Source organism: Psychrobacter sp. PP-21 (assembly GCF_033790785.1).
In the GTDB taxonomy this organism is placed as follows: domain Bacteria; phylum Pseudomonadota; class Gammaproteobacteria; order Pseudomonadales; family Moraxellaceae; genus Psychrobacter.
The window spans coordinates 115,343-173,013 of the sequence record NZ_JAMYEB010000004.1 but is presented as its reverse complement, the minus strand read 5'-3'; the positions used below and the strand labels follow the sequence as shown (position 1 = coordinate 173,013).

The following is a 57,671-nucleotide window of genomic DNA, read 5'->3' as shown; positions in this document are numbered from 1 at the left end:
GCAGGGGATGGACTTACTTGCACAGAATTGGCAGCAGTCAGCAGTAGGCGAGCTGGATCTGGTTATGATAGAGGCAGGATGTGCATGGTCGACGCTGGTATTTGTGGAAGTTCGTCAAAGACAGCGCTCGGTTTATGGCGATGCAGCACTCAGTGTGACGCCCAGTAAACAACGCAAAGTAATTAAAACAGCGCAATATTTTTTGCAGCAGCACCCTGAGTATAGCCATTATGATTGCCGATTTGATGTTATTGCTTATAATACGGTAAAAGAAGAGCGTACAAGCAGCCAACCTGAGTGGTTAAAAGGCGCATTTGTGGCTGACGCATGGTAGTTAAGCATAAATATACAAGCGCTGAATATAAGGCTAGATAATCATAAGCCCAGAGTTTACTGAGCTTGGGCCGTATTTTACGAGCAATACTCGTTACTAAAAACCTAACCGCTCATCATTAAAATTAAGTAAAGTAGCTATTTAAGTAGGGTAGCTACTGACAAGATTTAGCACATCACCATTAAATATAAATTTATTGAATTTATACCATCAGGTTCTAAGAGGTAAGTAATGACACGGATGCATTTGCGCACGGCTATTTTTGGTTCCTCACGTCGTATCACGACAGGTATTATGGTGGCTGCCTGTATTGCTAGTACGGGCTGTGCCACAAACTACCTGACCAACAGTACAGAGGGCACCTATGGTGTGCCGATGACTGAGCGCACGATTCCACAGCGGCTACTCGATCGTAGTATCGAACATACCGCCAAGATCAATGTCTATGGTCTAAAAGAAGATTTGCAGCAGACCAGTCGCATGGGTATCGATAGTTTTAATAGTGAAGTGCTCCTCACCGGTGAAGTGCCTACTGAAGCGCTCAAAGTAGAAGTAGAAAAAGTCATCAGCTCTATGCCAGATGTACGCCGTGTCTACAACGAGATGGAAGTAAGTGCGTCAAAGGGCTACAGCTCAACTGTGCATGATGGTTACATCACCTCAAAGCTACTGGCAAAGGTAGCTGCTAGTGATGGCGTGAAAGCATCGCAGATCAAAGCCGTTACCAATAATGGTGTGGTATATATCATGGGGCGGATGACACCCACTCAGCAGAGCCATCTGATCGATATTGCCAACAGCACGGTTGGTGTCACCGAACTGGTATTGCTAACGACGGTAGTCGACAACACAGGTGTAAAAATAAATAATGACGATATCATGTATGAAAACAACCTAGCCAACCCTACTACCACGCCAGTGATTGTAGATACGGCGGTCAGCACAGCAACGCCTATAGTCGTCACAGAAGATGGGAATACTGTTACTCAACCCTCATCGAGTCCTTATATAGAGCTCTACAAGAATCAGTAAAAACGCTAAAGCTACAAAGCTACCGAGCAAAATTTTACCGCATGCTGTTCAGTCATAGCGATGAGTGGCTAAAAACGAACAGATAAAAACAGGTTGTCTGTATCTGTTTTCAATAGCTCTATGTATTGCTGATAACTTCGTATTGCTAATAGATTTTTTAATTTAATCACAATAAGCCTAAATAGAGATAACAGTAAGAGCACGAGAAATATTGGGTCAGTAGGTACTATATTCATAGCAAAAAGTAGCACAGGCAGCATATTGGTTGCTGATATATTTGAGTTGCAACCCATTCTTAGACAATGGATAAAACAATAGCTGCGATGACGTTACGCATTATTAATATATATAATAGGATACTGGCAATGAAGGATTCAAAAAACCACACACAACAGAGTGATAGCACCAGTAGAGATACGTTCAGTGATACAGATATGTATGGTCATGTCGCTAGCAACAAAGGTCGCACGCTAAAATTTGGCGGGGCGATGATAGTAGCGTTCGGTAGCATTGCGCTAGCCACACAAAATGCACAGGCATTTTCACCGCTGGCTATCGTCAACGGCATTACCTCTAGTGGCGGTGTCAGTGTTAGCAAAGACATCTTATATGGTGATCAGCCATTACAAGACTTGGATATTTACTATCCTAAGCCTCTGGCAAAAGCCATGAAAGAACAAAGCACTATTAGCAATAACTACCCTATGGTGGTGTTTGTGCATGGTGGTTCATGGGAGAGTGGCAACAAAGAGCAATATGCCTTTGTCGGTCAAAGCTTGGCGCAAGCAGGCTATGTCACCGCAGTAATCAATTACCGCAAAGCCCCTGAGCATGTTTATCCTGATTATGTCAAAGATGCAGCCCAAGCAATTGCTTGGAGTGTAAAAAACGCCGAAAGCTTACATGCTGATCCATCACGTGTCGCTGTCATGGGTCACTCTGCTGGCGCGTTCAATGCGGTTGCCGCCATTGCCAATGAAGACTTCTTGGCACCTTACGGTATGAAGCCCACAGACATAGCAGCGGTGGTTGGTATTGCAGGTCCTTATAGCTATGACTTTCGTAAATTCGATAGTGCGACAGCCTTTGCTCCAGATGCCACACCAGATCAAGTGATGCCGGATCGTCAGATTAAAGGTGCTCAGCCGCCATATCTGTTATTGACAGCAGAAAAAGACAAAATAGTCTATGAAAGCAATACGACCAAGATGACAGCAGCACTCAAAGAAGCAGGTGTCACGGTCGAGACTGGTGAAATCGAAGGCGCAAGTCATGCAACCAGTATTGGCGCAATGGCGCCGCCGCTGCGCTGGGTCAATGATGTGCGTGCGCAAGTGTTAGCGTATTTAGACAAAACGCTCAAATAGTCTATATAGACGCAGTCGGTGTCAATAGTTACGTGCAACCTCATCTCTATTGTCTTGCTCGAGCACTGCAATGTACTTGAGCAAGACAGTGCTGTAAGACAGGCAAACTCTTGTTATAATGTCACCACTTTAAATCTACACCCTATTCTAAATTTTAAGGCAGAATATTTATGAGCATGAACGCTGACGATTTGATCGCATTTTTACAGACTCACTTCCCAGACGCTTTTATTCAAGCTGCCAACCAAGGTAATAAGTTTGATGTACGCGTGGTTGATGCCAGCTTTGAAGGCAAACGCGCAGTTCAACGCCAGCAAGCTATCTATGCGCTAGTCAATGATAAGATTGCGAGTGGCGATATTCATGCCCTCAATATCCAAGCGCTAACACCTGCTGAGTGGGACGCTCAGTCAAAAGGCTAATTAAATAGCTGTATACATGACCAAGTATTATAGAATGCATCTTTTTAATAGACGCTTTTCATAAATTTGGTTTTCATAATTTCTTATACTCATTGCTAGGTTGTCACCTTTATGGATCAATTTTTAATCACTGGTAGTAGTCGTATCGCAGGGGAAGTCACTATCTCAGGCGCTAAAAATGCCGCTTTGCCGTTACTTGCAGCTATGATACTGGCTGAGACGCCAACGACATTGCATAATGTACCGTCACTAAAAGACGTGCGAACATTGATTGAATTGATCGGTGGTATGGGTATCGATATCCAAAAGCAAGATGATACCGTCACTTGCGATACAAAAAGCATTGATAACTTTTATGCGCCGTATGACTTAGTAAAAACCATGCGTGCTTCGATATTGGTGTTAGGTCCATTGCTGGCACGTTTTGGTGAAGCCGAAGTATCATTGCCAGGTGGCTGCGCGATTGGCTCACGTCCTGTTGATCAGCATCTAAAAGCATTTGAAGCGATGGGTGCAGTCATTAGCGTAGAAAATGGTTATGTAAAGGCACAAGCACCTAAAGGCGGTAAGCTTTTGGGCTGTAACTTCTCATTTGACATGGTTACCGTTGGCGGTACCGAAAACGTGATTATGGCAGCGGCACTGGCCAACGGCACAACAGTGCTAGGCAACTGTGCATTAGAGCCAGAAGTGGTTGATTTGGCCAATATGCTGGTCGCTATGGGTGCTAAGATTAGCGGTATCGGTACCTCAACCATGACCATCGAAGGCGTTGAGCGCTTGCACGGTTGTGAGTATTCAGTCGTACCTGATCGCATTGAGACCGGCTCATACCTTGCTGGTGCGTTAATGACGCGTGGTGATGTATTGACCAAAAATACTACAGCGTCGTTATTACATCCTGTACTTGAGAAGTTTGAAGCGATGGGCGCAGTGATTACGACAGGTGATGACTGGATTCGCGCGCAGATGAAAGGCCGTCCAAAGCCGGTCGATATTCGCACTCAGCCACATCCAGGTTTTCCAACAGATATGCAAGCCCAGTTGATGGCGATTTGCTGTCTGGCTGATGGTACCAGTACTATTATCGAAAACATCTTTGAAAACCGCTACATGCATGTACCTGAGCTTAACCGCTTAGGTGCATCTATCCAAGTTGATGGCCATACTGCAGTGATCAGAGGCGTCGAGAACTTCACTGCGGCGCCTGTTATGGCAACAGATTTACGTGCTTCTATTTCACTTGTGATGGCGGCTGCAACTGCAGAAGGCGAGAGCTTAATCGACCGTATTTATCATATTGATCGCGGTTATGAGCATGTTGAAGAAAAGCTGCGTAGCCTGGGTGTCAATATTCAGCGTGTGAATACCAACGATTAGTATCACTAGATTGATGCTAACTTTTGGGCACATTACGCTATAAATCAAAACCTCCTTACCTTCTTACTACTTTTAATTGGGGGGGGAGGTATCAACCGTACATGGACATGATGTCATTATGACTGAGACAAGCAAACCTTTACCAGCCAGTGGTTTATTAAACGAAGTAAACGATGAGTTTTCAGGTCTAACCTTAGCGTTGTCAAAAGGCCGTATTCTAGAAGAAACCATGCCACTGTTACGTGCAGCTGGCGTTGACTTACTAGAAGACCCTGAAGCCTCTCGCAAACTTATTTTTCCGACATCAAACCCAAATGTGCGTGTATTAATCTTGCGTGCCAGTGACGTGCCGACCTATGTCGAGCACGGGGCAGCTGATTTTGGTGTGGCGGGTAAAGACGTGTTGCTTGAGCATGGTGCCAATCATGTTTATGAGCTACTTGATCTAAAAATTGCTCAGTGCAAGCTGATGACTGCTGGTGTGAAAGATGCGCCACTACCCAATCGTCGCCTACGCATCGCGACCAAATATGTGAATGTGGCACGCGCTTATTTTGCAAGCCAAGGTCAGCAAGTCGATGTCATAAAGCTGTATGGCTCGATGGAGCTTGCACCGTTGGTGGGTCTGGGTGATTTGATTGTTGATGTGGTAGATACTGGTAATACGCTACGTGCGAATGGGCTCGAAGCCCGCGATCATATCTGTGATGTCTCATCACGTCTTATCGTTAATCAGGTCAGCTACAAGCGCAAATTTGCCCTGCTAGAACCAATTTTAGATAGCTTTAAAGACAGTATTGCCAATGCCTAATAGACCGGTGTTGATCATTGGTAATATAAAGCACGGTTATACGAATTTTTAAACCAGTTTGGCGCTCTATGATAGATATAGCGTGCTAAACTGGTTTTGTTGTCTTGGCTTGCCAAAAAATAAAATATAAGTAAACTCTACATTAGAAGACAGCGAATAAGCCATAATTTTATAAAAATTAAACATACATTAGTTATGTTTACCTCATTTATTTTTAGCAGTATTTTATGCTCAGATATAGGATTAGGTCATGCGCCAGTTAAGTACCCAAGATGCCGATTTTGATAGTCAGTTGACACAATTGCTTGCTTTTGAAACGGTTAACGACTCTGAATTATTACATACCGTTGATGACATCATCGCACAAGTACGTGCTGATGGCGATAACGTCGTATTGGCGCTAACCCAGAAATTTGATCAGCACCCAGCAACAGCGATGCACGAGCTAGAGCTTTCTAAAGAATCACTTGCTGATGCATTTGCCACTCTCGATGATAAAGTAAAGGCAGCACTGACTACAGCTGCGACTCGAGTGCAGACATTCCATGAGCGCCAAGTACAAGAAACGTGGCAGTATGAGGATGAGCTGGGTAACCGTTTGGGTCAAAAGGTTACGCCACTTGATCGTGTCGGTATTTATGTCCCAGGTGGCTTGGCATCCTATCCTTCGTCGGTATTGATGAATGCTATCCCTGCCAAGGTCGCTGGCGTCAACGAAGTTATCATGGTCGTACCAGCACCCAAGGGCGTGCTTAATCCTCTAGTGTTGGCGGCGGCACATTTGTCACAAGTTGACCGTGTTTTTACTATTGGTGGCGCACAAGCAGTCGCAGCGTTGGCTTATGGTACCCAAACCATTCCAGCCGTGGACAAAATCACAGGACCTGGCAATAAATATGTCGCAGCAGCCAAACGCGCGGTATTTGGTCAGGTGGGTATTGATATGATTGCTGGGCCCTCAGAGGTGCTGGTATACGCAGAGGGTGAAGCACAAGATCGTGCCGATTGGCTTGCGATGGATTTATTGTCACAAGCAGAGCATGATCGCATTGCTCAAGCTATCTTTGTGACGACGAGCGAAAACCAGCTTAAAGAAGTGGCAATGGAGATCGAAAAAGCACTGGCTGAGCTGCCAAAAGCAGATATCGCACGCGATTCGTTACAGAACCGCGGTGCGCTTATTTTAGTAAAAGATCGTAGTGAAGGCATGGCACTGATCAATCGTATTGCTCCTGAGCATTTGGAGCTCTCTGTTGATAACCCTGATGCGCTGCTAGATGATATTCGTCATGCTGGTGCTATCTTTATGGGTCGTCACACGCCTGAGGCTATCGGCGATTATTGTGCAGGTCCTAACCATGTGTTACCGACGTCTGGCACAGCGCGTTTTTCTTCGCCGTTAGGTGTCTATGACTTTCAAAAGAAATCATCTATTATTTATTGTACCCAAGCTGGTAGCAAGCCATTGGCTGAGACGGCTGATATTTTAGCGCAGCGTGAGGACTTAGAAGCCCATGCACGCTCAGCTCGTTATCGTTACCAGTAATATATTTTGAGCGTTTTCTTATTTACTTTTAATATGTATTTAATAGTCTGTCTGACTAATTAGCAGGATAATTTATGAGTGAGTCAAAGATAGATACCAGACTTTGGTCATCTAAAGCACGCAATTTGTCACCTTACGTACCGGGCGAGCAGCCACAGCATGACAATTTGTGCAAACTGAACACCAATGAAAACCCGTTTCCACCGTCGCCAAAGGTAGGGGAGGCAATTGCCAAGGTATTGACGCAGCAAGCAGAAGAGCTGCGCTTGTATCCAGCGCCCGAATCTAATGATTTGCGTGCGGCATTGGCACAGTCATATGAGTTAGATATCAACCAAGTGTTTGTTGGTAATGGTTCAGATGAGGTGTTGGCACTTATATTTGCCAGCTTCTTCCTAAAAGAGCGTCCACTGTTGTCACCTGATATCAGCTATAGCTTTTATCCTGTCTATGCACAGACCTTTGGTGTACATCTTGTTAAGATACCCCTAGAAGAAGATTTCAGTATCGACCCTGATGCGTACCGCCAGCCTTGTAGCGGTATCATCATCGCCAACCCGAATGCACCAACTGGTTTGCTATTATCGCTTGCTGATATTCGTAAGCTTGCCAGCGAACACTCAAATGCCGTCATTGTCATCGATGAGGCTTATATTGATTTTTCTCAGAGAGCGTCAGAGACTCAAGTATCAGCAGTAAGTCTGATCAATGAGTGTGACAATATCATCGTGACACAAACCTTCTCAAAGTCACGCTCATTGGCTGGTTTACGTGTCGGCATGGCTTTTGCCAATGCGTCATTGATCGAAGCATTGACGCGTATGAAGAACAGTTTTAATAGTTATCCGTTAGATAAGCTGGCACAAGCTGGAGCGACGGCGAGTGTGCTAGACGTGGATTACTTCGAACAGACTCGTCAGCAAGTTATCGACCTGCGTACGTCATTGACAGAAGCGCTGATAGCATTGGGCTATGACGTATTGCCGTCACATGCCAACTTTGTCTTTGTCCGCCCAAAAGACGGTGATGCTAGTGGGGTGGCAAGTGCGTTACGTGAGCAAGGCATTATCGTTCGTCATTTTGACAAACCGCGTATCAATGAGTACTTGCGTATTACGGTTGGTACAGCAGAGCAGAACAGCCATTTGATCGAGGCTTTGACAGTGTTGCATGCCGATAACAGCGTTACTAGTGATTAATACAGAGCTTTCAATATTTATATCAACGAGCACAGCGCAATGATGAGACAGATGTACTAAGAAGTAATAGATGTGTTAAGAAATATTGAAAAAGCCTGCTAACGCAACGTGAGCAGGCTTTCTTGGACGATAAAAAAGCGCAGTACAATTATTTATGTTTTGTAGCCAGTACTGCTAGCAGATTACCTACCTTGTCCAAGCACTCTTGGTATTCGGCATCGCAATCTGATGCAACCGTGATGCCGCCACCAGCCCATAGGTTGAGATGTCTTTCGCTGACAGCCTCATCATTCCACGATGCATTGGCCTGTAGCGTACGAATGAGCACATTCCATTGACCACTACCATCAAAATTCATATAACCCATCGTGCCGCAGTAGGCACCGCGCGGTGCGGCCTCTAGTTCCGAGATGATTTCAACAGCGCGCTTTTTGGGTGTACCTGTGATGGAGCCAGCAGGCAAACTACCAAACAATACTGCCAGCGGGTGAGTGTTCACTTTTAGCTCAGCGATGATCGTGCTGACCATATGATGAACATTACTAAAGCTCTCAATCGCGAATAGCTGTGGTACTTTTACACTGCCGATTTTGGCATACTTGCCCAAATCATTACGCAGTAAATCCACGATCATGACGTTTTCGGCACGATCTTTCTCACTATCGATCAGTTGTTGTTTGTGAGCGTCATCTTGGTCTTGATCGAGGCTACGCGGCATGGTGCCCTTAATAGGCTTGGTTAAGATATGATGTTTGCCAGTATCGCTGTCTTTTGTAAAGGTAAAAAATAACTCAGGTGAGCAGCTTAGTAATTCAAATCGGTTATCACCTGTGGCATCGCTGCCACTTTCACTCAAGTGTTTGGCAGTATAGTCATCAACGCTCAGGTAACCTGCAAAAGGAGCTTTTGTATTGCGATCTAGTGCAGGGAGATAATCGATAAGCGCGGCTATTGGTTGGTTGGTGTCATTATTATATGGTAGTTTGCCAGACCACTTTTGCGTCAGATTGATCTGATAACAGTCGCCTTGCTGTAGGTAGTCTTGAGTACGATCAAATGCTTGCTGATAGTCACGCTTGCTCCATTGTGCAGTTAGAACAATAGGCTCTACCTTGGATGCGGTTTCAGATAATGTTTGAGAAAGGTGTTTCTCAACCAACTTGTGATCTAACTCGTTTAGAGAAGATATAAGAGCAGTCAAAAGCTTCTGCTGTGCTTCACTGTCGGTAGTGTCATCCGAGTACTTATTGGTTTGATGACTAGTGAGCGCCCAACCTGTATCAGCTATATGTGTGAGATAAATATCATAATGACCTAATGAGGCACAAGGCTGCTGTGCCAATTCGATACTATCTGTAGGGCTTAATTCATGAGCGGCAATATCGTAACCAATAAAACCTATTAGACCGTGATGATAACCGGGATTTGCATTTTCTAAATTCGCATTTTCTACATTTATGTTTTTTGAATTGTCACTATTGGTATCATAAGTTTTGCTGTAAGTAATCAGCTCATCTTGCCAGTCTAGATAGCTTATATAAGACGCCGTGATAGATTTGCTAGTGTTAGGGCCATCGCCACGCCAGACTTTAACCACTTTGTAGAGATTGCTAGAGCGCTGTTTATCAGTAGGATACACAGACCAGCTGACTTTCGGTAACAGACCAATGACTGGTTGCTTATGGTTATTTAGCCAAACAAGCTGCCAATTTGCTTCATTATCTTGATTGAGCAAATGGTGTTGTAAATGGGTCATCAACTCGGCAGCAGATAAATCACCAAAACGCCAGCTAGAGTTAATAGCTGGCGATGGGGCAGAGTCTATTTGGCTGGTTAGATTTTGATTTGGTACAGGCATCATTTAACCGTCGAATTTTTTTATGATTAGCGTAGCATTAGTACCACCAAAGCCAAAGCTATTACTCATCAAGGTATCAAGGTCAGTTTCACGCATCTGGGTGACAATATCGAAGCCTTCAGCTGCAGGATCTAGGTTATCGACATTGATACTTGGTGCGATAAAGCTCTCTTGTAGCATCAATAAGCAATAAATAAGTTCTTGAGCACCGACAGCACCTAAGCTGTGACCTGTCATGGATTTGGTAGAGCTGATAGCCGGTACTTTACTGACGTCATTATCAAAGACTTTGGCAATTGCTTTTAGTTCTGTGATATCGCCTAGCGGTGTGCTCGTACCGTGGCTGTTGATATAATCAACGCTTTCTAGACCAGCTTCTGCTAGGGCTTGTTGCATACAGCGCACGGCACCTTCACCACTTGGGGCAACCATTTCTGCACCATCAGAACTAGCACCGTAGCCAACGATTTCAGCTAAAATATTGGCACCGCGCGCTTGTGCGTGCTCTAAACTCTCAACTACTACCATTGCACCGCCAGCAGCAATGACAAAACCATCACGATCTTTGTCATAAGCTCTTGAAGCAAGCGTCGGCGTGTCGTTGTATTGCGTACTGACTGCACCCATCGCATCAAACATACAAGATTGCGTCCAATGCTCAGCTTCGCTACCACCAGCCAGTATGACGTCAGCTTTGCCCAATTGAATAAGCTCAGCAGCATGACCGATACAGTGGGTCGAGGTCGCGCAAGCAGAAGAAAGCGAGTAGGAGACCCCTTGGATTTTTAGACCTGTGGCTAAGGCTGCTGATACTGAGCTTCCCATTGTCTTTGGTACAGCCATCGCACCGACACCGCGTAAACCTTTTTCGCGCATAGCATCTACGGCGTTTACGATATTTTCTGTTGATGCGCCACCTGAGCTGGCGACAACACCTACGCGTGGGTTATTGTTGATAGTCTCAAGTGATAACCCTGAATGCTCAATAGCATTCAAGGCACTAACATAAGCATACAAACTGGCATCGCTAAAGAAGCGCTTGAGTTTGCGGTCGATACCACTGGTATCTAAGTCTGATTGATTAATACTACCACTCACGTGTGACTTGAATTCATGCTCGGCATGAGCCTCATTAAATCTAATGCCAGACTGTCCTTCTTTGAGAGCAGTGGTAACGGTGGCTAAATCATGTCCGATACAAGAGACAATCCCTGCTCCAGTGATAACGACGCGGCGCATATGCTATTCCTTATAAGTAACGACTTGCTAGCAGTTGGTTGCAATAATCGTTGCAAATCTATATATGATATTTAACGATGAATTAATGTGAGCATTATAGTAAAAAGTAGTTCATGTAGAAGAGATAACGATAGCACGAATTTAGGTAACTAGACTCTATTAACAGTCTATTAAAGGTAATATAAACTCAGTGTACAATTATGCTCTCGATTACGGCACATGATAACGTATCAAGCGCTGAAAATCTTTGAGCAAATGTAAAAAAACGACTAACCGCCCATTGTCGTTAAGGCTTATTAACAAATGCATGTTCACAGACGGTTTTTGCTAGATAGATCTATTGGCGCTTAACTGAAATTAGCGAGCGTATTATAAATGAATCAAAAGCTATGGCTAAGTGATAAAAAATTCAATTATACTTTTAGATACAAAATTTGTGACCGCGATAACATTGTTCGCACTGACAAAGGTTACAGCGGTTGGCTAGAATGACAGCTTGACTATTATTAAAACAAAACCAATTACCATATTCATCACATTAAGGACATCACGATGGCAAAGCGTAGTACTCTTTCTAAAAGCATCAATACTATTGGCTCTTTTGCTCGGAACAACCTAGAGCGTATGGGCGCTATGATTGACAACGTCAATGCCAAAACAGGCAAGCCGCGTCAATACAAAGCGGTAGATTTAGGGGATGAAGACTATCAACAAGACTTGTTTCGTGAACAGACGCTAAAAGCAACGCAGCAGTTATTAGGACCACGCTTTGCTATGTATGGCAAGTACGCCAAAAAAGTGGTACCAAATAGTTTTTTCCAGTCGACAGTTGATAGTGCATTTGCTCAGGTAGCCAATCTTGCATCAAGCTGGAGCCAGTTAGATCTACCGGATGAGCACCGATTTGCCAATATCGCAACCTTAGATGACGAAGAGCGCTATGCGCTAGCGACAGATATCGCTAACCAAAACCGTGCGCTTGCAGCAATTGGCGGCATAACTGGTCTGGCTGGATTGCCAGGATTGCTTGCTGATACATTATGGTTATTGTTGGTCTCGTTACGTACGGTTTATCAAATCGCATCTGTGTACAATAAGCCATTAACAGGTAAGCAAGGCGTAAAAATGGCCTATGAGCTACTTTCCAGCGCAGACCTGAGCAAAATGCAAGAAAAACAAGCATTACTAGCAGGTATGGGTATTGGTAAAGGTTTACTTGATAATGCTCAAAGCAGTGGATTACATAGTGAGCTCAAAAACTTAGGTCTAAAAAATAAGAATGTGAACTATTATGCCGAGCAAATAGATAGTATTGCCAGTCAAGTAGGCATTGATCTTGACCAGATCGACCTATCATGGGTTCGCCGCTTTATTCCTATCACTGCAGTAGCGGTAGGGGTGCATTACAATAGTCAATTAATCGACGAGGTTATCGGCGTTGCTCAAGCGACTTTTGCACCAGAAGCGAAACTGGCCAATCGCACCATTACTGATGATAGCAGTAGCGAAGCTGAAGTAAAAAAAGCAAACGATAGTGACAACACTGCAGAGCGAAATACGAAGGGTGAAACTGAAACAGATAGTGATAAAGACAATAGTGATGATAAGCTATCGGATAAGCAAACATCTGATAAAAAGACCAAGTAAGTATCAATATCCATGCTGATATTGGTTACATACCCAGTCAGCATGGAATCATCACTATAGTATCCATAACGTATTATCTATAACATATTATCCACAACCAGCAATCTGCTTGCATAAATATCAGTATTCACATGGGTACTTATTTAGATTTCATAAAAAACTTGAAAACTAGAGCAACCATCACAACATATGCGTTATCGAGCAGTTTTTAATATCTTCTGTAGATGCAGCTTGAGACTGACCTATCTGCTTTATTTATTGAGTTATTTTTTAGTTAAAAATTTATAAAACGGCATAGCGTCAGGCTGGATGCATATCTATCAAATGTTGTAAAGTGAAACCATAGATAAGTGGTTGAAATAGCAGCAACAACTCTTTATAATACACTGTCCTAAAAATGGGTGCCCCGAAATCTGCAAATATTGTCAGATAGATGGTGCATTGGCCCATTTTTTTGTTTTATACCAAACGGGAGAAGGATGCCTTATGGCAACAACTAACCAATTGATTCGTAAAGGTCGCAAAACCATCAAGGAAAAGTCAAAAGTTCCTGCGTTGGAAGCGTGCCCACAGCGTCGCGGTGTATGTACTCGTGTATATACTACCACGCCAAAAAAACCTAACTCTGCCATGCGTAAAGTATGTCGTGTACGTTTGACTTCAGGCTATGAAGTATCAAGCTACATCGGCGGCGAAGGTCATAACCTACAAGAGCACAGTGTTGTTCTTATCCGCGGTGGTCGTGTAAAAGATCTACCAGGTGTACGTTATCACACTGTTCGCGGTGCACTAGATTGCGCAGGCGTTAAAGACCGTAAGCAAGGTCGCTCTAAATACGGTGCTAAGAAGCCTAAAGTTTAATAACTAAACGTTATTAAATTAGCTTTTCGCACCACCCAATAACTGTGCATGGGTTTGGTGTCAGTAGTCACATTACTTTTACATAAGTAATGTATGCTCGAAACATACCACCATGCAGTAAGGCTAACTGATAACTCGCTATTTTTTATTAAGAAACATAGTTGATGTTATGAATGTTAGACACTCCTGAAGACAAGGAAATTTATTATGCCAAGACGTCGCGTCGTTGCTGCCCGTGAGATCCTTCCAGATCCTAAGTTCGGTAGCCAAACTGTTGCAAAATTCATCAACCATGTAATGAGTGATGGTAAAAAATCTACTGCTGAGCGTATCGTTTATGGTGCACTTGAGACAGTAAGTGAGAAGCGTAAAGTTGAAGATCCAGTATCTTTCTTCGAAGAAGTGCTTGAAAATGTACGCCCAATGGTAGAAGTAAAAGCTCGCCGCGTCGGCGGTGCAACCTATCAAGTACCAATGGAAGTACGCCCCTCCCGTCGTACTGCCTTGGCTATGCGTTGGTTAGCTGAAGCTGCTGCTAAGCGTTCTGAAAAATCAATGGCTTTGCGTTTAGCTGGCGAATTGAATGACGCCGCTGATGGTAAAGGCGCTGCTATGAAGAAGCGTGACGAAGTTCACCGCATGGCAGATGCTAACAAAGCGTTCTCTCATTACCGTTTCTAAGCTACTTTTTAATAGTAGCTTGAGACTAGTGGCTCAGGTCAACTAGTCCTACATTGTTGTTTATTCTACTGATTGCCGCCATCATTTATGCAGTTGTATAGTAAGTTCATTTATTAACTGAGATGGCGGACATCTATCAAGATGTTTCTTTTGAAAATAAAATTTTTATTAGAGAGCATCCCGAATTTGATGCCACACTATTCTTAGTATTTGCTCTGTTTTTGTCCGCATTAGGCTCAATAATCAGTCAGTAATATTACGAAGCTGAACGCTTTGTCATAGAGTATGAGGTAGAGACACAATACATTATTATATACACGACTTTTCCTAGGAAAACACTATGGCTCGTAAAACTCCCCTAAAACGCTATCGCAATATTGGTATCTCAGCGCATATCGATGCTGGTAAGACAACCACTACTGAGCGTGTTTTATTCTATACCGGTGTTAGCCACAAAATTGGCGAAGTACATGATGGCGCAGCCACCATGGACTGGATGGAGCAAGAACAAGAGCGTGGTATTACTATTACCTCAGCCGCAACAACTTGTTTTTGGTCAGGTATGGCCAAGCAGTTTGACGAACACCGTATTAACATCATCGATACCCCAGGTCACGTTGACTTCACGATCGAAGTTGAACGTTCTATGCGTGTACTTGATGGCGCTTGCATGGTTTACTGTGCAGTAGGCGGCGTTCAGCCACAGTCTGAGACCGTATGGCGTCAGGCAAACAAATATAAGGTACCACGTCTTGCATTTGTAAACAAAATGGATCGTGTTGGTGCTGATTTCTATCGTGTTATCGAACAGATCAAAACTCGTTTGGGTGGTAACCCGGTACCATTGGTTATCCCAATTGGTAAAGAAGATGACTTCGAAGGTGTTGTTGACCTCGTTACTATGAAAGCCATCTATTGGGATGAAGCATCTCAAGGTATGAACTACGAAGAGCGTGATATCCCAACTGAACTACAAGACAAAGCGGACGAGTACCGTGAACATCTTGTAGAAAGCGCTGCTGAAGCCAACGAAGAGTTGATGAACGAATATCTAGAAAACGGTGAATTGAGCGTAGAGCAAATTCATACCGCTATTCGTCAGTTGACTATCGATAACGAAATCATCCCACTTCTTTGTGGTACTGCCTTTAAAAACAAAGGTGTACAGAAGATGTTGGATGCTGTTATTCAGTATCTACCAGCACCAATCGACGTACCTGCTATTAAAGGTATTCTTGATGACAAAGACGAAAGTGAAGGCAGCCGTGAAGCATCAGATGAAGCACCTTTCTCAGCTCTAGCATTCAAAATCATGAATGACAAATTCGTTGGTAACTTAACCTTCGTACGTGTTTATTCTGGTGTGATGAAGCAGGGTAGCAGTGTTTATAACCCAGTTAAAATGAAGCGTGAGCGTGTTGGCCGTATTGTACAGATGATGGCAAACTCTCAAGAAGAGCTTCCAGAAATCCGTACTGGTGATATCGCAGCTCTAGTCGGCATGAAAGATGTGACTACTGGTGATACGCTATGTGATGAGCAAAACGTGATCACACTTGAGCGTATGGAATTCCCAGATCCAGTTATCTCTCTAGCAGTTGAGCCAAAGACCAAAGCTGATCAAGAAAAAATGTCAATCGCGCTTGGCCGTTTGGCAAAAGAAGATCCTTCGTTCCGTGTACACACTGACGAAGAATCTGGCCAGACGATCATCAGTGGTATGGGTGAGCTACATCTAGAGATTCTAGTTGACCGTATGAAGCGTGAGTTCAACGTTGAAGCAAACATCGGTGCGCCGCAGGTTGCTTATCGTGAGACGATTCGTAACACGGTTGAACAAGAAGGTAAATTTGTACGTCAGACTGGTGGTCGTGGTAAGTTCGGTCATGTTTGGCTACGTCTTGAGCCACTTGATCCAGCTGGTGACACTGAATACGAATTCGCTGAAGAAGTTGTTGGTGGTACAGTACCAAAAGAATTCCACGGTGCCGTTGATAAAGGTATCCAAGAGCGCATGAAAAACGGCGTACTTGCTGGTTACCCAGTCGTTGGCGTAAAAGCGACCTTGTATGATGGTTCTTACCATGACGTCGATTCTGATGAATTGTCGTTCAAAATGGCAGGTTCTATGGCCTTCAGAAAAGGTTTCATGGCAGCTGACCCAGCTCTACTTGAGCCAGTAATGAAAGTAGAAGTTGAAACGCCTGAAGATTACATGGGCGACATCATGGGCGATCTTAACCGTCGTCGTGGTTTGGTACAGGGTATGGAAGATCTACCTGGCGGTACTAAACAGATTCGTGCTGAAGTACCATTAGCGGAAATGTTTGGTTATGCCACGCAAATGCGCTCTATGTCACAAGGTCGTGCAACTTACTCTATGGAATTCCAAAAGTACGCTGAAATTCCAAAATCAGTTGCTGCTGAAATCATCTCTAAGTTCAACTCTAAAGATGATGACGAGTAAATAAAGCTTACTAAAGGTGACAATATAGAGTATATCTGTGTATTGTCATTAAAGAATAGACCAATAACTTGTTAAAAGACTTGTTATTGGTCGCAATTTTCTTATAATATCTGCACATTAGTATGTGCACCCTTTTAACAATTATCTTAATGTGGTCAAGAACACCTCAATTATCATATTTATATGAGTTGAGCCTTGAACCCCAAAAAAAGAGGAAATACCCATGGCAAAGGCCAAGTTTGAACGTAACAAGCCACACGTCAACGTCGGAACCATCGGACACGTTGACCATGGTAAAACCACCCTTACCGCTGCAATCGCAACCGTAGCTGCAATCACCTCTGGCGGCGAAGCAAAAGACTACGCGTCTATTGACTCAGCACCAGAAGAAAAAGCACGTGGTATCACCATCAACACCTCACACGTAGAATATGACACAGACAGCCGTCACTATGCTCACGTAGATTGCCCAGGTCACGCCGATTATGTTAAAAACATGATCACAGGTGCCGCTCAGATGGACGGCGCAATCCTAGTTGTATCTGCAACTGACGGCCCTATGCCACAGACTCGTGAGCACATCTTGCTTTCACGTCAGGTTGGCGTACCGTACATCATCGTATTCATGAACAAATGTGACATGGTTGATGACGAAGAACTACTAGAACTAGTAGAAATGGAAGTTCGTGAACTATTGAACGACTATGACTTCCCAGGTGATGACACGCCAATCGTTAAAGGTTCAGCTACTGAAGCCCTAAAAGGCTCAGAAGACAAATACGGCCAACCAGCCGTAGTAGAACTACTCAACGTACTAGACACCTACATCCCAGAGCCAGAGCGTGACATCGACAAAGCATTCCTAATGCCAATCGAAGACGTATTCTCAATCTCAGGTCGTGGTACCGTAGTAACAGGCCGTGTTGAATCTGGTATCGTTAAAGTTGGTGACGAGATCGAAATCGTTGGTATCCGTGACACTCAAAAAACTACCTGTACTGGTGTAGAGATGTTCCGTAAACTGCTTGACGAAGGTCGTGCAGGCGAAAACTGTGGCGTACTACTACGTGGTACTAAGCGTGAAGACGTACAACGTGGCCAAGTACTAGCTAAGCCAGGTTCAATCACGCCTCACACCAAGTTTGACGCTGAAGTATATGTATTGTCAAAAGAAGAGGGTGGTCGTCATACACCATTCCTAAACGGCTATCGTCCACAGTTCTACTTCCGTACTACTGACGTAACTGGCGCAATCCAATTACAAGACGGTACTGAAATGGTAATGCCTGGTGATAACGTTGAGATGGGCGTAGAGCTTATCCACCCAATCGCTATGGACAAAGGTCTTCGCTTCGCTATTCGTGAAGGCGGCCGTACTGTAGGCGCTGGTGTTGTTGCTAACGTATTGAACTAATCATTAAGCCTCAGTAATGAGCTTGTGAGTTAGTCATAAAAGAGCCACCCTATTTAGGGTGGCTCTTTTTGTGGGTTGCGTTGTGTGTGATGTCGTAGTTGAAGGAAGTAATAGCTTAGCTAAGATATGGAACCGTTAGTTTAGCCGATGATACCAGTCACTTATTTACTATACAATGTATTGTAATCTATCTCATAGATTGTTATATTAGCGCTGCACTTAAAACGAGTATCTACTTTTAGCGAAAGTTAAAGCACTGTTAGTACGATAACTCTGTTAGTTAAGTGACAAATCAGGTAAAACTAATAATTTTACCGCTAAAGGCTTGCATTCTATGCTAAATATTGTATAATGCTGTCCTTTACACCCATAGGCGATTGGCTCAATTGGTAGAGCATCGGTCTCCAAAACCGAGGGTTGTAGGTTCGAGTCCTACATCGCCTGCCATCTTCTTATCTCATCTTTGTTGTACCCCACCATCTCCGAAGCGAGTTCTTTATGAGCAATGATCAAGATAACCTCGAGACTAAGTTATCTGATGCCAAGGCGGTTGCTGGTGGAATGCTGTCTAAAGATAAGCACATCTCAGCGAGCGGTACTACTGCTGTTGAAGTGGCTAAGACTGGCTCAATAAAAGATTTGATTTTGTGGCTACTTGCTGCAGCTGTTTTGATCGGTGCGACTCTCGTTAATCAATACTTACCAGGCTATTGGCAACCAGCCAATGATGTTTGGGTCCGTATTGGTATCATTGTTGCACTTATCGTATTTGCATTAGTATGCTTGGCATTAACGCATCAAGGTCGTGCTTTTAAAATATTGTTAAAAGATGCGGCTGTTGAGCTTCGCCGAGTGACATGGCCAGGTAAAGACGAAACCTTTCAATACACATGGCAAGTGATTGTCGTGATCGGGATTGTTGGGTTTTTTATTTGGTTATTAGATAATTTCTTTAATTGGTTCGTTGGTATCTTTATCGGTTAATGGCGCGTATTGGTGACCATTAGCGAGACATTTACTCACATCAACTTATTTATAACGATCAGGAGCGTGATATGCGTTGGTATATTGTCCAAGCGTTTTCAGGATATGAAAAACAAGTACAACGTTCATTAACTGATCGTATTAACCGCAGTGACTTTACTGAGTCATTCGGTGATGTATTGGTTCCTACTGAAGAAGTCGTCGAAATGAAAGACGGCAAAAAACGTAAAAGTGAGCGTAAGTTCTTTCCAGGATATGTATTGATTCAGATGGAAATGAACGATAATACGTGGCACATCGTAAAAGACTGTCCTCGTATTATGGGCTTCATCGGTGGTACGCCTGAGATGCCGGCACCGATTACGCAAGTAGAAGCTGACCGCATTTTGAACCGTTTGAACCAGACTGAAACTGACCCACGTCCTAAGACGCTATTTGAGCCGGGCGAAGAGTTATTGGTTATCGACGGTCCATTCACTGATTTCAAAGGAATGGTTGAAAAGGTCGATTACGAAAAGTCTAAGCTACATCTAACGGTAAACGTATTTAATCGACCTACACAGGTTGAGCTTGAGTTTAGTAAAGTTGAAAAACTAGACTAGTTCAGCAAAAATTTCATCAACCGGGGAGCCTCCCGTCACATCAGATAATGATTTGGCTTGGCGTTATCACCCATTTAGGAGAGTATCATGGCTAAGAAGATTGATGGTTACATCAAACTGCAAGTGCCTGCAGGCAAAGCTAACCCTTCACCACCTATTGGTCCAGCTTTGGGTCAAAAAGGCGTGAACATCATGGCGTTCTGTAAAGAATTTAACGCTGCGACCTCAGGCCAAGAGCCAGGTCTACCGATCCCAACTGAGATCACGGTATACAGCGATAAGTCTTTTACCTTCATCATGAAGTCACCACCTGCTGCATACTTACTACGTAAGGCTGCTGGTATTGCTAAAGGTTCAGGTACACCGAACACAGCTAAAGTTGGTAAAGTTGACCGTGCACAACTAGAAGAAATCGTTAAGACCAAAAATGCAGACTTAACTGCTGCTGATCTTGACGCTGCTGTCCGTACCATCGCTGGTACTGCACGTTCAATGGGTATTACCGTGGAGGGTGTGTAAATGAGCAAGCTAACCAAACGTCAAAAAGAAATTCAAAGCCGTATTGATAACGAAAAGCAATACACGCTTGAAGAAGCGGTTCAAATCTTAAACGATTTGCCAGCTCTAAAATTTAAAGAATCTATTGATATCGCAGTAAACTTGGGCGTTGACCCACGTAAATCTGATCAAGTGGTTCGTGGCGCAACCAATCTACCTGCTGGTACTGGTAAAACCAAACGCGTTGCTGTATTTGCTCAAGGCGCTGCTGCTGAAGCCGCTAAAGAAGCTGGTGCAGACATTGTTGGTTTTGAAGACCTAGCAGAAGAAATCAAAGCAGGCAACATGGACTTTGATGTTGTTATCGCCGCTCCTGATGCAATGCGTGTTGTTGGTCAATTGGGTACAATCCTAGGTCCACGTGGTCTAATGCCTAACCCAAAAGTTGGTACAGTAACGCCAAACGTTGCTGAAGCTGTGACTAACGCAAAAGCGGGTCAAGCGCAGTATCGTGTTGATAAAGCTGGTATCATCCATACCACTATCGGTCAAGTAGGTTTCACTGCTGAGCAAGTTATCCAAAATGCTCAAGCACTAATCTCAGATCTTAAGCGTGCTAAGCCTGCTACGTCTAAAGGTACTTTCATCAAGAAAATCACTTTGTCTAGCACTATGGGTCCAGGTCTAACGATCGATCCAGTACCTTATCGCACTGCAAAATAATTGAAATCTCTATCTCTTAATATTTGCACGTTGAATATTTTGAATGATGAGCACAAAGAATTTTTGAAGAATTAGGTCAGCGTAGCATTTGCTACGCTGTCTAAGACCGTAGGTAGAGAGTGGTTTAACATCATAAATAACGATCTTCGGATAGTTTTTTATGACAATGAGTCACTTTTGTTAATCGACGACAGATGAAAATCTTAGTTGTCCTACGCAGACGGTGGCCCACACAGTTTAAGACACGAGGCAATAGAGCGGTATGATTGTTTATACGATCTCCAAACTATTACTCAACGTCATTCTGATAACGGTGCCGTAATCAGTCGTTACCAGTTGATACTTTTTTTATTAATCGAATCAGTTGGTAATGTGTCGTATCAAGTCAGTCGTAGCTTTTAGTCCAAAGGCAGATAAACTTCGGTTTTTAGCATTTTTACTATTAGTAGATTGATAAGATTAAAGGAGTCAACTTATGGCATTAACGCTAGAACAAAAACAACAAGTTGTGGCTGAAGTGTCTGAAGTTGCTGCTAATGCTTACTCAGCAGTAGCTGCCGAGTATCATGGAATTGGTGTTGCACAGCTTACTAAGCTGCGCGAACAAGCCCGTGATAAAGGCGTTGTTTTGAAAGTGGTAAAAAATACACTAGCAAAACGCGCTTTTGAAGGCACTAAGTTTGAGAGCATGTCAGACCGTATGACTGGTCCACTACTTTTGGCTTTCTCTATGGAAGATTTGGGATCTGCCGCTCGAGTCGTTTTCGACTTTAGCAAAGATAACAAAGCTTTAGAGACCAAATTAGTATCAGTCGGTGGTGAAGTTTATGGTCCAGAAGAGCTAGAGCGCGTATCGAAGCTACCAACTCGCGACGAAGCAATCTCTATCTTGATGGCTACTATGAATGCACCAGTGACCAAGCTTGTCCAGACTATGAACGCTGTTCCTGGCAAGTTCGTTCGCACTGTAGCGGCAATCAAAGACGCAAAAGAAGCTGCTTAATTGCTTGTTTTAACGTAACTTTAACATCGCTAACCTTGATTGCACTTTATTGCCACACCTATTTGAAATGGTGGCAAGCGGTCAAAGCGATATTAGAATCAATTAATTTTTATCAGATAACGGAGAGTTCTCATGGCACTATCTAAAGATGACGTGTTAAATGCAATCGCTGAAATGTCAGTAATGGATATCGTTGAGCTAATCAGCGACATGGAAGAAAAATTCGGCGTAACAGCTGCTGTTGCCGCTGCTGCACCTGCTGCTGCTGGTCCTGCTGCTGCTGCTGAAGAAAAAGACGAGTTTGACGTAGTTCTTGCTAGCTTTGGTGAGAAGAAAGTAGCTGTAATTAAAGCTGTACGTGAAGCGACTGGCCTTGGCTTGAAAGAAGCAAAAGATTTGGTTGAAAGCGCTCCAGCTCCAATCAAAGAAGCTGCATCTAAAGCTGAAGCTGAAGAGTTGAAGAAGAAGCTTGAAGAAGCTGGTGCAACTGTTGAACTAAAATAAGTTTAACACTGTACGAAAAAAAGCTGGTAATGCCTTGCATTGCCAGCTTTTTTTTATTATAATTCGTAGCTTGACCTTTTGTGTCTGCCAACATACGTATGCAACATCACGGTGGATACCCATCAAAAGGACAGACGATATACATGCAAGCACACATACCAGTTTTTGAAATCAGTTAATATGAGCTAAACGTCCGTAGATGTTTGGCATTTTTTTGTGTCTGCATGCTTTCCTATCAACACTATAGTTTATACTGATTCTAAAAGTTATAGTTACCCCGATTCTTAATTCTGAAAAAAGCTGTTGATCTCAAGGTGCCTACTTGGTGTGGCATTATTGTCGGCATTTAGATTCATAGACCGCTTATACGTGTAGGGTCATGGTTTGGTAGTAAGTAGCTTATTTAGAAGTAGTTTAGATGGCAAGTAGTTTATATGCAATCTCAACTGACTCTATTTCTAGCAAAGTATTTGTAAGTTTAGCCTGATAGGCAAGATATTATATGATGTTGAATTTCTTGGTCGCAACAGTCATATAGACTGATTCACCTACCATGAATATAGCAATCAACAATGAGATTAAGTGAAATGTGCTAGGTAAGCACTGATGAGTAAAGTAGTAATTGACAGAAAAGACATGAACTGAACACGAAGACCCGTTTTATATTATCGTTTACGTCGCTAAGTATGCATCTTATTTATGCATGCTAGCCGCGCTTTTAATTTGTTTCCACGTTTACTGTAAGGACTCTCGATGGCATATTCTTATACTGAAAAAAAGCGTATTCGCAAAAGTTTTGCTGAATTGCCCACTGTAATGGACGTTCCCTATTTACTGTCTATTCAAGTAGATTCTTACGAGCAATTTTTGCAAGAGCACAAAAAGCCAAAAGCTCGTGAGAATACTGGTTTGCAAGCTGCGTATTCCTCTATTTTCCCAATTGAGAGTCACTCTGGTAACGCTGAGTTGCAATTTGTTGAGTACTATTTAGGCACGCCTGAATTTGATGAGCGTGAGTGTATCTTACGTGGTTCAACGTTTGCTGCGCCAATGCGTGTCAAAATCCGTTTGATCATCAAAGACAAAGACAGCAAAGACAAAGATAGCAAAGCTGCTATCAAAGATATCCGTGAGCAAAGCGTCTATATGGGCGAGATGCCTTTGATGACTGCGAACGGTACCTTTATTATCAATGGTACTGAGCGTGTTATCGTCTCTCAGCTACATCGTTCACCTGGCGTCTTCTTTGATCATGATAAAGGTAAGTCGCATTCAAGTGGTAAAGTGCTATATAACGCACGTATTATCCCTTACCGTGGTTCATGGTTAGATTTTGAATTTGATGCAAAAGACTTAGTCTTTGCTCGTATTGACCGTCGCCGTAAGCTGCTTGCATCGATCATTCTGCGTGCACTTGGTCTGACCACTTCTGAAATCTTAGATTTGTTCTTTGATAAAGTTGCTGTTTATAAAGCCGAAGAGACGTTCGAGATTGATTTAGTCGCTGATCGCTTGCGTGGTGAGATGGCGCAGTTTGATATCGTATCACCTGAAGGTGACGTTATCGTAGAGCAGGGCAAACGTATCAATGCACGCCGCATCCGTCAGCTTGAAGAAGCAGGTATGACGAAGATTGCTGTGCCTGATGAGTATTTATATGAGCGTATCTTAGCAGAAGATATCGTTGTTAATGACGAAGTCATTGCTAAAGCAAATACGCCAATTGACCATGAGTTATTGGTTAAATTGAACTCATTTGAAGCCAGTGGTGCCATCAAAGAGTTCAGCATTCTATTTACCAACGATATCGATCAAGGTAGTTATATTGCTGATACGCTACGTGCTGATAGCACCTCAAGCCGTGAAGAAGCATTGATCGAAATCTACAAAGTCATGCGTCCAGGTGAGCCACCAACGGTTGAAACTGCCGAAAAGTTATTTGAGAGCATGTTCTTCAACGCAGATCGTTATGACTTATCAAACGTCGGTCGTATGAAATTCAACCGTCGTCTTGGTTTAGAATTCGATAACACTGATGATCCTGATGTACAGCGCGAACGCAGTGTATTGACCAACGATGATATCGTTAATGTTCTAAAAGAGCTTATCGAGATTCGTAATGGTCGCGGCGACGTCGATGATATCGATCATCTTGGTAACCGCCGTATTCGTTCAGTGGGCGAGATGGCAGAAAACCAATTCCGTGTTGGTCTAGTACGTGTTGAGCGTGCGGTCAAAGAGCGTTTAAGCTCAGCGGAATCAGACAACTTGTCACCACAAGATTTGATCAACTCTAAGCCAGTAGCGGCTGCAGTGAAAGAATTCTTTGGTTCAAGCCAGTTGTCACAGTTTATGGATCAGAACAACCCGTTGTCTGAAGTTACTCATAAGCGCCGTGTATCAGCATTAGGACCTGGTGGTCTAACTCGTGAGCGTGCAGGCTTTGAAGTACGTGACGTACATGATACCCATTATGGCCGTGTATGTCCTATTGAGACTCCTGAAGGTCCAAACATTGGTCTGATCAACTCACTAGCGACCTTTGCTAAAACCAACAGCTTTGGTTTCCTAGAGACACCTTATCGCCGTGTGGTTGATGGTAAAGTGACTGACGTTATTGAGTATCTATCAGCTATTGAAGAAGTCGGTACGGTCATTGCACAGGCTGATTCACCAATAACTCCAGAAGGCGCGTTATCTGACGAGATGGTCAGTGTTCGTAGCTATGGTGAGTTTGTTCGTATGCCTCCAGAAAAAGTGACGCATATGGATGTGTCACCAAGTCAGGTAGTATCGGTTGCAGCAGGTCTGATTCCGTTCCTAGAGCATGATGATGCTAACCGTGCCTTGATGGGCTCGAACATGCAGCGTCAGGCCGTTCCTACGCTACGTGCTGATAAGCCGCTAGTGGGTACCGGTATGGAGCGTCATGTTGCTCGTGACTCTGGTGTTTGTGTTATTGCTAAGCGTGGCGGTGTGATTGAAGATGTTGATGCCTCACGTATCGTGGTTCGTGTGAACGAAGACGAGATGACTGCTGGTGAAGCGGGTATCGATATCTATAACTTGATTAAATACACGCGCTCTAACCAGAACACCTGTATCAACCAACGTATTATCGTTAACCAAGGTGATGAGATTGCTTTGGGTGATATCTTGGCTGATGGCCCTTCAACGGATCTTGGTGAGCTAGCACTTGGTCAGAACATTCGCATCGCATTTATGCCGTGGAACGGTTATAACTTCGAAGATTCAATCTTGCTATCTGAAAAAGTCGTGAAAGAAGATCGCTTCACTACTATTCATATCCAAGAATTGACTTGTGTGGCTCGTGATACCAAGCTAGGTACAGAAGAGATCACTGCTGATATTCCAAACGTTGGTGAAGCAGCCTTATCAAGCCTTGACGAAGCAGGTATCGTTTATATCGGTGCTGAAGTTGACGCTGGTGATATTTTAGTTGGTAAAGTGACGCCAAAAGGTGAAACACAACTAACGCCAGAAGAGAAACTACTACGGGCTATCTTTGGCGAAAAAGCGGCTGACGTGAAAGACACGTCGCTACGCGTACCAACTTCAAGCAAAGGTACGGTTATTGATGTACAGGTCTTCACCCGTGATGGCGTTGAAAAAGACGCACGCGCAAGAGCGATTGAAAAATCGCAGCTTGATAGCTATCGCAAAGATTTGAAAGAAGAGCTACGTATCTTTGAAGAAGCAGCTCGTGGTCGTATTGGTAATCTATTAGATGGCCAAAAAGTCAGTGGCGGTGCTGGTCTAAAAGCGGGTACGGTAATGGCTTTGGCTGACATGAAAGACATGAGCCTTGAGACATTGCTTGATATCCAACCAGTAGAAGAAGAAATCTCTGAGCGTTTGACCCAGATTTCTGATTACTTGGTTGATAAGCAAAAAGATATCGATGTGAAATTTGCTGAGAAAAAACGCAAATTGACTGCTGGTGATGACCTGCAACATGGCGTACAAAAAATCGTTAAAGTATATCTAGCGGTTAAGCGTCGTATTCAGCCTGGTGATAAGATGGCTGGTCGTCATGGTAACAAAGGTGTTGTCTCGCGCATCATGCCAGTTGAAGACATGCCTTATGATGAAAATGGTAATACCGTTGACATCGTATTGAACCCGCTTGGTGTACCATCTCGTATGAACATCGGTCAGGTTCTAGAGACGCATTTGGGTATGGCAGCGAAAGGGTTGGGCGAGAAGATTGACGGTATGCTCAAATCTCAAGCAGCAATCAAAGAGCTACGCGACTTCTTGGACAAAATTTATAACCAAGTTGGCGGTGAGCAAGTTGATCTTGATAGCTTGAATGATGACGACATCATGGCGCTAGCAGCTAACTTACGTGGCGGTGTTCCAATGGGTACAGCGGTATTTGATGGCGCAAGAGAAAGCCAAGTCAAAGATCTGCTTGAGCTTGCTGGTATGGATCGCGATGGTCAGCAGACACTGTATGATGGTCGTACTGGTCAGAAGTTTGACCGTAAAGTAACCGTTGGTTACATGTACATGCTCAAATTGAACCATTTGGTTGATGACAAAATGCATGCGCGTTCAACAGGTTCTTACTCTCTAGTGACGCAGCAGCCACTCGGCGGTAAAGCTCAGTTTGGTGGTCAGCGCTTCGGTGAGATGGAAGTATGGGCACTAGAAGCTTATGGCGCGACGTACACGTTGCAAGAGATGTTAACTGTGAAGTCGGATGATGTTGAAGGCCGTACGCGTATGTACAAAAACATCGTTGATGGTGAGCAGTATATGGATCCAGGCATGCCTGAGTCGTTTAACGTACTGACCAAAGAAATCAAATCACTGGGTATCAATATTGAGTTAAAACAAAGCAACTAACCCATTGTTTAACTTAGTTGTCCACTAAAGGCAGTCTGCTTTGTTGCTGCTGCTTTTAGTGATTTGTCTCAACCCTATTCATTGCCTTCATTCATCTTATCCGCGTCTATAGTACGCTGTCAGATGATTATAAAGATAACGGAGAAGCAACTTGAAAGATTTACTCGATATCATGCAAAGCCCTACCGGCAACGGTAACCAAGAGTTTGATAGCATTCAAATTACTTTAGCCTCACCTGACGTCATCAAGTCATGGTCGCACGGCGAAGTAAAAAAGCCTGAAACCATTAACTATCGTACGTTCAAGCCTGAGCGTGATGGTCTTTTTTGTGCCAAAATCTTTGGCCCAGTAAAAGATTTCGAATGTTTATGTGGTAAATATAAGCGCCGTAAGTTCCAAGGCGTTATCTGCGAAAAATGTGGTGTCGAAGTTACCACTGCTAAAGTTCGTCGTGATCGCATGGGTCATATCGACCTAGCCAGTCCTGTGGCGCATATCTGGTTCCTGAAATCATTACCAAGCCGCATCGGTCTATTGCTAGACATGACGCTACGTGATATCGAGCGTGTTCTATATTTTGAAAGCTACATCGTAACTGAGCCTGGTCTAACTAGCTTAGAAAAGTACCAGTTGCTTGATGATGAAGATTATTACAAAGCGCTTGAAGAGTTTGGTGATGAATTTACCGCCAAGATGGGTGCTGAAGCCGTTCAAGACCTACTAAAAGACATCGATATCGATCTTGAAATTGATGAGCTACGTGAAGCGATTCCACAAACTGGTTCTGAGACTAAGCTTAAGAAGATGTCTAAGCGTCTCAAATTATTAGAAGCATTCCGTGATTCTAATAATAAGCCTGAGTGGATGGTAATGAATATCTTGCCAGTACTACCACCAGATTTGCGTCCTCTAGTACCGCTAGAAGGTGGCCGCTTTGCGACATCAGATCTAAACGATCTGTATCGCCGCGTGATCAACCGTAATAACCGTCTTAAGCGTCTACTTGAGCTAAGCGCACCTGATATCATCGTACGTAACGAAAAGCGTATGTTGCAAGAGTCAGTAGATGCGTTGCTTGATAACGGTCGTCGCGGTCGTGCCATCACTGGTAGTAACAAGCGTCCATTGAAATCTTTGGCAGATATGATCAAAGGTAAGCAAGGTCGTTTCCGTCAGAACTTACTTGGTAAGCGTGTCGATTACTCTGGTCGTTCGGTTATCGTTGTAGGTCCAACACTACGTCTACATCAGTGTGGTCTACCTAAGAAAATGGCTCTAGAATTATTTAAGCCATTTACTTATAACAAGCTATTGTCTCATGGTCTAGCAACTACGATTAAAGCTGCCAAAAAGATGGTAGAGCGTGAAGAGCCACAAGTGTGGGATATGCTGGCCATGGTTATCCGTGAGCATCCAGTACTTCTTAACCGTGCGCCAACACTTCACCGTTTGGGCTTGCAAGCATTTGAGCCAGTATTGATCGAAGGTAAAGCAATCCAGCTGCATCCGCTTGTTTGTACTGCATTCAACGCCGATTTCGATGGTGACCAAATGGCCGTTCACGTGCCATTGACGCTAGAAGCACAGTTAGAATCACGTGCCTTGATGATGTCTACCAACAACATCTTGTCACCTGCGAATGGTGATCCGATCATCGTACCATCTCAGGATGTTGTACTGGGTCTATATTACATCAGTCGTTCGTCTATCAATGCCAAAGGCGAGAGCATGATTTTTGCTACCGTTAATGAAGCATTGCGTGCAATTGGTTCAAACGATCTACATGTAAACGCTAAGATCAAAGTGCGTGTTACTGAGACGCAAATTGACGAAGACGGTAACGAGACCAAAGAAATCAGTATCAAAGATACGGTTGCTGGTCGTCTACTTATCTGGAACATCATGCCTAAAGGTATGACGTTTGATGAGTGTAACCAAGAGATGACGAAGAAAAACATCTCTCGTTTGATTAACTCTTGCTACCGTAAAGTTGGCGTCAAAGAAAGTGTTATGTTTGCTGACCAATTGATGTATCTTGGTTTTGCTCAAGCAACGCTATCTGGTGTGTCTATCGGTATCGATGACATGGTCATTCCACCACTGAAAAAGAATATTATCGAAGTGGCAGAAGGCGAAGTACGCGAAATCGAAGATCAGTTCGAGCAAGGTTTCGTAACTGCTGGTGAGCGCTATAACAAAGTCGTTGATATTTGGTCACGTACTAATGACAAAGTCGCTAAGGCGATGATGGACAACTTGGCAACAGATAAAGTTATTAATGCACAGGGTGAAGAAGACGAGCAAAAATCATTTAACTCTATCTTCATCATGTCGGATTCTGGTGCTCGTGGTAGTGCGGCACAGATTCGTCAGTTGGCAGGTATGCGTGGTCTGATGGCGAAACCGGATGGCTCAATTATTGAGACGCCGATTAAAGCTAACTTCCGTGAAGGTTTGACCGTACTACAGTACTTCATCTCAACTCACGGTGCACGTAAAGGTCTAGCGGATACCGCACTGAAAACAGCTAACTCGGGTTACCTAACTCGTCGTCTGGTTGATGTGGCGCAAGATTTGGTTATCACTAGCGATGATTGTGGTACCGAAGAAGGCCTACTCATGAAACCACATATCCAAGGTGGTGAAATCATTGAGAAGCTAGGTGAGCTAGTACTGGGTCGTGTTACTGCACGCGATGTTGCGTACAATGATGATGCTGATAAGATCTTGATTCCAGCGGGTACATTGATTGATGAGTACTGGGTTAACGTTCTAGATAACAACGCAATCGATGATATCTGGGTGCGCTCAGTTATTACTTGTAATATCGAACATGGCGTGTGTTCACAGTGTTATGGTCGTGACCTTGCACGTGGTCATAAAGTGAACATTGGCGAGTCAGTTGGTGTTATGGCTGCTCAGTCTATCGGTGAGCCGGGTACTCAGTTAACCATGCGTACGTTCCACGTGGGCGGGGCCGCGAGCTCAGCTTCTGTAGACAACAGCATCTCTGTACGTAATGCTGGTCAAGCGCACTTTGAGAACATGAAAACAGTACAGCATACCGATGGTCACTTAGTCATCGTATCGCGTTCAGCTGAAATCGCATTGACCGATGAGCTTGGCCGTGAGCGTGAGCGCTATAAAGTACCATATGGTTCAAGCGTCCTTGTGAAAGACGAAGAGCAGGTTGAAGGCGGTCAAACTATCGCTAAATGGGATCCGCATACGCATCCAATTATCACAGAATTTGCTGGTACAGCACGCTTCAGTGACATCACTGATGGTATGACTGCAACAGTAAAAGTTGATGATGCGACTGGTATGAGCTCGTTTGAGATTCTAGCGACTCGTGACCGTTCAAGCTCAGCAAAAGACTTACGTCCTGCGATTATCTTGAACACTGATGAAGGCAAAGAAGTGGTTTACTTCTTACCAGCTGAAACGATCATCCGCGTGAGCGATGGTGAGAAAGTAGCAGCCGGTTCGATTCTAGGCCGTGTACCACAAGCGTCTTCTGGTACAAAAGATATTACTGGTGGTCTACCACGTGTTGCTGACTTGTTCGAAGCACGTCGTCCAAAAGATCATGCCATCATGGCAGAAATGACTGGTGTGGTAAGCTTCGGTAAAGAGACCAAGGGTAAAAACCGCTTCATTATTACTAATGAAGATGGTGAAGTACATGAAGAGCTAATCCCGAAATGGCGTCAAATCAACGTCTTTGAAAACGAGACGGTAGCACGTGGTGAAGTGATCGCTGATGGTCCACAGAACCCACATGATATCTTACGTCTGAAAGGACAAACTGCGCTTGCTGATTATATTGTCAATGAAGTACAGGACGTTTATCGCTTGCAGGGTGTAAAAATCAACGACAAGCACATCGAAGTTATCATTCGTCAGATGCTGCGTAAAGTTGAGATTACTGACGGCGGCGACTCAAGTCACTTCAAAGGTGATCAGGTCGAATATGCAGATATTAAAGCATTGAATGCTAAGCTAGAAGCGGAAGATAAATTCCCAGTACAGTTTGAGCGTCAATTGTTAGGTATCACCAAAGCCAGCCTTGCAACTGAAAGCTTTATCTCAGCGGCGTCTTTCCAGGAAACAACCCGTGTACTAACTGCTGCTGCTGTGACTGGTAAAGTCGATGAGCTACGTGGTCTGAAAGAAAACGTGGTTGTTGGTCGCTTGATTCCTGCTGGTACTGGTCTTGCTTATCATAAAGCACGTAAAGAAACAGCAGATCAGAAGCTACAAGATAAAGATCTGAATGCTGCGTTTGATATGACTGCAAGCACTGATAGCAAAGACTTCGCTAGCTTTGATGAAGCATTTGCTCAAGAGTTAAATCAAGACAACTAATCGTATTAAGTATCTTGATTCATTCTTAATTTGATAAAAAGCCAGCCTAAGTTGCTGGCTTTTTTGTGCGTGTAAAAAACTGAGAAAGGCATGGTGCTATCATCTAAAAAAATAGTACACTGGGAAATAGGCTCTAATTCACTATTTATAAAAGGACAATTAGCAAATGGCAGGTAAAACACGCGTCGCTAAATACCAAGCAGATCGAACCAATCAAAAGCTATATTTTTGTCGTTTATCTTGCCAAGCAGCAGGCGGCTCCAATGACAAGCAGTTATACCAGGCACATTGTGAAACCGCTATTTTCCATTTGCATGGCGCACTATTAGCATTTATTCAAGAACTGGGTCATTTCTATAGTTTAAACATGACGGCACCAACGTTGCTCGATATTGAGCAAGCACTGAGCGAGCGTACGCAAGTATCTCCTGAGATTCAGCGCTTACAGCAATTGCAGCAGCAAGGTTTTGTGGCAAATATAGAGCGTGCTTATCAACGCTGTCTCTATGCGGTACCACCAGATACTGTTGTAGACAATACACCAAACGACAACTCAGTATCACCAGATCTTATTGTTAATGTTGTTACTCTATCGAATCAGTGGCTACCTGATGAGGCCACGATACGCGAATGGCGTCAACAGCTTTTAGAGTTGATTGAGCAGTTGCGTGCAGGGATGGTTGAGTTCTAATAAAATTGCTTGGAAGTATAAATGAGATAATAACTAATAGCATAAAAAAAGACCTGTTCAGTGATTACTGGACAGGTCTTTTTGCTCTAAATACGTGCTATAAATTTATAGAAACTACTCTGGCATTGGTGGCATACGCTGAACGGGTGTTGCTGACAAAGCATTCTGTGATGATCCGTCAGTACTCCGACTGTTGCCCGATGCCTGTGTCTGTGAAATGCTTGAGTTTTCGATAGGTTCAGGGGCAGTTGGTTTGCGCTGCTGGGTTTGAGTTTTAACCGGTTTTGCAGGTTGATTGGTATCGGATAACTCATCATCGTCAGCAGCATTAGAGACAATGCCATCATCAGTCATTTCTATAATTTGCTGTTGTTGCTTTTTAGATTTTGAGCGATTATTAATAGATACCCACTGATTTGGTGTGTCTTCGAGCTGTGCTTTCATGAAGTCTATCCAAACGGGCAGGGCGGCCACGCCACCGTACTCACGGCGACCCATAGATGTCGGTTGATCAAAGCCCATCCATACTACTGTTGCATTGGTAGGATGAAACCCTGCAAACCAGGCGTCTTTAGCTTCATTGGTGGTACCAGTTTTGCCGCCAATATCATCACGTCCCAAAGCTTTTGCTCGTACTGCAGTACCGCGCTGCACGACATCACGTAGGATATCTGCCATCTCAAATGCGACTCTAGGTTTTAGTATTCGCGGTGCTTGTTTGGCCATGATGTACTGTACAGCAGGCGCTTTTAAGCGATCTGACTGTGGACCTGCGTTGTAGATCTCATTATCGGCAACAGTAGTAGCTTCTTCTTCAGTCTCTCCATCACTCTCTAACTCTTCAGTAGTCGACTCATCGGTGGTGCTAGTCTCATCTTCGAGTGATTGATTGTATTCCTCTAATAGTGTTTTATTGACCTCTTCGAGTTGCTCGTTGAAACACAATGCACAGGCTTGGAGAGGGTTGGCTTGGAATAGTAGCTCGTTCTTATAATTATAGATTTGCTCAATAAAGTAGGGCTGTACACGATGACCACCGTTGGCAAAGGTCGAATAGGCCGTTGCCATTTGTAAAGGAGTTGCTTGTCCTGCGCCGAGTGCTAGCGATAAAGTCGTTGGTAGTTTTTCTTTGTCTAAGCCAAACTCATCTAGTAAGTTACGGGCATCGGAGATACCAATGGCCTGTAGTAAGCGGATAGAAACCAAGTTGCGAGACAGGTACAAGCCACGGCGCAAGGTGATATCGCCCAAGAAACGTTCGTCCGAATTTTTAGGCTTCCAGTCGCCTACTTGAATAGGACGATCAGATACGATACTGTCTGGGCGATAGCCTTTTTCTAAAGCGGCTGTATAGACAAGCGGCTTGATGGTAGAGCCAGGTTGGCGCCACCCTTGTAAGGCTCTATTAAACTTACTGTGTTTGAAATCAAAACCGCCTACTAATGCATTAACCGCGCCGGTTTCTGGATTTAATGAAACCAGACTACCTTGTATTTTAGGTATCTGCCCTAGTTGCCAATTACCATTTGCGGTAGGTATCACGCGGACAATATCGTTTTTGCTCACTATTTGGCTAGCATTATTAGGGTAGTAACCGATACGGTTGGCAGAGATGTATTTGCGTGCCCAGCTCATGCCAGACCAGTTGACCGTTACACTTTCACCAGATTGTAGCGTCGCTTCAAAACTACGAGAATTGACTTTGGTGACTTTGGCAGGAGACATATTGCTATAGCGCTGAAAGTTTTCGAGAGGCTCGTCATTTGCTTCTGCGCCGCGCCATCCATGACGATGCTCATAAGCAATCAGCCCGGTTAATATGGCAGCCTCTGCCGCCGTTTGTGCCTTGCTATCGACTGTGAGACGAACACGCCAACCGCCATGCATGACTTGCTCACCGTAGCGTTCAACTAAGGTAGCACGCGTCATTTCTGCTAAATAAGGCATATTTACATCAAGCTTTTCTTGATATAGTTTGATGCCCACAGGTGAGTTTACGGCTTCATCATGTTGAGCCTTGGTAATGTAGCCAAGCTCATGCATACGGCCAATAATCCAGTTGCGGCGAGTCAAAGCCCGCGTAGGATTGGCAACAGGATTGTATTTAGAAGGGGCTTTTGGTAGACCAGCAAGCATTGCCATCTCAGCAATACTTAAACTGTCTAATGATTTACTATAATACTTTTTGGCAGCAGCGCGAATACCGTAAGCGCCTTCACCCAAATAAATCTTATTGACATATAGAGTTAAAATATCGTTTTTACTCAGCTCGTCTTCGATTTTACGTGCTAAAAATAATTCCATCAGTTTACGGTTTAGGGTACGCTCAGGGCTCAAAAAATAATTTTTAGCAACCTGCATCGTGATAGTGGAACCACCCGTCTGACTATCATCATCAGTGACAACTTCAGTGACCGCGCGACCAAGCCCTTTGATACTAATACCACTATGCTGAAAAAAAGAAGCATCTTCTGCTGCTAAAAAAGCATGAGTCAAATCTTTTGGTATTTCATCAAAAGTGACTGGCAATGATAAACGGTTACCATATTGACCAATCAATTTCTCATCACTACTATAAATCTGCAATGGCATTTCTAGGTTGGCAGTTTTGATTTCTTGAGTGCTAGGCAGAGTCGGCGATAAATACATCGCCATGCCATAAAAACCAATGGGCACAGCAAGTGCTAAGATGACTGCCAATGCTAGACAAGCGACAAAAAGCCCCACCAAAAAGTGAATGAGACGAGCGGTAGCATTTTTTTTGGCCATAATAAGACTTATTAATTAGAATTTGTAGCGGATAACTTATTATACCTTGAACAAAATCAACAGGTCATAATAAATGTGTAAGTAGGCCTTAATATATTTTTAAACGCTTGAATCTATCAATTAAGTAAAGTATTGTATTCAATTATTACAAATAACTATCAGATTGTACACTTAATATAAGGTATAGAGTTTGTGAGGCTATTTACTTCTAAAAGTCGACATTTGATTGGTGTGGATATTTGTGCCACTTCAGTGAAGTTGGTTGACATACAGCGCCAACAAGGCATGTTCCATCTCAAATCTTATGGTATCGAGAGAATACCGGAAGGTATAGTCGTTGACAAACTCTTAGTAGACACAGAAGCGGTTGGCAACATTATAGCCAGTCTAGCGAGACGTTGCCAGGTGGCGGGCAGTAATGCGGCAACAGCTGTGTCAGGATCTGCTGTCATTACCAAAATCATTGACATGGATATGGTGCTAAACGATGTTGAGCGCGAAGCACAAATACGTTTGGATGCTGACCAGTATGTGCCTTATCCACTAGAAGACGTCAATCTCGACTTTGAGGTACTAGGCCCGTCTTTAGTTGATGACAATATGGTGCAAGTGTTGCTCGCAGCCTCTCGCTCAGAAAACGTCGACCAACGTGTTGATGCCCTCACATTTGGTGGTATGCAAGCCAAGGTCATGGATATTGAGTCACATGCTATTGAACGCGCTTTTGGGTTGATGGTAGACAATCTGCCAAACATGCCGGAGTTGGTTGCATTGGTAGATATTGGTCATAATCAAACTACCTTGTATATCGCAAAAAATGGCGAGTTTATTTATAGTCGTGAGCAGTTATTTGGCGGTGTGCAACTGACAGAAGCCATCCAGAATCGCTACGGATTATCGTTTGAAGAAGCAACGCTGAGCAAACGTGAGCGCACATTGCCTGATGATTACTATCCTGAAATCTTGACCCCCTTTATAGAAAGTACCATTCAACAAATCACTCGTTCTTTGCAGTTTTATTTCTCTTCTAGTCAGTACAGCAGTATTGACCATGTAGTACTTGCAGGCGGTAGTAGCTCTATCGCAGGTCTCGCTGGATTGGCACAACAAAAACTCGGGGTGAGTGTTAGTGTGGCCAATCCATTTACCAATATGACCATTGCGCCTAATATTGATAATGAGCAATTGACCATTGATGCACCAAGCCTAATGGCTGCATGCGGTCTTGCGTTAAGGAGCTTTGACTAATGGCTCGTATTAACCTTTTACCTTGGCGACAAGAAGAGCGTGACCGTCGCAACAAAGAGTTTATGACTCTGGTAGTCGCAGTGACTCTACTCACTTTACTGGCTGCATTTGCTTCATGGAGCTATTTCAATAATGAGCTCGATGAGCAGCTTGATGCCAATGCATTAATTGAACAAGAAAACGCACGCTTAGATACGGCACTCACTGAAATTGACAGTTTAGAACAGCGCCGTGAAGATATTATCTCGCGTATGCAGGTTATTCAGGACTTGCAGGGTCGCCGTCCGGTTCCTGTACGCTTATGGGATGACTTGGCTCGTGCCATTCCACCAGCACTCTATTTGAATAACCTAAAACGCGAAGGCGATGTTTTGACTCTGACAGGTCTTGCAGACAATCCAAATATTGTGTCGAGCTTGATTCGTAACTTAGATAGTAGTAAGTGGATGGGTAACTCGGCAGTGAGTAATATTCAGCAGAATATCAGTGCTTATGAAGCAGCTCCAGTACTTAATAACACTGTCGCTACTGGCGAACAACCACGCCCTGTATACCCTGAAGACAGTTATGTGCAGTTTGTGATAACGACTAAAGTACAATCTGAGACACCTGTTCCTGCTGAAGATGGTGTGGGAGGGGAGTTATGAAACTTGTCCGCAAAAAAAGCCTAGTCAAAACTAAGAAAACGGCGTTAAAACCGAAAAAGCAGTTTGACTTAAATGAATTCCGCCGCAGCTTTGAATCGTTGGATTCTGAGAACTATGGCAGCTGGCCATTACCAGTAAAGGTAACGGTAATTGGTCTTATTATTACCTTTATCGCAGCACTGTCATGGGCGCTACCAATTAGCAGCAAAATAGATGAGATCAAGGCAGCTGAGAGTCAGCAACAGACCTTGCTTGACAGCTACCGTGAAAAAGAGTCACGTGCGCGTCACTTAGAGGCTTATCAAGCGCAAGTTGTTCAAATGGAAACTGAATTTAATACCTTGTTAGATCAGTTGCCAAAAGATACCCGTGTGTCAGAATTGGTAGAAGGTATCAATATGACAGGCGTCGGTAGTAATATTCGTTTCCAAGATATATCAGTAGAGCCTGAAATTGAAAACGAATTCTTTATTGAGCAGCCGATCCGTATCGCGGCTTTGGGTGAGTATCATCAATTTGGTAGCTTTATCAGTGGCCTTGCTGCATTACCTCGAATCATTACTATGCATGATTTTGAAGTGAGTAACCCGCAGCCGAGTTTGGATGTTTTACCAGAACTGAATTTGGTACTGCAAACGAAGACTTATCGTTCCAAAGAAGCTGCTCCTGAAGATGAAGCAGCAGTCGCTACTGATACAAACGCAGGAGGCAACTAATGAGTATACAAAAATTACCCATGTTGTTGGCTTTGAGTGTCTCAGCTGTATCTATGGCTGGCTGTGCTGACCGTATCGGAATGGCAGAGCAAGCGATGACTGATATTCGTAACCAGCCAGCACAGCCTATCGAACCACCGCCTCAAGCTGAACTGGTAGAAGATTTTGTCTATAGTGCCAGCGCGCAGCGTAGTCCTTTTCTACCGCCAAGCTTGGTCAATGTACAAGGTCCTACGACGTCTATTGATGGCGTCCGCCCAGACATTACAAGGGTCAAAGAACCACTTGAGCAATATGAATTATCGCAACTGATCTTTCGAGGAGTCGTGGTTTCACCCGAAGGTCAGCGATACGCATTGGTACAACGCCCTGATGGTTCAGTTGCTAGTGTGAAGGTAGGTGATTATCTTGGATTGAATGACGGCCGTATTGTTGAAATCACGCCGACCCAGATTAACTTGATTGAAATTGTGCCAGACAGCCGCGCAGGGTTTGTTGAAAAACCCCAGTCGCTGGTATCCCCCATAAGCTAAGTCGGCAGATTTTTTGAGGAATAAATAATGACAGTACGCAATAACAAGGTAATGACGATGAGTAACCGCGTTTCTTCTGCTTTTGCCATTTCAGCATTGGCAGTGAGCATGGTAGCAGTAAGCAATAGCGCTCATGCGGATCAGCGTATCAATAATGTCTCTGTGGTACAAACGGCACCAGCAGTGACACAAATGCGTTTGGGGTTTGCAGGACTACCTGTATTGCCGGCAGCCTACCAACTTGATGATCCTAGCCGCTTGGTACTAGATTTTGAACAAGTGCAAAACGGTCTTACTAGTCGCTTTAACGAATACAATATTGGTATGGTCAACGATGTCACCACGTTGAGTAGCGATAGCACAACGCGCCTTATCGTTGGTCTCAAACAGTCAGGAAATTACACAACAGCGATTGAGGGTAATGATCTGCTATTGACAATTACTGATCCTAACCGTCCAGTAATTACTAGCGACCCTATACAAGATGTCCTCAATAACAACAATGGTATAACCACCACGGCAGTCGTGACACCAATTGTCGAGACGAGTGCTACTCCTGTGGCGGCTGTCCAAACAACCAGTACGACAGTAGTAAAAAACGAAGTGCCAGCCGACACGATGGTGGTAAGAGTTAATCCACTACTAAATCCGCAGCTCGCTTCCTCACAAGTAAGTAGACAGTACAGTTATGACGGTCTAAGCGCGGTCAATTTTTCGGCAGGTAGTGACGGTGGTGGCAACGTCAGTATGGTACTTGCCAATGAAGCCATTCCGGTAGATGTACAGCGTCAAGGCAACAAGCTCGTAGTGCGCCTAACGGGTAGTACGGTTCCTAGAAACCTGTTGCGTCGATTAAATATTAATAGCGGTCTGGTTAGTAGTATTGATACAAAAAACCAAGGTCAAAATGGTGTTGTCACTATTAACATGACTGAGGACTACGAATATCAAGCTTACCAGTCAGGCAATCAATTAAGTATCAGTATCGACAAGCCTGAGCTGTTACGAGAGCCGACGCTTGAAGAAAGAGTATATAGCGGCGAGCCATTGTCTATGGAGTTTCAAGACGTTGAAATTCGTAGTGTTCTAGATATATTAGCGCAGTTCACTGAGATGAATGTTGTGGCTAGCGATTCAGTCGCTGGTAATATTACGTTGCGTCTGATTAATGTGCCTTGGGATCAAGCGCTTGATATTATCTTAAAAAGTAAAAATTTAGGTAAGCGCGAAAACGGTAATGTCATTTTGGTCGCGCCTTCTACAGAGCTTGCAGAGCAAGAAGCTCGTGAGCTAGAAGCACAACAAGCGGTTCAATCTTATGCACCGCTCCGTACTGAGTATATTCGTCTGAGCTATGCAAAAGCACAAGATGTCTTAACACTTATTTCTCAAGGCAGCGGCGCATCGAATAACAACAGTAGTCTGTCAAATCGAGTAGATGACAACAATACGTTATTATCCAGTCGTGGCACGGTAACGATTGATGAGCGTACCAACACACTCATCATTAAAGACGTGGCTGATAGTATCGAAAATATACACAATCTCATCAGCAAAATTGATATCCCAGTCCGTCAGGTAATGATTGAAGCCCGTATCGTGAGCGCTACCGATACGTTTAGTAAAGAGATAGGTGTGCGTTGGGGTATCTTATCGAATGGGGCAGCCAACAATCGTAGCTTATTGGTTGGTGGTAGCAATCAGACCCTAGCAGATCTTAAAGATTTTGATATAGAAACCACGACAATTAACGGGCAAACGGTTTCTTACCCTTCTTATGACATTACCAGTCCTGATAATTTAAACGTTGATCTGGGTGTTTCTAACCCAGCAGGTAGTATTGCTTTTGGTCTGCTAAGCCTATCTGATGTGATGCTCGACCTTGAACTGTCCGCCTTGCAAGCAGACAATCGCGGTGAGGTCATCTCTACACCGAAAGTCTTAACCGCTGATAAGCAAACCGCGAAAGTCTCTTCTGGCACACAGATTCCTTATCAGGAGGCCTCAGCCAGTGGCGCAACCACGACCAGCTTTAGAGAAGCAGCGCTAAGCTTGGAGGCAACGCCGAATATCACGCCTGATGGTAAGATTGGCTTGCAGCTACTTATCACCAACGGCACGCCAGTGTTTACTAATGGCATCGTTGCTATCAATGAAGATTCTATATCAACCAACGTGACTATCGAAGATGGTCAAACGGTCGTGCTGGGCGGAATATTTAGAAACCGTACCAACAATAACGTAGACAAAGTTCCTTTCTTAGGTGATTTACCATACATCGGTCGCGCATTCCGTAGAGATGTCCGTAATAATAACAAGGAAGAGCTACTCATCTTTATCACACCAAAACTGATCAATGATGGCACTAGCCGTCTGAACTAGTCGTCTCTCTATTCCGCCTTCGTTGAAAAGCAAGCCATCGTGCTTGCTTTTTTTGTGCATGAATCAAATATCTCTAAGAGTGTGTTATACCTACATTGACTAATGGGTAAGGTGCGATAAATATTACTGACAATAATCATGGCGCATTACTAGCCAGAATATCAATGACGTTGTATCATAGCTAATTTAGCTGAGTGAGTATTATGGTGCAGGAATTGCCGTCGGTGTTTTTAGTGGGACCGATGGGAGCGGGTAAGACGACAATTGGTAAATTGCTTGCCAAGCAACTGGGTCGAACTTTTGTAGATAGTGATTGGTACATAGAATCGCAAACAGGTGCCGATATTGCTTGGATATTTGCCAAAGAGGGCGAAGCAGGTTTCCGTGAGCGTGAAACACGTGCCATCGATGAATTGACTCAGACGCCCCAAATCGTACTAGCGACAGGCGGTGGCGCAGTGATGTGTGCCGAAAACCGAGCGTTTTTAAAACAACGTGGCATTGTGGTTTATCTAAATGCACCCGTTGATGTACAAATGGCACGCACTGCTAAAGACAAGTCGCGACCACTCCTACAACAGCCTAATCCTAGAAAAATCTTGCAAGAGCTGTATAGTATTCGTGATCCATTATACCGTCAGGTTTCGCATATTATTATGCCTACTGGGCACACCTATCCGCGCCATATGGTCAATCAGTTATTGCAGCAGCTAACCACATTTTTTGACGGTACTGATGCATTGCTGACAGATGATGAGTAATAGGTCGACACTATAGATTTTAACTTTTAATAATTTTAACTTCTAACAATAGTTTTGACCTGCCAACCCAGTTACTTTTACCCCAATAAAAATGCTTAAGGAGTGTCTCATGACAGCATCACTATTTCATGATCGCCTAACTGTTCACGCTCAGAGCCATGACTATCCAATCGTTATTACTGAAGATTCTGAGGCAGAAAACAGTAGTATGGCAAAACAGATTGCCCCTTATATCAGTGGTCGCCAAGTATTAATTGTCACCAATGATACGGTCGCCCCCCTGTACTTAAAAGCATTGGAAGACGAGCTGGCAGAGCAGTTCACAGTAAAGGTTTGTGTGTTGCCAGATGGTGAGCAATACAAGAACCAGCAAAGCATTGATAAGATCTATGATGCCCTAATGGCAGAGCACTTCAATCGTGATGTCACACTTATTGCGCTTGGCGGCGGCGTGATTGGTGATATGACAGGTTTTGCTGCAGCCAGTTTTATGCGAGGAGTGAACTTTATCCAAATTCCAACAACACTATTATCACAAGTTGATTCTAGTGTCGGGGGTAAGACGGGTATCAATCATGCGCGAGGCAAAAACATGATTGGCGCGTTCTGGCAGCCGCAGATGGTGCTTGCAGACATGAGTACGCTGAAAACCTTACCTGCGCGTGAGCTATCGGCAGGCGTTGCTGAAATCATCAAATATGCGCTTATTATGGACGATGCATTTTTGGTATGGCTTGAAGAGAATTTACCAGCGATGATGGCGCTAGATTTGGCTGTGCTTGGCGAAGCCGTGAAGCGCTGCTGCCAATACAAAGCAGATGTCGTAGCGCAAGATGAAAGAGAATCCGGTGTACGTGCATTGCTCAACTTTGGACATACCTTTGGTCATGTGATAGAGACTCATCAAGGTTATGGCAATTGGTTACACGGTGAGGCAGTAGCCGCTGGCATGATGCAAGCTGCTGAATTATCCCAAAAAATCGGTTGGTTGACCCATGATGATGTTGCACGCATTAGACGCGTTCTAATTCTAGGTAATTTGCCAATTACGCCGCCTGCAATTGATGCACAAACGGCTCTGAATTTAATGGGTCACGACAAAAAAGTCAAACACGGACAAATCAGGCTGATTTTGTTAAAATCAATAGGCAGTGCGGTGTTAACTAATGATTTCGATTCGGCACTGTTATCTGAAGTGTTATCACAACATAGCGCATAGTTTATCAAAATCTTAGCGATCAGTTGTTTATATCAAGCGTTGGTAAACACTTTTGATGAGTGTTTTTGATAAGTACTGAGGTTATTAAGGTTACTAACGGCACCTCTGCTAGAATGAGTATTTCTACACTGCTCTTAAATGTGTTTTTACCAAGGATATCTCCATGGCAGCATCAAAATCGACGACGCGTACCGCTAGGCAGTCACACAGTCGTCAAGCATTGATTTGGCTAGTAGTGACGCTGCTGTTGGGCGTTGTTACCGCCCTAGTGTGGATGCTCAGTCAGACACCAGCAATGGGTGCCAAAATCGAAAACGAGCCGGTATCAGCGCCGCAAATGCTAGCAGAAGAGTTTGAGCAGCCATTGCAGATCGAGTCGCTACATGAGCTTGATACGGATGTGCAGCCAATCAGTTTTGATGCAACTGTCCGTGATTTACGTAACTATCCTGATGAGTTCAAGGATAAGCGTTACTTACTCGCTAATAAAGGCAAGTGGACCGTACAGGTGATGAACGTTGCTGAGAATGATGTGATTGTCAGCTATCTTGAAGGCCGTGCGGATCGTGATAAGTTTGCTTATTTTCGCTACCTTGATGAAGAAGAACAAATCCGCTATATGTTGACTTATGGACTGATGAGTAGTCCACAAGAAGCGGCAGGCGCATCGAAATTGGTAGATTTTAAGCTACCTGCTAATGTGCGGGTGCTGCCAGAAGAGATCAATCGATATGTCAGTATTATCGATAACTACGAACGTCCTGATCCAGTAAAAGACTTGAGTACCAAGCGTACGCGGGCTGTGAATCTTAAGCCGACTAAACGTGAAGTACCAGCGCGTCAGCAGGCTCAAGCAGTCAATAATACTAGTAACAATCAAGCTACCGATAGCGGGTCTAGTCAAAGCAGTCAGAGTACCGCTAGTAGTAGCCGCAGTACAGAAGAAAGCATCCGCCAGTCAGTCGATACCTCAGCCACGTTGTCCGTTACTGAAGCGCGTACCGTTGGAGGAGAGCTACAGTCTACTCCTGAAGCACCAGCAAAAACTGAAAATGATGCCAATAAACCAAAACAGGACAACAAAAAGCCAGTAACACCAGCACCTGAAAATAATACGACTAGTAAAAAACCACCAGTCGTACCTGCACCAAAACCACCAAGCACAGCTAATACTGGCACCAGTAACAGCTCAAACGCTACCAATAAACCTGCTAGCACAAACGCACCTAAAAATAACAGTGATAGTATGAAGACGCTGATAGAAGATAAAAGCAACTGATCTTTATTTCTCGTTGCTTATAGAACCCACTAGCCAGATAGCTAGTGGGTTTTTTTGTGCTATTTTCTAGGTTGCTAATAGTAGGTCTGAGTATTTTAAGAGAGATATCAACGGAGATAAACTGATATATATCAATGCAGCGAAGCCTTATATGGCCTTGTTATATTAAATTTTTAACAGCGTTGTTGTCTATCCTATAACCAATAGTAATAAGTCTTCTTACAAATTATGGCTGATGAATCGACAGAAAAGACTAGATTTTTTGTGAATCATTAACTAATATAACTGTGGGCGACGTTCTGTATAGTTATCGTAAAAACTATTTATTAAACAATCATTTAGTTATGAATCCAAGGTTTTTTGGTTCTGTAACTATAATTTGTTGTCTCAAGCGCGGCTACTTGCCATCTACAATAAAGTTATCGTAAGTGACGCAACCTCTCTTATTATCACTCTTTTTAGGGTGAATAAAGCGCTTGAATACAGAGCGTCAGATATTCAAAACGAACCAAATGCACGGTTATTAAATGGTCAGATGTCCAGCCTTCATTGCCAGACATGACAACATAACAAACGATGCTTAAACGAATGACATAAGATATTAATGAGTAAGTAACTGGCATTTAGGAGTATAAGTTACCCCGTTGCCAAGGGCTGCTACTTACTGTCTATTAATATATGAAGCATATGTCACGACATTATCTAATGACCAGGAGGGTCAGGGGTTTACTTGCTGCTAGAGCATGATGTCTATTGAGCCTCGCGCCATTTACTAATTCGAGAAAACCCGAATATCCATTATCAGCCCGTTCTGCCTACGGGTACCAGCTTATATTCCGCATTGGAGGTGTAAGTTGCCCGTCTACTTAAAAGGACAAGCTATGTCGATGATTTCCTCGCAAACACACCTGGCCACGCCAGATGATTTTTCTGATAATTGCGGTTTTGGTCTGATTGCTCATATTGAAGGTCAAGCCAGCCATGACTTGGTAAAAACCGCCATTCATAGTTTAAGTTGTATGACACACCGCGGCGGCGTAGCAGCTGATGGTAGAACTGGTGATGGTTGTGGCCTGCTGTTAGCAACGCCTACCGACTTTTTTAAACAAATTGCCCATGAGCAGCAATTTGCAATCACAAATAATTTTGCTGTTGGTATGGTGTTCGTCAATTTGGACGATGATAAAGCCAAACATAGCCAGCAAGTGCTAAGCGATGAGATTAAAGCCCAAGGATTAGAAGTAGCTGGCTGGCGCGATGTGCCACTTGATTTGAGCATCGTCGGTGATATTGGTCGTGAGACGTTGCCAGACTTTAAGCAAGTATTCGTCAACGCGCCAGATGATTTGGCTGCGGATGACTTTAACCGTAAGCTGTTCGTCGCACGCAAAAAAGCAGAGCAGCGCTTGGCTGACGATGAGCTGTTTTATGTCTGTTCATTGAGTTGCCAGACGATTATCTATAAAGGTCTGGTGATGCCTTCAGATCTACCAGCGTTCTTTTTAGATCTACAAGATGAGCGCCTGGCCTCACATATCGTTGTGTTCCATCAGCGTTTCTCCACTAATACATTGCCGCGCTGGCCATTGGCTCAGCCATTCCGTTACCTTGCCCATAATGGCGAATTGAACACCATCACAGGTAACCGCAACTGGTCTAAAGCACGTACGCCAAAGCTCAAATCAGATAAACTGCCTAACTTGAATGAGCTGACACCACTTGTAAATAGTACAGGCTCTGACTCATCAAGCTTAGATAATATGCTTGAAGTGCTAATGTCTGGTGGTATGAATCTGTTCCATGCGATGTCGATTTTGGTGCCCCCTGCATGGCAGAATGTCGATAGTATGGACATGGACTTGCGCGCGTTTTATGAGTTTTACTCGCAGCATATGGAAGCGTGGGATGGTCCAGCAGGACTCGTGATTCAAGATGGTCGTTATGCCGTTTGTATGCTTGATAGAAACGGTCTACGTCCGTCACGTTGGGTAACCACCAAGAATGGCTATATTACTGTTGCCTCAGAGGTTGGCGTTTGGGATTATGAGCCAACGGACGTATTGGCAAAAGGCCGTGTTGGGCCTGGTCAGATGCTAGTAATCGATACGCTAACAGGTCAAGTGATGGATACCACAGCCATTGCAAACTTACTGAAAAACGCACATCCGTACCGTAAGTGGTTACGTGAAGAGGCGACGCGTGTCCGTGATGATGAGCGTTTAGAAGAGACTTTGGCCACGCAATCGTGCCGCGGTGACAAGCTAAAAGCCTTACAAAAGATGTACCACATCACCAATGAAGAGCGTACAGAAATCATTCGCCCTAATGCCGAAAACGGTCAGGAGCCAGTTGGCTCGATGGGTGATGACACGCCAATGGCAGTGTTGTCACAGCAAATTCGCCATGTCGGTGATTTTTTCCGTCAGCAGTTTGCTCAGGTAACCAACCCACCAATCGATCCACTTCGTGAATCTATTGTAATGTCATTGCAGACCTGCCTGGGCGCTGAGACTAACGTATTTGCACCATCAGCAAGAGACGCTCACCGCATTATCTTATCGTCACCAGTACTGTCAGCCAGCAAAATGCAGCAGCTTGAAAATCTGGATGATCCAGCGTTTAAGATGGCCCGTATCGATCTCAATTATGACCGTACTCTGGAGCTATCTGATGCTATCGTCGCTATCTGCGAGGAAGTGGCAGATAACATCCGCTCAGGCAATACGTTGATTGTCTTATCTGATAGAGATATCGATGCAGACAAAGTACCGGCCAACGCTATCATGGTTACTGGTGCCGTACACCATTACCTCATCGCTCAGGGTATTCGTACCGATGCTAATTTGGTGATTGAGACTGGTCTTGCGCGTGATTCGCATCAAATAGCAGTGTTGATTGGCTTTGGTGCAACCTGTGTGTATCCATACCTGGCATATGATGTTATTGATGACTTGGTTGCTACTGGTGAGCTGCTTGGTGATCCGATCCAAGCACGCGTCAATTTCCGTAAAGGCTTGGATAAAGGGCTATTAAAAATCCTGTCAAAAATGGGTATCTCTACCATTGTTTCTTATCGCGGGGCACAGTTGTTTGAAGCAGTTGGTCTATCAGAAGAGGTGGTAAACCTATGCTTTAAAGGCGTCCAGAGCCGTATCAAAGGCGCTACCTTTGCAGATCTTGCCGCTGACCAAGCGCAACTGGCTGCCAATGCATTTAAGCGCCGTGCACCACTAGATCAAGGCGGCTTGCTCAAGTTTGTCTTTAACAAAGAGTACCATGCCTTTAACCCTGACGTAATCAACAGTCTGCACACAGCGGTACGTACAGGTGATTATGAGAACTATCAGAATTATGCCAATCTGGTCAATAGCCGTCCGGTTGCGACGTTACGTGATTTGTTGCAACTCAAAACTGACAACAGTATTGATGTCAATGATGTAGAGGATATCTCTGAGATTTTGACGCGTTTTGATTCAGCTGGTATGTCGTTAGGCGCGCTATCTCCTGAAGCGCACGAGTCAATTGCAATGGCTATGAATACCATCGGTGGACGCTCAAACTCTGGTGAAGGCGGCGAAGATCCTGCGCGTTACGGTACGCTGCGCAACTCAAAAATCAAGCAAGTTGCCTCTGGTCGTTTTGGCGTGACGCCTGCCTATCTACGCTCAGCTGAGGTGATGCAGATTAAAGTTGCTCAAGGCGCTAAGCCAGGTGAAGGTGGACAGCTGCCTGGTGGTAAAGTAAACGCGCTGATTGCACGTTTACGTTATTCGGTGCCAGGAGTGACACTGATTTCACCGCCGCCGCATCACGATATTTACTCTATCGAAGATTTGGCGCAGTTGATTTTTGATTTAAAACAAGTCAATCCAGACGCATTAGTATCAGTCAAATTGGTGTCGCGTCCAGGTGTGGGGACGATCGCAACGGGCGTCGCAAAAGCCTATGCCGATTTGATTACTATCTCAGGTTATGATGGCGGTACAGCAGCGTCTCCGCTATCGTCTATTCACCATGCAGGCTCACCATGGGAGTTAGGTCTGGCTGAGACTCATCAGTCTCTACGAGTGAATGGGTTACGTGATAAGGTACGTGTTCAGACTGATGGCGGTTTAAAAACAGGACTGGATGTCGTCAAGGCCGCTATTCTTGGTGCAGAAAGCTTTGGTTTTGGTACCACGCCGATGATTGCAGTTGGTTGTAAGTATTTACGTATCTGCCATTTGAACAACTGCCCAACAGGCGTCGCTACCCAAAAAGCCAAACTGCGTGATGAGCATTTCATTGGCGAAGCAGAAATGCTGATTAACTTCTTTAAGTTTGTGGCGACCGAAACACGCGAATGGTTAGCAGCGCTAGGGGTTCGTAGTATGGAAGAGCTGGTCGGTCGTACTGACTTGCTCGATATTTTAGAAGGCAATACTGAAAAGCAGCGCCATCTTGATTTGACCCCATTGCTATTTAGTCATCCAGCTAGTGTGGGCAAAGCCCAGACGTGTCAAGTGGAGCGTAACGAGCCATTTGATAAAGGGTTACTTGCTGAACAGATGATTAGCGATATGATTGTGAATATTCGCCAAGGTTCAGGCGGTGATTACAACTATTTCGTTGGTAACTGTGACCGCTCTATCGGTGCTCGTATCTCTGGTGAGATTGCACAAGTATGGGGCAACCTTGGCATGAGTGATATGCCGATCAAGCTTCGTCTTACTGGTACAGCAGGTCAGAGCTTGGGTGTGTGGAATGCGGGTGGTCTGAATATTGAGCTTGAAGGCGATGCCAATGACTATGTCGGTAAAGGTATGGCAGGCGGTGAGATTGTTATTTACCCACCAAAAAATTCAAACTTTACAGCACAAGAAACCGCCATCATTGGTAATACCTGCCTATACGGGGCAACAGGCGGTAAGCTATATGCTGCTGGTACAGCAGGCGAGCGCTTTGGGGTACGTAACTCAGGTACGCATGCTGTTATCGAAGGCACAGGTGATCATTGCTGTGAATACATGACAGGCGGTATCGTGACTATCCTTGGACGTACTGGCCTCAACTTTGGTGCTGGTATGACCGGTGGTTTTGCTTATGTACTCGATATGGAAGGAGATTTCTTTGATCGCTGTAACCATGAGCTGATCGATCTCAACCGTATCTCAAGCGAGCAAACCGAAGAGCATCGTATTCACTTGCAACAAGTGATTGAGACTCACGTAGAAAAAACAGGTAGCGCATGGGGCCAGACCATACTAGATGACTTTGAACATTACGTTCGTAAGTTCTATTTGGTAAAGCCAAAAGCGGCAAATATCGCAAGCCTCCTCAAAACCACTATGGCCGATCCTCAGTAGTCGATCTGTAATGCTTACACAGTAACGATCATTTGCTATTTATGACTTTATGATCGCTACTTGGTAGGCATAGAGTGTCGATAGTTTTGATTAGGTTAGCCAGCGTTCCGTTTTTAGAGACGTTTAACTCACAGGTTTTTAGCAGGTAAGCGACCACAGTACATCATAAGTCTCAGTGTTAACCCAAATAGGGTAGCAGATAAATGAGACATTGCTGATGGTCGCCGCTCACTATAAAAGAACCTTAGATAAAAGAGATAGCACCATGGCAAAACGCTTAGAAAATAATTTTCAGTTTTTAGATGTACCTCGTTTTGATCCCACCAAAAAAGACATTGCCACACGTTCAACAGAGTTTGTCGAAATTTATAAGCCGTTCGAGAACGAAGCCGTTGCACAGCAGTCGCATCGTTGCCTTGAATGTGGTAACCCTTATTGTGAGTGGAAATGTCCAGTCCATAACTATATCCCTAACTGGCTAAAACTGGCTACCGAAGGACAGATCTTTCAAGCAGCCGAATTGTGCCACCGTACCAATACGTTGCCTGAAGTTTGTGGTCGTGTTTGTCCTCAAGATCGTTTGTGTGAGGGCGCTTGTACGCTGAATGATGGCTTTGGTGCCGTGACTATTGGCAATGTAGAAAAATACATTAACGATACTGCGTTTGCATTAGGCTGGCGTCCAGATATGTCTGAAGTCGTTTGGACAGACAAAAAAGTCGCGGTCATTGGTGCAGGACCAGCAGGTCTTGGCTGTGCAGATATTTTGGTCAGAAACGGTGTCAAACCTGTTGTCTTTGATAAGCGTCCTGAGATTGGTGGCTTGCTGACTTTTGGTATTCCTGAGTTCAAAATGGAAAAAGACGTCATGCGCAATCGCCGTGTGATTTTTGAAGACATGGGTATGGAGTTCCGCTTAGAGACTGAGATCGGTACTGATGTCACTATTGACGAGCTATTGGCTGAGTATGACGCGGTCTTTATGGGTATGGGGACATACACGTATATGCGCGGCGGCTTTGCAGGTGAAGAGCTGACAGGCGTTTACGATGCGCTAGATTATTTGATTGCTAATGTAAACCGTTGCAATGACTGGGAAAAAGATGCCGAAGAGTATATCGACTTCAAGGGCAAAAGAGTGGTGGTACTAGGCGGCGGCGATACAGCGATGGACTGTAACCGTACCAGTATTCGCCAAGGTGCTGAACAAGTGGTCTGTGCTTATCGCCGTGATGAAGAAAATATGCCTGGCTCACGCCGCGAAGTAGTCAATGCACGGGAAGAAGGCGTTGAGTTTTTATTCAACCGTCAGCCTACCGAAATCATTGGCTTAAATGGTAAGGTTAATGGGGTTAAGGTCGTGACGACTCACTTAGGTGAGCCAGACAACCGTGGTCGTCGACGTCCTGAGCCCATTCCTAACTCTGAAGAGATTATCCCATGTGATGCGGTCATTATGGCATTCGGCTTTAGACCCAGTCCTGCTGATTGGTTTGAAGGTTATGAGGTTGAAATGGATCTCAATGGTCTTGTACTGGCTCTTGAAGAGCAGCCTTACAAGTTCCAAACCAAAAATCCAAAGATCTTTGCTGGTGGAGATATGGTTCGCGGTTCTGATTTGGTCGTCACGGCGATTTGGGAAGGTCGTCAGGCAGCGGAAGGTATCCTAGACTTTTTGGAAGTGTAGTTATATTTACCTAAGCTTAGCCACTTATGGCTTTAGTTTATAATTGAACGTCTTTTGTCTTTAATAGGTAGAAGGCGTTTTTTTTGATTAATGCTTTGTAAATGGAGGTTCAACTGCTAGCATGTTTGTGAGCAATCTATGTGCTGTATGATCTGTTTTAATAGTCATCTATCTCGCTTATCAACTAAAAAGAGTAGCCTTGCGTGAAACCAACCCTTTACCAGCGTATTACTGCTCCATTTACTGAACCTTATGTCCGCTATCAGCATGCAGATGTTTTGCACGCTATTCGCTTGGGTGCGGCCGTGATATTGGCTTTTTTGGTCAACAAACTCACTGGTTTACCACATGGAGAGTGGACGACCATTACGGTTTTTATCATTCTTGGTTTATTGCAGTATCAAGGTGCGATCTATACTAAGGCAAAAGAGCGCATATTAGGTACGCTATTCGGTATTGCTGCTGCCCTTGGCGTACTATGGTTCAATCAAAATGCAGGCGCATGGCTATGGGTAGACTATGCGCTCATCGGTCTACTAAGCGGTATCATTGGCTATTTGGCTGTCAGAAAGCTTGGATATACAGGACTGCTGACGGGTATTACCATGCTGATGATTGTCTCTGACTTGGGCAATAACAGTATTGGTCAAGATGGTATTTACCGTGCTCTAAATATTTTGTTGGGTACAGGTGTTGCCGTTGCGGTTACGCTTATTTTGCCACTGAAATCGACTTTGATGTGGCGGTTCTTGTTGAGCAGCAATCTCGACGCCTGTAGCAGTCTCTACGCGGGCGTAGGTCATCATATTGATGCAGCAGATGGGGTAGTGGATGATTCTGTCCAAAAGGTAAACCCAGTAGCTTTTCCTGTAGAGGAGGTGCCTGTCGATCGAGCACTAGTCACCGCGTTGCAGCAAATCAATAAACGCCTGCTAGCCGTACGCCCTCATATCGCCGCAACAGCAAGTGAGTCAGGGATTGAAAAGGAAACGCTAGAGACGATTCAGCGCACGCATCGCAATATCATTGGTACGATTGATTTATTGTTGAGTGCTGCACCGCGCTTGGCGAATATCGAGATAGATGAAGAAAACCATGTGCTATTAATACATTATCAGCATGAGCTGACGCAAGCCATGCAACACATCGCAGCGGTGCTACGTAGCCCCAGTGATGAAGTGTTTCGTCCTATTACTCGCATTGCTGTATCGGAGTACCCAAGCGTGCAGCACTTGGCGTTTGAATGGCAGGGATATTTTTGGTTGACGCAGACTTTGCAGACGCAGCTGCAGCAGTTGAGTGATTTGCTACAGACCTGTAAGCCTCACTGGTTTGCAGCGTCAGGTTTGGGCTATCAGCGCCGTGAGCAGCGCCGGATGAAAGAGCAGGGCGGTGAGACAGATTTGCACTTATAACGCACAAAAAAACGCTGACCATTTAGGATCAGCGTTTTGCTCTTAAAGATTTACTTTATTTCTAAAACTCTAAATTGTTACTAAGCTATGGCTATTAACGACCAGTTTTTAGTTTATCCCAGTACTGCTGATATACCTGCAACGCTTCGTCGCCTACATCTTCTTGGAACTCAGCTTGTGCAAGGACTTCTTTAGAAGGATAAATTGTCGGGTTGTTCTGAACACTGTCGTCCATCAGCTCACGCGCAGCCATGTTTGGTGAGGCATAACCGATCTCTTCACTAACGATCTTGGCGTTTTCAGGACGCAGCAGATAATCGATAAATTTGTGTGCTGCATCAACTTGTTTGGCGTTTTTTGGAATAACAAAGTTATCCATCCACAATATCGCGCCTTCACTTGGGTATTTATAAACCAAGCTGGTCAGACCCTCGTCATTTGCCATGACAGCCTCGCCATTCCAAGTCATACCAAGCGACGTTTCACCCTCAATATAGGGCATACGTGTTGCATCAGAGTTAAAGGTCTTGACGTTTGGCATCAAGTCAGTCAGCTTATCATAAGCCGCTTCGATCTCGTCAGGGTTGCTACTGTTACCCGAGTAGCCAAGCGTCAGCAAAGCCATACCAAACACTTCACGTACATCGTTGGTCAGCATCACCTGACCTTTGTACTTAGGATCCCATAAGTCATTCCAGCTATTTACAGTCGCAGGATCGACACTATCACCATTTATCGCAAGACCGGTGCTACCCCACATATAAGGGATAGAGTACTTATTTTCAGGATCGACTTTGGTGTTAGTAAATGACGTATCGAGGTTTTTAAAGTTGCTTAATTTAGACTTATCTAGCTCTTGCAACAGTCCTTCTTTCGCCATTTTTTCGACATAATACGTTGAGGGTATTGCCAGATCGTATTGACTAGAGTCATCAAGCAGTTTGAGTTTGGCGTACATCGCTTCATTAGAGTCAAACGTGGTGTAATTGACCGAGATACCAGTCTCTTCTTCAAATCCATCCAAAATCTCTTGCGGCATATACTCTGACCAGTTGTACAAGTTGAGCGTCTCATTGCTCGCCGCAGCGCTACCGTCTGTTGCATTGTCAGAACTGCTACAGCTGGCTAGTGCCAAGCCAATCGCTGCTGCTAGCAGTGCCTTTGGTACGATACGTCCGATAGGGGTTGGGTTGTCTGGGTGAAACGATGATAAATGAGTCAAAATAGCTCTCCTAAATAAAGACAATACAAAGTAAAAAGAAAATGAAAATAGCAAAACGATAGATGAATAGCGTCACCAATAACACTATTATGGTTATTATTCCATGCGATTTAAAGGGCAATTACCAAGACAGTGCGGAGTCATACTAATAAAAACAGTGAATATTGCTCATCGAATAGGCTTATACATTAAGTGTAGAGTTAACGCGTGCTGAGTAGGTTTTTTAGGTCATTGCCAATGATAAGCTGAGTGATGATAGTATATAACCATACTACAATGGGTATAGGAAGCAGTATAAAGACCAGCATAGTCTCACAGCCGAACCTATAGAACATTGAACACAACACAATAGTAAAGGATGCAATACGATGTCTGAACACACCTCTGTTATACCAGCGCTACTCACCAATAAGGTTGCAATTGTCACTGGCGCTAGTCGCGGGCTTGGTGCACAGATTGCCCAGCAAATGGCAGCAGCAGGCGCCATTGTCTGTGTCAACTATCTAAGCAGCGTAGACGCCGCCAATACGGTAGTTGCTGATATCGTAGGGGCGGGCGGACAGGCCTTTGCTTATCAGGCAGATGTTACTGAGCTTGAGCAAGTACAAGCAATGGCCGCTGAGGTCGTCAGCCGTTATGGTCATATCGATATATTGGTCAACAATGCCTTACCGTATTACAAGTTTGACCCAAGTGCTGAATACACCAGTATTGAAACCGTCAAGTGGTCGCATTTCTCGCAGCAGATGGATGGTATTGTCAAAGGCGCAGTCAATACAACACAAGCCGTATTGCCACAGATGAAAACACAGCAGATGGGTAAGATTATCAATATCTCAACCAACCTTGTCTACAACCCTGTCGTCACTTATTACGACTATACTACGGCAAAATCTGCACTGATTGGCTTGACGCGTAATTTAGCAAGCGAGCTTGGGCAATATGGTATTCGTGTGAACTTACTGGCAGGCGGGTTATTAAAGACAACCGATGCGAGTAGCTTGACGACTGAAGATGTGTTCGATTATATCGCGACCACCACGCCGCTGCGTCAAACAACTTCGGTAGCTGACTTTGCCAACTCCGTATTACTTATGGCATCTGATTTGAGTATGGCTATTACTGGACAATCAATTGCTGTTGATGGCGGTCTGACTATGCCTTAGATTGTATGATTAATGCGAGTCAAAGTAGCCAAATCAATAAGCGCGATGCTTGTATTTGGCTATGCTTGTATTTAGCTACGGGCGCCGCATAAAATGGCTCTAATATTGCTTGTATACCATACTCTTCGATTGTCCCTGTGACGAAGTCAGCACGCGCTATCAGATCAGGTTGTGCATCGCCCATTGCCACGGCGAATCCAACCAAATCAAACATCTCAATGTCATTAAACCCATCACCAAACGCCATGCAGTCGCTTGCCTCTACGCCATAGTATGCACATACATCTTTTATTCCGCGGGCTTTAGAGGCATCCGCGGGTAAGATATCTGCGCCAATTTGATGCCAATGAACCAGCTTTAGGTCGTACTGTGCAAAATCAATATTCTGCATCTTTTCTTGCTGGTTATTAAAAAACACCGAACACTGATAGACGGTGTTTGATTGATAGTACTCAGGGTCAACGATAGAATTGGGCGTTATCGCATTGAACTGACGTAATCGATCGTTTTCACCCGACCATGCGATATGAGTGGCGGAGTCAAACTTATGAATAAGCTGGCTCTGCTCACAAAGACGCACGATTTTTTCCGCTTGCTCATCCGTCAATGGATAATGGCTAATTCGACCACTTTTATCGAAGCTATATTGTCCATTCATACAAATAATAGCGTCCAATACGCCGACATCAAGCAAACCTAGAATATCTTCGGGCAGTATGGCTTTGGAGCGACCCGTCGAAATTACCAATTTAATATCAGTGTCTGCTAGCTGTTCAAGGGTGGTTTTATTGTGTGCAGCAATGATACCGCCACGACTCAAAGTATCATCAATATCAAAAAATATGATTTTGGGCGTTGGTGTCTTAGTGGTTATATTTTCTTTGGCAATTTTATCTTCGATAAACATGATGATCCTATTATTTTTGGTCGTTTAGATACTCATGATTTAAATACTACTACAACAGTGCTAAAGAGATAAATACTCATAGCGTAACCTGTAATGTTGTAAAGTCATCTGACAATCAAGCGCTCGATGCTATCGTGTTGAGGTTGACTGACGTTTATCCCAAAATGTAACAAAACCCCCAACGATATCGGTCACTGAATAGCGTAGTTTTACTAATAGGGTAGTTTAACTAGTAGGTTAGTACCAAACCACCGCCAACAGTTAGCAATATACTAATAATGGTACGTCGCTAACGCATCGGCTATTTAAAGGCATAAATATGAACGTTTCTACTATTATTAATATTGCGATTATAAAGTCACTCACCACAAAAATGCTTATGGTTTGTACAACGTTAGCCTTATCTACGCATGTTTTTGCGATGGATGTTACATTTGACGATGCTATTTGGAATGGTAAAACAATACCTGAAGGGCAGCAATGTTTGAACTACGATGGCAAAAGTCCAGCCACACCCAGTATGACTGTCTCAAATATTCCAACAGGTGCAGAGAGCTTGGTGTTCGTTTATAACGACGTCAGCAATAAGCGTATGCAAAGTGGTGGACATGGTATCGTAGAGTTTGCGCTACCAGAAGGCGCAATGAATGCCAAAGTACCACGTGTGTTCGGGCATACTTATGAAGTGCCAGTCGGTATTGAGATGATAGCAGAGTATCGTAGCCGTAAGGGCGATATTCGCGGTGCCTACAAACCACCTTGCTCAGGTGGCAAAAACCACCTCTATACGGTGGATGTGCAGGCATGGCAAGGTGATACGGTACTCGCTGAGACAACCGTTGAGATGGGTCGCTATTGATATATAGATAATCTAAAATTAAATACAAAGAGTTTTTTATACAGCGTTTATAAGCGGGTTTTTGATCAATGCAATCTAGCTGTATTTGTTAAATATATGACAGTAAATGGTGGAAAAATTGATTAAAATTAGTAAACAGATACTAAAACGTCATCAACTCAACAAGAAAAACCCAGCTAGTGCTATTTTGGGATTGAATTAGTGTTATAAAGAAATATGGATTAAACTTTTAACTGATTAGAATAATGCTATCGCCCTAGTGATGCCAAGAGTTGTAGTGTTATTTTACTATGACGAATCTTGGTATGGTATCGTGTTAAAATGTTTAAGCTATAATTTCAAAATCATCAAAAGCTAAAAATTTTTATTGATTGTATTTAACTTCAAAATGTATCTTAATTTAGATTATCATTTTTATAAATGAGGTATTTTATGTCTTCTATTATAAGCCATGTTCCAGAAAACAAAAAAAGAAATGGCGAACATATTCTTATCAACATGACATACATCGCCAGAAATGTCGATCTGGACTCAGGCATCGAGTTGACTCGTGCACTTGAGTATTGGAGGAGATATTTTGAAGAAAACGGTATCGTTTCGGCGTTGGTTATTAGTGAAGGCTATTTTGTCCAAAGTTTTCAAGGAACAAGACCTGCCATCAGCACTGCCTTACACAAGATATTCGACGAGCATTCAACCATCTTTCCTAATATTATCAACATAGAGGAAATAGAATCACGTCAATGGGACGGTTTTTTGATCAAACATTTAACGTCAAGTAATGAGGATGAGTTGTATGCCTTAAAAAGCTTCTCAGCAGGCTCTGACTATAACCCTTATCTCATGAGAAGTAGCCAGATTGAAAACTTCTTGCACGAGATTTTCGCAGACCAAAAAACTTTATGATGACATAACAACCTAACGACCAAAAGAGGGTTGGGAAGGAGAGTTGATGAGTTGTTCTCGCTACAGAGCTCCCAGAAAAGGGTATTGTAAGTGCTGTTTTTAGAGT

The 57,671-nt window shown here is 43.9% G+C and carries 41 protein-coding genes and 1 tRNA gene (1 of these 42 cut by a window edge); 37 read left to right on the top strand and 5 right to left on the bottom strand.

What is annotated here, in order from left to right:
- The 8 genes from NJD71_RS05850 to hisC all read left to right on the top strand — a co-directional run.
- A protein-coding gene (locus tag NJD71_RS05850) for a YraN family protein (protein ID WP_319051008.1) crosses the window boundary here: on the top strand, positions 1–334 show its 3' portion. 137 nt of this gene lie to the left of the window's left edge; 334 of the gene's 471 nt are visible here — the last part of the coding sequence; its start codon lies off the left edge, out of view; its stop codon occupies positions 332–334.
- A 231-nt stretch (positions 335–565) separates the two neighbouring features.
- A complete protein-coding gene (locus NJD71_RS05845) occupies positions 566–1,366 on the top strand; it encodes a BON domain-containing protein (RefSeq protein ID WP_319051007.1) in 801 nt (266 codons plus the stop codon).
- Between the two features lie 365 nt (positions 1,367–1,731).
- Entirely contained in the window at positions 1,732–2,733 is a 1,002-nt protein-coding gene (locus NJD71_RS05840; RefSeq protein WP_319051006.1) for an alpha/beta hydrolase, read from the top strand.
- A 176-nt stretch (positions 2,734–2,909) separates the two neighbouring features.
- Positions 2,910–3,155, top strand: coding sequence for a BolA/IbaG family iron-sulfur metabolism protein (locus NJD71_RS05835; protein WP_178379289.1), 246 nt, complete (start codon positions 2,910–2,912; stop codon positions 3,153–3,155).
- Positions 3,156–3,266: 111 nt separating this feature from the next.
- Entirely contained in the window at positions 3,267–4,535 is a 1,269-nt protein-coding gene (gene murA, locus NJD71_RS05830; RefSeq protein WP_319051005.1) for a UDP-N-acetylglucosamine 1-carboxyvinyltransferase, read from the top strand.
- A gap of 118 nt (positions 4,536–4,653) precedes the next feature.
- Positions 4,654–5,346, top strand: coding sequence for an ATP phosphoribosyltransferase (gene hisG / locus NJD71_RS05825; RefSeq protein WP_319051004.1), 693 nt, complete (start codon positions 4,654–4,656; stop codon positions 5,344–5,346).
- 250 nt (positions 5,347–5,596) lie between these two features.
- Positions 5,597–6,892: a histidinol dehydrogenase gene (gene hisD / locus NJD71_RS05820; RefSeq protein WP_319051003.1), complete on the top strand. Its 1,296-nt coding sequence runs from the start codon at positions 5,597–5,599 to the stop codon at positions 6,890–6,892.
- Positions 6,893–6,966: 74 nt separating this feature from the next.
- The gene (hisC, locus tag NJD71_RS05815) at positions 6,967–8,091 is read left to right on the top strand and encodes a histidinol-phosphate transaminase (RefSeq protein ID WP_319051002.1); all 1,125 of its coding nucleotides are present in this window, start codon (positions 6,967–6,969) and stop codon (positions 8,089–8,091) included.
- Between the two features lie 148 nt (positions 8,092–8,239).
- On the opposite strand, the gene NJD71_RS05810 is transcribed toward hisC, so the two are convergent.
- The gene (locus tag NJD71_RS05810; RefSeq protein ID WP_442967654.1) at positions 8,240–9,949 is read right to left on the bottom strand and encodes an anthranilate synthase component I family protein; all 1,710 of its coding nucleotides are present in this window, start codon (positions 9,947–9,949) and stop codon (positions 8,240–8,242) included.
- 3 nt (positions 9,950–9,952) lie between these two features.
- Entirely contained in the window at positions 9,953–11,188 is a 1,236-nt protein-coding gene (locus NJD71_RS05805; protein ID WP_319051000.1) for a beta-ketoacyl-ACP synthase II, read from the bottom strand.
- A gap of 552 nt (positions 11,189–11,740) precedes the next feature.
- On the opposite strand from NJD71_RS05805, the gene NJD71_RS05800 reads away from it, so the two are divergent.
- The 15 genes from NJD71_RS05800 (at position 11,741) to NJD71_RS05730 (ending at position 32,504) form a co-directional block, all read left to right on the top strand.
- Positions 11,741–12,835 (top strand): EcsC family protein, encoded by a 1,095-nt coding sequence (locus NJD71_RS05800; RefSeq protein ID WP_319050999.1) that lies wholly within the window; start codon positions 11,741–11,743, stop codon positions 12,833–12,835.
- Positions 12,836–13,321: 486 nt separating this feature from the next.
- Positions 13,322–13,696, top strand: coding sequence for a 30S ribosomal protein S12 (gene rpsL / locus NJD71_RS05795; protein ID WP_011281154.1), 375 nt, complete (start codon positions 13,322–13,324; stop codon positions 13,694–13,696).
- Between the two features lie 207 nt (positions 13,697–13,903).
- Positions 13,904–14,377: a 30S ribosomal protein S7 gene (gene rpsG, locus NJD71_RS05790; protein WP_057761735.1), complete on the top strand. Its 474-nt coding sequence runs from the start codon at positions 13,904–13,906 to the stop codon at positions 14,375–14,377.
- Between the two features lie 340 nt (positions 14,378–14,717).
- Positions 14,718–16,844 carry an elongation factor G gene (gene fusA, locus NJD71_RS05785; protein WP_319050998.1) on the top strand — a complete coding sequence of 709 codons (2,127 nt, stop codon included), beginning with the start codon at positions 14,718–14,720 and terminating at the stop codon, positions 16,842–16,844.
- A gap of 223 nt (positions 16,845–17,067) precedes the next feature.
- The gene (gene tuf, locus NJD71_RS05780; protein WP_319050997.1) at positions 17,068–18,258 is read left to right on the top strand and encodes an elongation factor Tu; all 1,191 of its coding nucleotides are present in this window, start codon (positions 17,068–17,070) and stop codon (positions 18,256–18,258) included.
- A 371-nt stretch (positions 18,259–18,629) separates the two neighbouring features.
- Positions 18,630–18,705: transfer RNA gene (locus NJD71_RS05775), tRNA-Trp, on the top strand.
- 51 nt (positions 18,706–18,756) lie between these two features.
- Positions 18,757–19,242: a preprotein translocase subunit SecE gene (secE, locus tag NJD71_RS05770; protein WP_319050996.1), complete on the top strand. Its 486-nt coding sequence runs from the start codon at positions 18,757–18,759 to the stop codon at positions 19,240–19,242.
- A gap of 71 nt (positions 19,243–19,313) precedes the next feature.
- Positions 19,314–19,844, top strand: coding sequence for a transcription termination/antitermination protein NusG (gene nusG / locus NJD71_RS05765; protein ID WP_319050994.1), 531 nt, complete (start codon positions 19,314–19,316; stop codon positions 19,842–19,844).
- 87 nt (positions 19,845–19,931) lie between these two features.
- A complete protein-coding gene (gene rplK, locus NJD71_RS05760) occupies positions 19,932–20,363 on the top strand; it encodes a 50S ribosomal protein L11 (protein ID WP_058025423.1) in 432 nt (143 codons plus the stop codon).
- Positions 20,364–21,065, top strand: a complete 702-nt coding sequence (gene rplA, locus NJD71_RS05755) for a 50S ribosomal protein L1 (RefSeq protein ID WP_319050993.1) — start codon at positions 20,364–20,366, stop codon at positions 21,063–21,065.
- 475 nt (positions 21,066–21,540) lie between these two features.
- Positions 21,541–22,068 carry a 50S ribosomal protein L10 gene (gene rplJ / locus NJD71_RS05750; RefSeq protein WP_057761724.1) on the top strand — a complete coding sequence of 176 codons (528 nt, stop codon included), beginning with the start codon at positions 21,541–21,543 and terminating at the stop codon, positions 22,066–22,068.
- 132 nt (positions 22,069–22,200) lie between these two features.
- Positions 22,201–22,572: a 50S ribosomal protein L7/L12 gene (gene rplL, locus NJD71_RS05745; RefSeq protein WP_319050992.1), complete on the top strand. Its 372-nt coding sequence runs from the start codon at positions 22,201–22,203 to the stop codon at positions 22,570–22,572.
- A 753-nt stretch (positions 22,573–23,325) separates the two neighbouring features.
- Positions 23,326–27,444 (top strand): DNA-directed RNA polymerase subunit beta, encoded by a 4,119-nt coding sequence (rpoB, locus tag NJD71_RS05740; RefSeq protein ID WP_319050991.1) that lies wholly within the window; start codon positions 23,326–23,328, stop codon positions 27,442–27,444.
- A gap of 151 nt (positions 27,445–27,595) precedes the next feature.
- Positions 27,596–31,813: a DNA-directed RNA polymerase subunit beta' gene (rpoC, locus tag NJD71_RS05735; protein WP_319050990.1), complete on the top strand. Its 4,218-nt coding sequence runs from the start codon at positions 27,596–27,598 to the stop codon at positions 31,811–31,813.
- A gap of 166 nt (positions 31,814–31,979) precedes the next feature.
- A complete protein-coding gene (locus NJD71_RS05730) occupies positions 31,980–32,504 on the top strand; it encodes a DUF6586 family protein (RefSeq protein WP_319050989.1) in 525 nt (174 codons plus the stop codon).
- A gap of 114 nt (positions 32,505–32,618) precedes the next feature.
- Here the strand turns inward: NJD71_RS05730 and NJD71_RS05725 are convergent, their stop codons facing one another.
- A complete protein-coding gene (locus NJD71_RS05725; protein ID WP_319050988.1) occupies positions 32,619–35,273 on the bottom strand; it encodes a penicillin-binding protein 1A in 2,655 nt (884 codons plus the stop codon).
- Between the two features lie 192 nt (positions 35,274–35,465).
- On the opposite strand from NJD71_RS05725, the gene pilM reads away from it, so the two are divergent.
- From pilM to NJD71_RS05670, 11 genes are all read left to right on the top strand, one after another.
- Entirely contained in the window at positions 35,466–36,521 is a 1,056-nt protein-coding gene (pilM, locus tag NJD71_RS05720) for a type IV pilus assembly protein PilM (protein WP_319050987.1), read from the top strand.
- On the top strand, positions 36,521–37,168 hold the full coding sequence (locus NJD71_RS05715; RefSeq protein ID WP_319050986.1) for a PilN domain-containing protein: 648 nt from the start codon (positions 36,521–36,523) through the stop codon (positions 37,166–37,168). The genes pilM and NJD71_RS05715 overlap by 1 nt, the downstream gene beginning before the upstream one ends.
- Complete coding sequence (locus tag NJD71_RS05710; RefSeq protein WP_319050985.1) at positions 37,165–37,884, top strand: type 4a pilus biogenesis protein PilO; 720 nt, start codon at positions 37,165–37,167, stop codon at positions 37,882–37,884. The genes NJD71_RS05715 and NJD71_RS05710 overlap by 4 nt, the downstream gene beginning before the upstream one ends.
- Positions 37,884–38,417 (top strand): pilus assembly protein PilP, encoded by a 534-nt coding sequence (locus tag NJD71_RS05705; protein WP_319050984.1) that lies wholly within the window; start codon positions 37,884–37,886, stop codon positions 38,415–38,417. Before NJD71_RS05710 ends, NJD71_RS05705 begins: the two co-directional genes overlap by 1 nt.
- Before the next feature lie 27 nt (positions 38,418–38,444).
- Positions 38,445–40,799, top strand: a complete 2,355-nt coding sequence (gene pilQ / locus NJD71_RS05700) for a type IV pilus secretin PilQ (protein ID WP_319050983.1) — start codon at positions 38,445–38,447, stop codon at positions 40,797–40,799.
- Positions 40,800–41,002: 203 nt separating this feature from the next.
- A complete protein-coding gene (gene aroK / locus NJD71_RS05695) occupies positions 41,003–41,560 on the top strand; it encodes a shikimate kinase AroK (RefSeq protein WP_319050982.1) in 558 nt (185 codons plus the stop codon).
- 109 nt (positions 41,561–41,669) lie between these two features.
- Entirely contained in the window at positions 41,670–42,779 is a 1,110-nt protein-coding gene (gene aroB, locus NJD71_RS05690) for a 3-dehydroquinate synthase (RefSeq protein WP_319050981.1), read from the top strand.
- A 163-nt stretch (positions 42,780–42,942) separates the two neighbouring features.
- On the top strand, positions 42,943–44,058 hold the full coding sequence (locus NJD71_RS05685) for a hypothetical protein (protein WP_319050980.1): 1,116 nt from the start codon (positions 42,943–42,945) through the stop codon (positions 44,056–44,058).
- 881 nt (positions 44,059–44,939) lie between these two features.
- Complete coding sequence (gene gltB / locus NJD71_RS05680; protein WP_319050979.1) at positions 44,940–49,403, top strand: glutamate synthase large subunit; 4,464 nt, start codon at positions 44,940–44,942, stop codon at positions 49,401–49,403.
- A gap of 265 nt (positions 49,404–49,668) precedes the next feature.
- Positions 49,669–51,090, top strand: coding sequence for an FAD-dependent oxidoreductase (locus tag NJD71_RS05675; RefSeq protein WP_319050978.1), 1,422 nt, complete (start codon positions 49,669–49,671; stop codon positions 51,088–51,090).
- Positions 51,091–51,293: 203 nt separating this feature from the next.
- Positions 51,294–52,505: an FUSC family protein gene (locus NJD71_RS05670; RefSeq protein ID WP_319050977.1), complete on the top strand. Its 1,212-nt coding sequence runs from the start codon at positions 51,294–51,296 to the stop codon at positions 52,503–52,505.
- Positions 52,506–52,599: 94 nt separating this feature from the next.
- On the opposite strand, the gene NJD71_RS05665 is transcribed toward NJD71_RS05670, so the two are convergent.
- Complete coding sequence (locus tag NJD71_RS05665; protein WP_319050975.1) at positions 52,600–53,727, bottom strand: ABC transporter substrate-binding protein; 1,128 nt, start codon at positions 53,725–53,727, stop codon at positions 52,600–52,602.
- A 368-nt stretch (positions 53,728–54,095) separates the two neighbouring features.
- Here NJD71_RS05665 and NJD71_RS05660 point away from each other — a divergent pair, with 368 nt between their 5' ends.
- Positions 54,096–54,893: a 3-oxoacyl-ACP reductase gene (locus NJD71_RS05660; protein WP_319050974.1), complete on the top strand. Its 798-nt coding sequence runs from the start codon at positions 54,096–54,098 to the stop codon at positions 54,891–54,893.
- Positions 54,894–54,912: 19 nt separating this feature from the next.
- Here NJD71_RS05660 and NJD71_RS05655 read toward each other — a convergent pair whose 3' ends face one another.
- Positions 54,913–55,800 (bottom strand): HAD family hydrolase, encoded by an 888-nt coding sequence (locus NJD71_RS05655; protein WP_319050973.1) that lies wholly within the window; start codon positions 55,798–55,800, stop codon positions 54,913–54,915.
- Positions 55,801–56,119: 319 nt separating this feature from the next.
- Between NJD71_RS05655 and NJD71_RS05650 the strand changes: the two genes are divergently transcribed.
- Together NJD71_RS05650 and NJD71_RS05645 are read left to right on the top strand one after the other, a co-directional pair.
- Positions 56,120–56,659, top strand: coding sequence for a hypothetical protein (locus NJD71_RS05650; protein WP_319050972.1), 540 nt, complete (start codon positions 56,120–56,122; stop codon positions 56,657–56,659).
- A gap of 432 nt (positions 56,660–57,091) precedes the next feature.
- On the top strand, positions 57,092–57,565 hold the full coding sequence (locus NJD71_RS05645; protein ID WP_319050971.1) for a BLUF domain-containing protein: 474 nt from the start codon (positions 57,092–57,094) through the stop codon (positions 57,563–57,565).
- Positions 57,566–57,671: the final 106 nt, after the last annotated feature.

What these genes read in the sequence shown, in the direction of transcription:
- NJD71_RS05685 (WP_319050980.1), top strand. Translation starts at nt 42,943, where the DNA reads ATGGCAGCATCAAAATCGACGACGCGTACCGCTAGGCAGTCACACAGT.
- rplK (WP_058025423.1), top strand. Translation starts at nt 19,932, where the DNA reads ATGGCTAAGAAGATTGATGGTTACATCAAACTGCAAGTGCCTGCAGGC.
- rpoB (WP_319050991.1), top strand. Translation starts at nt 23,326, where the DNA reads ATGGCATATTCTTATACTGAAAAAAAGCGTATTCGCAAAAGTTTTGCT.
- NJD71_RS05710 (WP_319050985.1), top strand. Translation starts at nt 37,165, where the DNA reads ATGAAACTTGTCCGCAAAAAAAGCCTAGTCAAAACTAAGAAAACGGCG.
- NJD71_RS05725 (WP_319050988.1), bottom strand. Translation starts at nt 35,273, where the DNA reads ATGGCCAAAAAAAATGCTACCGCTCGTCTCATTCACTTTTTGGTGGGG.
- NJD71_RS05840 (WP_319051006.1), top strand. Translation starts at nt 1,732, where the DNA reads ATGAAGGATTCAAAAAACCACACACAACAGAGTGATAGCACCAGTAGA.
- NJD71_RS05835 (WP_178379289.1), top strand. Translation starts at nt 2,910, where the DNA reads ATGAACGCTGACGATTTGATCGCATTTTTACAGACTCACTTCCCAGAC.
- NJD71_RS05730 (WP_319050989.1), top strand. Translation starts at nt 31,980, where the DNA reads ATGGCAGGTAAAACACGCGTCGCTAAATACCAAGCAGATCGAACCAAT.
- NJD71_RS05805 (WP_319051000.1), bottom strand. Translation starts at nt 11,188, where the DNA reads ATGCGCCGCGTCGTTATCACTGGAGCAGGGATTGTCTCTTGTATCGGA.
- rplJ (WP_057761724.1), top strand. Translation starts at nt 21,541, where the DNA reads ATGGCATTAACGCTAGAACAAAAACAACAAGTTGTGGCTGAAGTGTCT.
- NJD71_RS05660 (WP_319050974.1), top strand. Translation starts at nt 54,096, where the DNA reads ATGTCTGAACACACCTCTGTTATACCAGCGCTACTCACCAATAAGGTT.
- secE (WP_319050996.1), top strand. Translation starts at nt 18,757, where the DNA reads ATGAGCAATGATCAAGATAACCTCGAGACTAAGTTATCTGATGCCAAG.
- nusG (WP_319050994.1), top strand. Translation starts at nt 19,314, where the DNA reads ATGCGTTGGTATATTGTCCAAGCGTTTTCAGGATATGAAAAACAAGTA.
- rpsG (WP_057761735.1), top strand. Translation starts at nt 13,904, where the DNA reads ATGCCAAGACGTCGCGTCGTTGCTGCCCGTGAGATCCTTCCAGATCCT.
- NJD71_RS05810 (WP_442967654.1), bottom strand. Translation starts at nt 9,949, where the DNA reads ATGCCTGTACCAAATCAAAATCTAACCAGCCAAATAGACTCTGCCCCA.
- tuf (WP_319050997.1), top strand. Translation starts at nt 17,068, where the DNA reads ATGGCAAAGGCCAAGTTTGAACGTAACAAGCCACACGTCAACGTCGGA.
- aroK (WP_319050982.1), top strand. Translation starts at nt 41,003, where the DNA reads ATGGTGCAGGAATTGCCGTCGGTGTTTTTAGTGGGACCGATGGGAGCG.
- NJD71_RS05645 (WP_319050971.1), top strand. Translation starts at nt 57,092, where the DNA reads ATGTCTTCTATTATAAGCCATGTTCCAGAAAACAAAAAAAGAAATGGC.
- NJD71_RS05655 (WP_319050973.1), bottom strand. Translation starts at nt 55,800, where the DNA reads ATGTTTATCGAAGATAAAATTGCCAAAGAAAATATAACCACTAAGACA.
- NJD71_RS05705 (WP_319050984.1), top strand. Translation starts at nt 37,884, where the DNA reads ATGAGTATACAAAAATTACCCATGTTGTTGGCTTTGAGTGTCTCAGCT.
- NJD71_RS05650 (WP_319050972.1), top strand. Translation starts at nt 56,120, where the DNA reads ATGAACGTTTCTACTATTATTAATATTGCGATTATAAAGTCACTCACC.
- pilQ (WP_319050983.1), top strand. Translation starts at nt 38,445, where the DNA reads ATGACAGTACGCAATAACAAGGTAATGACGATGAGTAACCGCGTTTCT.
- hisD (WP_319051003.1), top strand. Translation starts at nt 5,597, where the DNA reads ATGCGCCAGTTAAGTACCCAAGATGCCGATTTTGATAGTCAGTTGACA.
- hisG (WP_319051004.1), top strand. Translation starts at nt 4,654, where the DNA reads ATGACTGAGACAAGCAAACCTTTACCAGCCAGTGGTTTATTAAACGAA.
- hisC (WP_319051002.1), top strand. Translation starts at nt 6,967, where the DNA reads ATGAGTGAGTCAAAGATAGATACCAGACTTTGGTCATCTAAAGCACGC.
- NJD71_RS05675 (WP_319050978.1), top strand. Translation starts at nt 49,669, where the DNA reads ATGGCAAAACGCTTAGAAAATAATTTTCAGTTTTTAGATGTACCTCGT.
- aroB (WP_319050981.1), top strand. Translation starts at nt 41,670, where the DNA reads ATGACAGCATCACTATTTCATGATCGCCTAACTGTTCACGCTCAGAGC.
- NJD71_RS05845 (WP_319051007.1), top strand. Translation starts at nt 566, where the DNA reads ATGACACGGATGCATTTGCGCACGGCTATTTTTGGTTCCTCACGTCGT.
- fusA (WP_319050998.1), top strand. Translation starts at nt 14,718, where the DNA reads ATGGCTCGTAAAACTCCCCTAAAACGCTATCGCAATATTGGTATCTCA.
- gltB (WP_319050979.1), top strand. Translation starts at nt 44,940, where the DNA reads ATGTCGATGATTTCCTCGCAAACACACCTGGCCACGCCAGATGATTTT.
- rplA (WP_319050993.1), top strand. Translation starts at nt 20,364, where the DNA reads ATGAGCAAGCTAACCAAACGTCAAAAAGAAATTCAAAGCCGTATTGAT.
- NJD71_RS05715 (WP_319050986.1), top strand. Translation starts at nt 36,521, where the DNA reads ATGGCTCGTATTAACCTTTTACCTTGGCGACAAGAAGAGCGTGACCGT.
- rplL (WP_319050992.1), top strand. Translation starts at nt 22,201, where the DNA reads ATGGCACTATCTAAAGATGACGTGTTAAATGCAATCGCTGAAATGTCA.
- NJD71_RS05800 (WP_319050999.1), top strand. Translation starts at nt 11,741, where the DNA reads ATGGCAAAGCGTAGTACTCTTTCTAAAAGCATCAATACTATTGGCTCT.
- rpsL (WP_011281154.1), top strand. Translation starts at nt 13,322, where the DNA reads ATGGCAACAACTAACCAATTGATTCGTAAAGGTCGCAAAACCATCAAG.
- murA (WP_319051005.1), top strand. Translation starts at nt 3,267, where the DNA reads ATGGATCAATTTTTAATCACTGGTAGTAGTCGTATCGCAGGGGAAGTC.